Raw genomic sequence first — 56,792 nt, 5'->3', positions numbered from 1 at the left:
GCCGGCTTGCTCTCGCGTGTGCTGCCATCGGCGAAATGGGCGGCGATGCTGAAGCGATGGATCGACGACATTGACGACCACATTTTCAGCCGTGCCGTGTAGGCGCTGAGATTCTTGTTGCCGCGCACCGGCATGGGGATGCTGTAATCGGTCTTGCCGATCGGAAATTCGATGTTCTGGTAGCGCAGCGCTTCGGGCGACGCGCCGCCGCCATCGCCGCATTCGGCGAGCGATTCTGGGACCTCGATGCTGACCAGCGAGACGATGACGCGAAACGGCTCGCTCTGCTGGTAGACAGCGCCCTGATCGTCCGCCCAGGAATAATCGAGCTTGCCAATCCCGGTCACGCTCATTTTCTCGACGCTGCCGCTGATGTAATCGGCAACGTCGCCGAACTTGACCTTGTTGGCCACCTGGGCGCGGCAGACATCCAGGCTGTCCCTTGACGGGCAGGTGAAGCGCTCGGTCTCGAGCGTGGTTGTGTCGACGCCGGCTTCAGTCAGCACGTCCTTGATCGAGACGTCGACGCCATCGCCGAAAGTGCCGATGTCCTTCGTGAACATGCGGCTCGGCTCGCCGGTCGCGTTGTCCTCCTCGTCGGTCCTGGTGAACTGGATCGACATCTTCATGTCTTTCACGTCGCCCCAGCCATTGTTGACGATCGAGAAGTCGGGGCGGAAGCCGACGCAGCCATAGTGCTCGCTGATCGACAGCATCGGCTTGCGGTAGGCCTCGCTCGCGGCCACCTTCATTTCCAGGCTGTCGATCTTGACCCTCGACTGGTCGGTGGTCTTGAGGTCGACTTCGGCGAAGGCCGGCGCCGTCTCCCAGTCCATGCCTTCATAGACATTGCCGGTACGAATCTCTCCGGTGCCGTTCCAGGCATCGTTGTACTGGTCCGACACCGGATAGATCGCGATGTCTTCGTCGCGCACCAGATGCTGGTACTGCATGTCGGCCTGCTGCGACATGCGCTGGTCGACGGCAATGCCGATCTCGACCTTGTCGGCGGAACCGCCGCCGGTCTGCGCCTTGAGCAACCCGCCCACTCTGGCATCGGCCAGCACGTCGGGGCGCGCACCGCCGATCTCCTTGCCCATCGCCCATTGCGACCAGTAGACGGTGCCGCCGGGCAGCCGGGTGCGGCCCTTGCCGTCCTTCAGCCCATCGGCAAAAGAGCCGACGAATATCTCGCCTGTCTTCGTCTCCAGCCTGCCCTCGCCATTCGGCACACCGGCCCTGAATTGCCCTTCATAGCGATTGCCGTCGGCATCGACATGGATCGCATGGCCGTCGAGCTGGCCGGCGACCCAACGGCCGTCGAGAACCTCGCCTGAACGCAGCTCCAGCCGGCCTTGTCCTTCGGGGCGGCCATTCCTGATCTCGCCGAAATAGCTGGAATAGATCGTCTTGGGGTCATAGCTCGCCGAGCCGCGTACGCGCCAGACCAGCCTGCCCTTGCCGTTGACGGTGCCGTCGGCTGCGACGGTGCGGTCCGGCGACACGCCGGCTGCCGGCTCCCAGGTGAAATCAAGACCCAATTCCGGGTGGGAATCCCAGACCCGTACATTCTTGCGCAGCACCGAACGTGTTTCGCTTTTATAGAGGATTTGCACCCGCTCGGCCCAGGCGCCATCGGGTGTGGCACCGCCTTGATCGGCCATAGCGGAAAAGCATGTCAGTGCGGCCAGCATGGATGCAGCCGCCATCGCTTTGACTCCGAAGATCATTCTTGCCCGCGCCATCTTACCCAACCCCTTGGATCGCCTAGCGTAAGCACCGCTGTAACACAGTGCAAGAGAGGTGTTTCGATACAAAAAACCGGCGGCAGGAACGTCCCGCCGCCGGTTTGGTAGTGCTGGTTATCGCCGCTGTTTGCCGGCGAAAGATCGGGCCTTATTTGTACAGGCTGTTGATCCACGCCACGTTGGCAGCGTTCAGGCGCACCGCAGTGTTGGCGTTGGGGCTTTCGGCCACGTTCACGCCGGTGACGACGCGCTGCTTGGCGCCATTGTCGTAGGCGTAGACCGAGCTGCCGCTCGACCCCGGATAGGTGTCGCAGTCGTACTGGAAATACTCCGCGCCGACGTTTTCGGCTTTCACTTCGCAGGTCGCCTTCCACATCGTTCCCATCGGCTTGTCGCCGGGATAGCCAACGATGTTTGCGGTGAAATCGCCGAGGTTCTCATAGTTGGCATAACCCAGCCAGCCGAGATTGGTGCCGACATCCTGCTTCAGCGTAATGATGCCGAGGTCCCACGGAATGACCGAGCCGTAGTAACCCTGATAATTGTCGATGAAGCCCTGCAGGATATAGACGCTCTCGTAGCTGAAAGCGCCAAACGGTGCATCGTCGGCGGTGTTGCCGTTGAGCGACGGCACGAAGATGACGTCGTCGAGCCAAGCCTTGTCTTCATTGCTGTAGAGGCAATGCGCGGCGGTGAGCACCGTGCGCGGACCGATCAGGGTTCCCGAGCAGCTGCCGTAACCGCTCTTGGCTTTGCCTTCGATATACCCGATCGCGGTGAACGGGTAGGTCTTGGTGTTCTTGATCTGCTCGCGATCGTCGGCCCCGAACACCTGGCGGCCGGCTTCGTCGCCGCCCGTCAATCCGGTCTTGTCGGCGTTCGGTGTGTTGGCGGGCGCGTTCAATTCCTTGATGACAAGGTCCTTCAGCGTCTCGCCTGCACCGATCTTGATGTCCTTGCCATCGGCGGAACGTCCGACGATGCCATAGGATTTGACCGCCGTGCCCTCGTCGGTCAGCGGCGCTGCCCGGCTGGCTTCATCTTCGGTCAGTTTCGGCGGCGCGATCGGCTTTGCACGGCCGGGCTGGTAGTCGCCCGTTCCGAGATCGCGCATGCTTTCGCCATTGCCGGCATTCGCTGAGCCGGGATCGGCGGCGAAGGCAGGCATCGTCCACAGTGCGGTGGATAGCAGTGCGGACGCAATGATAGTGCTTGTCAGTTTCGTCATGGTGAGACTCTCCCAAAAGTCAGCAAGGAGTGGAGCAAAATACAGAAATATTGTCGAGATCGTGGTGGAGTTAAAAAATTAGTTTGGTTACCCGCCCGTATCGGATCATCGGTCCGGGCGGCCTCGTTAAAGCCCTCCGCCAAACGCACCCGCGTCGATATACTGCCTAAAATAATCCAACATTGGCAATGACAAATCGCTTCCACGTAGCCCGTGGGGGGCTATAGGGTTTGGGTGGGCTCTGCCCGATGGGGCACGATTAGCAAAAGTGGTATTTCGGTTTTATAACCGCGCGGATGTCGTTCGTTCTGGCAGAAGGCGATCGAGGTACCGCTACCGCTTCTGTTGGTTATGCGTCATGGCGGCATGGCTCGGCAATTTTCATCTCAGGAGGGTTTCAAGGTGAACATTATCCATCGGTTCAGGCCGCTTGCCGCTGCATCGCTGCTGGGCATCGCGGCCGCTTTCCCCGCCGTCAACGCGCTCTATGCAGCCGACGACGCCGCCAGGCCGGAAGCGGCGGTCTCGCCGATGCAGCGCGTTGCCGAATCCCGGGACAAGGCCAAGGCCGAGAATCCCGACGGGGCCGACCGCGTCTATGGCGGCAAGGAAGCCGACAAAGGGGCCTATCCGTTCCAGGTGGCGCTGCTGACCAGCGCCCGGCTGGACCCCAGCCCGGCCTCGCAGCCGAACGCGCAATTCTGCGGCGGCAGCCTGATTGCTCCGCAATGGGTGCTGACGGCGGCGCACTGCCTCAACGACAAGGGCCGGCCGATTTCGCCCGACACGGTGACCGTGCTGACCGGCGCCACCGATCTTACCGAAGGCAAGCGCTACAAGGTGGTCGAGGTCATCGTCAACGAGGGCTACAGCGAACAGACGCTGGACAATGATCTCGGCCTGCTCCGGCTGGCGGAGCCCGCCGATGCGCCGGTCATCAAGATCACCAATGAGCCGACGCCAGACAGCGGCAAGACCACGGTCATCGGCTGGGGCAAGATGCAGGACGGCACCTTCCCGACCGCGCTGATGGTGGCCGATCTCGATCTCGAGCCGAGCGCTGCCTGCAACAGCGGCATCAAGTCGATCTATGCGCATGACCTGAAGGCGGCACTTGGTGATCTCTCGCATCGGATGCGTTATTCGGAAAAGGGCATCGATGCCGCCGCCAATGCGATCGCCGCCGATATGTCGGATCCGCTGACCAAGAACATGATCTGCGCCGGCACCGACAGCGGCGAACGCGACGCCTGCAACGGCGACAGCGGCGGTCCGCTGTTCATGACCGGCGCCAACGGTCCGGTCCAGGTCGGCGTCGTCTCCTGGGGCGAAGGTCCGTCCGACGGCACCGCCGCTTGCGGCCACAAGAATGCCTATGGCATCTACACGCGATTGGCCAACTATACGGGTTGGATCGAAGCCAAGATGAAGACCCCGGCTCCGGCAGCCGCGGCGGCGCCCAAGGCCGGTCTCGGCACGGCCAAGAAGCCCTGAACGGGCCCGAAGCTTGATAAACGCAAAACGGCGGGATCTTTCCCGCCGTTTTGATTCATGTCCGGTGCCGGCTGTTCCGCTTACTTCCGCGGCGGGCCTTTGCGCTCGGCCGACGCCGCCCACAGATTGATGTCGGACTCGCGTGCGTAAGTGTCGATTTCGGCGAGCTCGGCATCGCTGAACTCGAGCACCTTGAGCGCGCCGACGCAGTCCTCGACCTGTTCGGGCCGGCTGGCGCCGATCAGCGCCGAGGTGACCCGGCCCTTGCGCAGCACCCAGGCCAGCGCCATCTGCGCCAGCGTCTGGCCACGCTTGCCGGCGATCGCGTTCAGCGCCTGGATGTTAGCGATGGTCTTTTCGTTGATGAAGGCGGGCCGCAGCGACTTGCCTTGGCTGGCGCGGCTACCCTCGGGGATGCCGCCGAGATATTTGTCGGTCAGCATGCCTTGCGCCAGCGGCGAGAACACGATCGATCCGACACCGAGCCCTTCCAGCGTATCGAGCAGTCCGTCCTCTTCGACCCAGCGGTTGAGCATCGAATAGCTCGGCTGATGGATGATGCAGGGCGTACCGAGCTGCTTCAATATGTCGGCGGCCTCGCGCGTGCGCTGCGAATTGTAGGACGAGATGCCGGCATAGAGCGCCTTGCCGGAACGCACCGCATGGTCGAGAGCGCCCATCGTTTCCTCAAGCGGCGTATCCGGATCGAAGCGGTGCGAATAGAAGATGTCGACATAGTCGAGCCCCATCCGCTTCAGGCTCTGGTCGAGGCTCGCCAGCACATATTTGCGGCTGCCCCATTCGCCATAAGGCCCTGCCCACATCTCATAGCCGGCCTTGGTCGAGATGATCAGCTCGTCGCGATAGCCGGCGAAGTCGGTGCGCAATATCTCGCCGAAGGCGATCTCGGCCGAGCCGGGCGGCGGGCCGTAATTGTTGGCGAGATCGAAATGGGTGATGCCGAGATCGAAGGCCTTGCGCGCGATCGCCTGCTTGGTGTTGTGCGGCGTGTCGTTGCCGAAATTGTGCCACAGGCCGAGCGAGATCGCCGGCAGTTTCAGGCCGGATCGCCCACATCTGTTGTAGAGCATTTTCTCATAGCGGTGTTCAGCCGGCTGCCAGCGCATGGGTACAGATCCTGGATTGTATGGGTGTCGGCGCGAGCGCGCCGACACCCTTCTACCTCATTTCTGCTTCGCCAACAGTCCTTTTGCGTCCTTGACGCCGAGTGCAGCCGGCCGCTCGCAGCTGGTCTGCATGGCGACGAACTTGCCGGTCTCGCCCGACCGCAACAGGCCGGTCATGACATCGACGGCATGCAGCGCGAGCTCCATCGAGCAACGATGCGGCCGGCCCTCGGCGATCGCCAGCGCCATGTCGGCAAGGCCTGCGGTGCGGTAGTTGGCCATCATGCCCTGGCCGTGCATTTCGTTGGGCACGCCGAACGGATGCTGCCATTTCGGCAGTTTCTTCACCGGTTTTGCCGCCTTGGTTATGCGCACGTCGCCACCGAAGAAATTCGGATCCGGCACGAACACCGTGCCCGTCTCGCCATAGAGTTCCATCGGCGCGTGACCATGCGCCCAGACGTCCCAGCTGGTGTTGAGCGTGATCACGGCGCCGTTCTCGAACTCCAGCAGGCCGTGGATGGTCGTCGGCGTGTTCACCGGGATTTTTTCGCCCGCGCGCGGTTTCGACGAGATCGTGCGTTCCTTGGCAGGCGTCGTCGCGAAGGCCGCCACCTGCTTCACCGGCCCGATCAGCTGGATCAGGTTGGTGATGTAGTAGGGCCCGATGTCGAGCACCGGCCCGGCGCCCGGCTGGAAGAAGAAATCGGGATTGGGGTGCCAGTGCTCCATGCCGTGGCCCATCACATGACAGGTGCCGCTGGTGATCTTGCCGAGCGCGCCGGTGTCGATGAGGTTGCGCACCAGCTGGTGCGCGCCGCCGAGGAAAGTGTCCGGAGCCGAACCGATGCGCAGCCCTTTCTTCTCGGCCCGGCTCTTGAGGTCGAGGCCTTCCTTGACCGACAGCACGAACGGCTTTTCCGAATAGACGTGCTTGCCGGCATCGAGGATCTGCTTCGACACCCCGTAGTGCACCGCCGGGATGGTGAGGTTGACGACGATGTCGATCTCGTCATCCTTGAGCAGTTCTTCGACGGTCTCGGCGCGCAGCTTGAACTCCTTCGCCCGTGCCTTGGCCGCGTCCATGTTGATGTCGGCGCAGGCGCGCATCTCGATGCCGCGAAACAGCGGCGCCAGCGAGAAATACGCTTTCGAGATGTTGCCGCAGCCGATGACGCCGATACCCAGTTTCTTTGCCATGATGATTGTTCCTAGTAAGCCTTGACGGATGCGAGCGAGCGGCTGGCGAAGCGCTCGATATCGTTGGGGTTGTCCTGTTCCATGACGTAATATTTGGCCGCGCTCTTCGCCCGAAGTGTCTTGATCAGGCCGGCCCAGTCGATGGTGCCGTGGCCGACATCCGCCCAGCCGTCCTCGTCAAGGCCTTCGCCTGACTTGGCCATGTCCTTGACATGGACGGCGCTGATGCGCTTGCCGTGCTTTTCGATCCACGGCAGCGGATCAACGCCACCGCGGACTACCCAGGCGACGTCCATCTCCCAGCCGATGTCGGGCGCAGCCGACAGGATGTGATCCTGCGGCACCGAGCCGTCGGCGAGTGTCTTGAACTCGAAATCATGGTTGTGCCAGGCAAAGCCGTAGCCGGCTTTTTTTGCGGTCTCGCCGACCTTGGCCAGACGCTCGCCAAAGCCGCGCCAGCCGGCAGCGTCGGCCGGCCGCTGCTCGGCCAGCAGATAGGGACAGATGACGAGCGTGATGCCGAGTGCGTCGGCTGTTTTGCGTACCCCGTCGAAATCATTCTCCAGCGCATCGATCGAGAAATGTCCGGTCGGCATCGAAAGCCCGTTCTTGTCGAGTTCGGCGCGGAACGCCGTGGGGTCGTCATAGACGCCGCCGAAACCTTCGACTTCCTTGTAGCCGAGCTTGCCGAGCATTTTCAGGATGCCGTCCCACGGCTGGAAATTGCGGGCGCTGTAGAGTTGGAATGACCAGTTCATCGTCTCTGTCCGTTTCTTGGGTGGTTAAGGCTTGGGGATGTTTTCGGGGGATCGTTTCGGTCGTTCTTGGGAGGATGGTTTGCGGATGATTCTAGAGGGTCACAGGCGATTGCCGGTCGCAGCGTCGAACAGCGAGGCGCGCGCCGGATCGAAACCGAACTGGATCGGATCGCCGCTGCGCAGCGTCCGTTCCGCTTCGACGCGGAAGGAGAAGTTGCGGCCGGCAAGCTTGGTCCACACCAGCGTGTCGGAACCCATCGGCTCAACGATCTCGACCGAACCGCCGGCGGAAAACGGCATCGACTTTGCAGCGTCACCGAAAGCGATGTGTTCAGGCCGGATGCCCAGCACGCAAGCGCCGGCCGGGCGCTCCGTGCCGTCAAAGGTATAGCGGTCGAGCGGCACCGAAACACCGTCGGTCCTGAACGCCGGAGCAGCACCGGCTTCCAGCTCCCCTTCGAGGAAATTCATCGCCGGCGAGCCGAGGAAGCCCGCGACAAAACGGTTGACCGGCCGGTTGTAGATCGTCTGCGGCGCGTCGAGCTGCTGGATGACGCCGCCGCGCATGACCGCGATACGGTCGGCCAGCGTCATCGCCTCGATCTGGTCGTGGGTGACGTAGATCATGGTGTTCTGCAGCTTGCGATGCAGAAGCTTGATTTCGACGCGCAGTTCCGAGCGCAGCTTGGCGTCGAGATTGGATAGTGGCTCGTCGAACAGGAAGACATCGACGTCGCGCACCAGCGCCCGCCCGATCGCCACGCGCTGGCGTTGGCCGCCGGACAAGGCCGCGGGCTTGCGCTGCAAAAGCGGCTCGATCTGCAGGATCTCGGCGGCGCGTGCGATGCGCTTGGCGATCTCATCCCTGGGCACGCCGGCAACGCGCAGGCCGAACGACAGGTTCTTCTCCACCGTCATTTGCGGATAAAGCGCATAGGACTGGAACACCATGCCGATGCCGCGATCCTTGGGCTCCTCCCAGGTGACGTTCTTGCCCTTGATGAAGATGCGGCCTTCGGAAATATCGAGCAGCCCGGCGATGCAGTTGAGCAAGGTCGACTTGCCGCAGCCCGAGGGACCGAGCAGCACGATGAACTCGCCCTCTGCGACCTCGAGATTGAGGGTCTGCAGCACCGATACAGAGCCGAAATTTAGGGACAGGTCCTGGATCGAAACGCTGGTGCCGTTGGCTGCCGTCATCGCCATCACCCTTTCACCGCACCGGCGGCGATGCCGCGCACGAAAAGCTTGCCGGAAATGAAGTATACGATGAGTGGCACAAGGCCGGTCAGGATGGTGGCGGCCATGTTGACGTTGTACTCCTTCACGCCTTGCACCGAATTGACGATGTTGTTGAGCTGCACCGTCATCGGATAGGTGTCGGGGCGGGTGTAGACGACGCCGAACAGGAAGTCGTTCCAGATGCCGGTCACCTGCAGGATGATGGCGACGACGAAGATCGGCAGCGACATCGGCGCCATGATCCGCAGGAAGATGCCCCAGAAGCCGGCGCCGTCGACCCGTGCCGCCCTGAACAGCTCTTCCGGCATCGAGGCAAAATAGTTGCGGAACAAAAGCGTGAGGATCGGCATGCCGAATATGGAATGGACGATCACCAGGCCGCTGAGGCTGCCGTAGAGGCCGATCTCGCGCAGGATGATGACGATCGGATAGATCATCACCTGATAAGGGATGAAGGCGCCGACGATCAGGATGACGAAGAATGTGTCGGCGCCCTTGAAGCGCCAGTTGGCCAGCGCATAGCCGTTCACCGAGGCGATCGCGATCGACAGCAGCACTGACGGCACAGTGATGCGCACCGAATTCCAGAAGCCCCGCGAAAGCCCGTCGCAATTGAGGCCGGTGCAGGCCGTCGCCCACGCCTTCACCCACGGTTCGAACGTGATTTCGAGCGGCGGCGAGAAGATATTGCCCATCCGTATCTCGGGCATGCCCTTAAGCGAGGTGACCACCATCACGTAGAGCGGCAGCAGATAGTAGACCGCCACCACGATCAGCGTGCCATAGAGGAAGATATTGCGGCGCGAGAAGACATGCCGCGGCTTCGGCCCGCGCGGCCCGGAGGCTTCGCGCTCGGCGGCACCCGCGCTGGCGGGCAAAGGGACGGCCGGGTCAGCCACGCTTCCTGCCTCCAAATTCAAGGTAGGCCCACGGCACGACGACGATCACCACCGAGAGCAGCATCATGGTCGAGGCGGCAAAGCCCTGGCCAAGATTCTGTGCGAAGAACATGTAGTCATAGACATATTTGGCCGGCACTTCGGAGGCGATTCCGGGGCCGCCGCTGGTCTGGGCGACAACGAGGTCGTAGACCTTGACGATGCCCGACGCGATGATGACCAGCGTGGTGATGAAAACCGGCCGCATCATCGGGATGACGATGAACAGATAGGTCTTCCACATCGGGATCCCGTCTACCCGCGCTGCCTTCCAGATGTCCTCGTCGATGCCGCGCAGGCCGGCCAGCATCAGGCACATGATGAGCCCGGTGCCTTGCCACAGCGCCGCAATCGAAATGCCGTAGATGACGATGCTGGAATTGTAGAGCGGGTCGAAGTTGAAGCTCGTCCAGCCGAGGTCCCGCACCACATGCTGGATGCCGAAATCCGGATTGAGCAGCCACTGCCAGACCAGGCCGGTGACGATGAAGGAAAGCGCGAACGGATAGAGGAAGATGGTGCGGAACGTGTCCTCGAAACGGATCTTCTGGTCGAGAAGCGCTGCAAGCAGGAAGCCGATGACCAGTGAGAACACGAGCGAGATCGCGCCGTAGATCAAAAGGTTCTCGATCGAGATCAGCCAGCGCGGCGTCGCCCACAGCCGGTAATACTGATCGAGCCCGGCGAAATTCAGCCGTGGCAGCAGCTTCGAATTGGTAAAGGAATAGAACACCGTCCAGACGGTGCCGCCGACGAAAACCACCGACGCGGTGAGGATCATCGGGATCGAGGCGACCTTCGCATTGATGTTGCGGAACAGCGGGTTGGGGCGTTCGCTCTTGCTCATCTCGTCAGCCGGCTGGGTAAGGGCGGTGCGATCCCGGCCCTGCTTTCGCAAGGCCGGGAGCGAGGTGTATTGCCTCCAACGTCAGTCTGCCGAAGCGATGAGGTCGGCGAAGCGCTTCTGCGCGTCTTCGATGGTCAGGTCCGGCTTGGCGAAGAATTCGGCGAAGAGATCTTCCTTCTGCTTCTGGGTATCCTGCGAAAGCAGTTGGTCCGTCCACGGGATGACGGCGCCCTTGGCGAGGATGGCCAGACCCTTCTTCATGCAGTCGTTCGCCGCATTGAGATCGACGTCACCGCGCACCGGCAGCGAGCCCTTCTTGAGATTGAAGGCGACCTGAGTCTTAGGGTCGAGCAGCGTCTCTGCCAACACCTCCTGCGCCTTGGACTTGTCGGCATCCTTGAGCAGCGGGAAATAGAAGGCGTCGCCGCCGGTGGCGATAACTTCGTTCAGACCGAGGCCCGGCAGGCAGGCATAGTCCTTGCCGGCGACCTTGCCGGCAACCTGGAACTCGCCTTGCGCCCAGTCACCCATGATCTGGCCGCCGGCCTTGCCGGTGATGACCAGATTGGTCGCCTGGTTCCAGTCCTGCACATTGGTGTTCTTCGCCATCTTGCGGGCATCGTCGGCGGCCTTGAAGACCTTGGCGATCTCGGGCCCAGCGGCGAACTTGGCGTCCTTGTCCTTGTAGACCTTGAGGAATGCATCGGTGCCGCCGACCGCCGCCAGCAGCACATCGAAGGCGCCGGAAGATTGCCAGGCCTGTCCGCCGACAGCGAGCGGGATGATGCCCGCCTTTTCCAGGGCGGGCGCTGCCGCCACGAATTCATTCCAGTCCTTCGGCAGCGGCACGCCGGCCTTCTCGAAGGCTTCGTTCGACAGCCACAACCACTGCCAGGAGTGGATATTGACCGGCACGCAGTAGATCTTGCCGTCTATGGTGCAACTGTCGAGCAGGCTCTTCGGCCGCACGATTTCCGTCCACTTGCCCTTGGTGGCGACATCGGTGAGGTCGCGCATTAGGCCGGCCTGCACCAGTTCTTCGGCCTGCCGGCCGTGATTGAACTGGGTGGCGCCCATCGGATCGCCGCCGGTGATGCGGCTGATCATGATCGGCCGTGCCGTGCCGCCGGATCCGGCAATGGCGCCGTCGACCCAGTGATTGCCGGTCGCGTCAAAAGCCTTCGCGAATTCCGCAACCGCCGCCGCCTCGCCGCCCGACGTCCACCAATGGGTCACTTCCAGGTCGGTGGCGGCCGCCGGGCCGGCAAGCTGAAGCGCGGCCGTCGCGGCAAGGGCAGCGGTCAAAAGTCTATAGCGCATTTCGGTTCCTCCCAGAATCTGAAACGTTACAGATTTTCGATACGGCAATTATGCGGAGCGTGCAACCCCTGAGATAAACGCGCTCGAATGTTTTTTCGAGGCGCGAACAAATTCGTTGCGTGCAAACCGGCAAACTCCGCGCAAAACCGGGTGCTGCGCTGCAAAATCATGCTGCAGCGCAAGAAAACCGTCTCGAACCTGATTCTCGCGCAACGTTTCTGGCCGCCAAAACCCTGCCAAAACCATGGCTTGAGAGACCCACGCGCTGCGATGTTGGAAATCTGTAACGTTTCAGTATATTGAGGCCTGACGGCGAAGAACCGTGCCACATCGTCATCGAAGCGATTGTCGGCTGGTCCGGCGGCTGCTATGCGCCTGACGGGGCGGGACGAATGGACAGGGACCAGACGGAGAAGGACGACGAGGCGTCGGCGCATGAGCGGCCGACGCTGAAAACGCTTGCCTTCATGACCGGGCTCGGCGTCACCACCGTCTCGCGCGCGCTCAAGGATGCACCCGAGATCGGCGCCGAGACCAGGCGGCGGGTTCAACTCGTCGCCAGGCAGATCGGCTACCGGCCGAACCGCGCCGGCGTGCGCCTGCGGACTGGCAAGACCAATGTTATCAGCCTCGTGCTCAATACCGAGCGCGAGATCATGAGCTTTGTCTCGGACATCATCTACGGCGTCTCGGAGGTCATTGCCGACACACCCTATCACCTGATCGTCACGCCCTACTCGCGCTCGCAGGATCCGCTGGACCCGGTAAAGTATCTGGTCGAGTCCGGCTCGGCCGATGGCGTCATCATCTCACGCACGCAGCCCAACGATCCGCGCGCCCGCTACATGCTGGAGCGTGGCATACCCTTTGCCACGCATGGCCGCACCGATATGGGGCTTGTCCACCCCTATCACGACTTCGACAATTACGCCTTCGCCGCCGAAGCGGTGCGCCATCTGGCCAGCGTCGGCCGGCGCCGGCTGGCGCTGGTAGCGCCGCCGGTCGGGCTCACCTATTACGACCACACGGTCAATGGCTTTGCCGACGCACTGAGCGAGGTCGACGCCAGCGAAGTGCCGTTCAACGCTGTTTCGATCGACCAGTCGATCGATCAGATCAGGACGCGGACCGCGCAGTTGATGCGCCGCGACGTCAGGCCGGACGGTTTCGTCAGCAGCGCCGCCGCAGCAACGCTGGCCATCGTCGCCGGCATCGAGGATGCCGGCCTGAAACTCGGCCGCGACGTCGATGTCGTGTCCAAGCAATCGTCGGAACTGCTGCATCTGTTCCGCCGGGAGTTGCTGATCGTCAACGAAGACTTCCGCCTCGCCGGCACCGAGCTTGCCCGCGCCGTGCTGGGCTGGATAGGCGGCGCGGCACCTGGCTCTTTGCAGACTGTGGTCAAGCCGGGCGACGTCGTCGCGTATCAGGGCTGACTGGCACGACCTGAGAGGTCCGCCTCACCTGACCCTATCCGGCCGCTCCACTTCCCCATGGTCCATGGAAAGCGCCCTGCTCGCCGATGCGCTCGAAGCCATGCGCGCCGAAGAAATCGCGCTGCGCCTGGATCAGGTTCGAGGTGCCGCGGCCCTGGCGGTAGCTGTCGAAATAGGCAAGTGCCGACGCCAGTGCAGGCACCGGCGAGCCTGCTTCCGACGCCTTGGCAACGGTGCGCCTAAGCGACGGATGCGCCTCCTGCATCATGGTGGTGAAAGCCGGCGCCATCAAAAGGTTGGTGGACGCGCCGCCCGAGCCGAAGGCTTCCGCCATGGTGTCGAGCATCTGCGAGCGGATAATACAGCCGGCACGCCAGATCTTGGCGATGGTCGGCATCGGCAAGTTCCAGTTGAACTCCTTCGAGGCGGCGCTCATCACCGCGAAACCTTGTGCATAGGCGGCGATCTTGCCGGCGAGCAGCGCCAGCTCCAGGTCTTTCAGAAGTGCCGCCTTGTCGCCAGAGATCTTGGTGACGCCGGTATTGCCATAGGCTTTTTCGGCCGCCTGCCGCTCATCCTTGATCGAGGACAGCACGCGGGCCGCCACCGCCGCCTCGATCGCCGTCGCCGGAATGCCGAGCTGCTGCGCCTCGATGACAGACCATTTGCCGGTGCCCTTCTGGCCGGCACGGTCAAGGATGATGTCGACCACCGGCTTGCCGGTCTTTGCATCGTCCGCGGCCAGCACCCTGGCGGTGATCTCGATCAGATACGAATCGAGCCGGCCCTTGTTCCAGTCCTCAAAGACCTTGCCGATCTCCTTCGGCCCCATGCCGAGACCGTCACGCAGGATACCGTAGATCTCGGCGATCATCTGCATGTCGGCATATTCGATGCCGTTGTGGATGGTTTTCACGAAATGCCCGGCGCCGTCTGTGCCGAGCCAGGCAGCGCACGGTTCATCCTTGAACTTGGCCGAGATCGCGGTCAGCACGCGTTCGACGCGCTTCCAGGAGTCTTCGGTGCCGCCGACCATGATCGACGGCCCGTGGCGCGCGCCTTCCTCGCCGCCCGATACGCCCATGCCGATGAAGGTGAGACCCGAGCCCGACAGTTCCGAAAAGCGCCGCATCGTATCGCGGAAATTGGCGTTGCCGGCATCGATGACGATATCGTTGTCAGACAACACGCCGCGCAGCGCTTCGATCTGTTCGTCGACCGGCTTGCCGGCCAGCACCATGATGATGACCGGGCGCGGCGGCTTGATCGCAGCTGCCAGTTCCTCCAGGCTGTAGCAGGGCACCACCATGTCCCTGAGCGAACCGGCGCCTTCGAGGAAGGCATCGGTGCGCGCCTTGGTGCGGTTGAAGACGGCGATGCGGTGCCCGTGCTCGGCAATGTTGAGCGCGAGGTTGGAGCCCATTGTGCCAAGGCCGATCAGGCCGATTTCGGCTTTTTCCATCGTTTCTTCCCTGCTTTCGGATTTTGTTGAGGCCGCGTTTTTCGGGATGCCCATTTTTCGGCGAGATGATTGACGGGCCTTTCGCGCCACGTCAACCGCCTCGCCGAATTGTGTTGCGTCGGCGTTGTGTCAAACCGAGTCAGGAAGGGTCAGTTGGTGACCAGGCGGCGCCTTGCCGATCGAACATATGGCGATAGGTTGGACATATGGCAGTCAAACGGATGGACAATGTCGGAATCGTCGTCGATGACCTCGACGAGACGATTGCTTTCTTTTGCGAGCTCGGCCTCGAACTGGAAGGGCGGGCGACGATCGAAGGCGAGTGGGCCGGACGTGTCACCGGGCTCGGCGATCAGCACGTCGAGATTGCCATGATGCGCTCACCGGATGGCTATAGCCGGCTCGAGCTCTCCCGCTTCCTCACGCCGACTGTCGTCGCCGATCACCGCAACGCCCCGGTCAACGCCCTGGGCTACCTGCGCGTCATGTTTACCGTGGACGACATCGACGACACGCTGGAAAGGCTCCGCAAGCGTGGCGCGCAGCTGGTCGGTGAAGTCGTCCGTTACCAGGAGGTGTATCGGCTCTGCTACATCCGCGGGCCGGAAGGGCATCTCATCGGGTTAGCCCAGGAACTCGGCTGAGCGCCCTTCGCAGGCGGGCTGAATATCACTCGGCGCGGATATCGATCGGCGCTTCGATCTTTATCACTTCGAAATCCGAGACCAGAATATCGAGCCGCGCCGTCCAGCGGCCTGGAATCGGAATGACGAGATTATCGACCCGCCAAGTGCCGTCGCCTGGCTTGGTCGCCGGACGCTTGATCGGCTCGATCCCCGAATCGGGCTTGGACAGCACCAGCGACACTTCCTTGGCGTCGAGCGGGCCGAAATCGCCATCCATGATGACGATGGAGGCGGTGACCTCCCCGGTATGGCCGGGCGTGATGTCGATGTCGGCCATCGCCTTCATAGTGTGGATATGGGTCGACGTCGGTTGTGCCGCGGCGATTGCCAGGGCCCGTGGCGGCGGCGTGAAGCGCCAGCCGGCGGCAACGCCGAAGATCAGGAGCACGATCAGCATTTCGACTGAGATCGAGCGGCTAAGCCGTCGCCGCACTTCCGTCGCTCCGGCCTCGGCCAAGGCGGTGAGCCGCCATCGATTGACCGCCGCCAGCGTGAACAGAAACACCAGCAGCGCCAGCTTGATCAGCAGCAGCCGGCCATAGGCGGTGTTGACCAGTGCCGCCGGTGTCTGCACCTGGATGATGGCGAGCACCACACCGGCGGCGGCAAGCACTACCACCACGGGCATGATCGCGCGCGAAAACCGCCGCAGGAACGCCCCGGCTTCCACCGATTGGCTGCTCAACGCCAGGCCGAGCGGCAGCAGTGCTCCAGCCCAGAAAGCGATGCCGGCGCCATGCAGGAACACCATAGGCCGCGTCAGCCATTGCGGTTCGGCTGCACTGGCATGGCCGCTGGCGGCAAGGGCTGCACCCACACCGGCCAGCCCGGCGAGCGCCAACGGCCTGGCGCCAGCACGCGATCCGACCAACGACAGCAGGCCAAGCCCGAGCGCCGCCAGCGAAATCAGCACCGTCCAGCCGAAGCTGGTGCCAAGCGCCGTCCGCCAGACCACCGGTTGCGCCAGCCGGGCGAGTGGCGCGCCCAGCGCGTCCAGCCCCTGGAACCCGAGCGACAGGGGTGCTGCGACCAGCCCGCACAGGATGGCGGCAATGACGAAGCGCTGGCCTGAGCGCTGGCCTTGCGCCAGCCATGTCAGCGCGAAGGCGCCGCCAATGCCGAGGAAAAGCCCGATGTAGAGAAGAACCTTGCCGGTCCAGATCGCTGACCGCAAATCTATATCGACAGCTTCCCCCACCGCCGGCGCCGCACTTGGCGCGCCAACGGAAAACAGCACCGAGCCGCCGACCGGATGGCCATCGGCGGAAATCACCCGCCAGCTCAAGACATGGGTGCCCGGCCCGAGCTTTTGTGGATTGTCGATCTCAACCGTTTGGTCGCTCAACCGAAACGAGGTCAAAGCGACAGGCGTACCGTCGGGCCGCACCAAGGTCAGCACCAGCGGCGACACAGGCTCGCTGAAGGTCAGCGAAAATTGCGTCGGCGCTCGCTCCAGAACCGCGCCGTCGGCAGGCTCGGCCTTGATCAGCGCCGCATGGGCAAAGGCCTGGTTTGGCGTGGCAAGGACGGCAAGCAGCAGGATCGCGGCCAGCAGGCCGAAGCACCTGCCGGCTGTCCGTTCTATCCGCTGAAAACAGGCCACGTTCATGCCATCCACCAAAACAGTGGCGCGCCGCTTCGAAGCAGCGCGCCGCCAATGCATCATTTCTTCGGCAGCAGGTTGAGGCCGGGCGCCGGATCTTCCAGCGCATCCTCATCCTGACCAGCCGCCGGAATCTCTATCAACGCGTGATGGCCCCATCGCATTCCTGCACCACCGGAAAATAGAGTTTTTGCCCGGCCGGCAGATCGGCGGCCAACGTGCCGCGGAAGACGAACTCGTCATAAAATTCATCCGGCAGGCTGCCGCCGCTCCAGTCGACTTCCTTGACGCCCGAGGTCACCGCCTCGCCATAGAGCTGGTAGGATTTCTCGTACTTGCCTTTCTTGACCTGCAGCGTCCAGCCGGGCTTGGGCATCGGCTTCACCCCGATCACCCCTTCCGGGATCTGCACGCGCACGGCAATCGTCGCCTTGCCTTCGCAGCCATGCGGCACGCGCAGCACGGCCTTGTAGGTCGAACCGACCGGCGCTTCCTGGGTTTCGAGCGTGATATGGCCGAAGGCAGCGCTTGTCCCCAGGACAAGGAATGCAGCGGCCGGCAAAAGATACTTGTTCATGATGGTCCCTCTCGAAAAATCGGTTGGCAAATTGATTGGTCAGTCGTTGTCTTCGAGGGGTGGCGCGCTGCCTATGGCTTGCACGGCAAACTCGACGGTCACGGTTCCGGCCTTCTCGAAAGTCAGCGTGGCGGCAAACATCTGGCCTTCTTTAGGCGGCTGCTTCAAATCCATGAACATCACGTGGTAGGCGCCAGGACCCAGCGTGATCTTGCCGCCCGCCGGAATGTCCAGGGCGCCACTGACCGGGCGCATGGTCATGACGCCATCCTTCATCCCCATTTCATGCAGTTCGGCCTTCCCCGAAATGTCGGAGGAAATCGACAGCAGCCGGTCTGGTGCGCTGCCCTTGTTGACGATGGTGAAATAGCCGCCGGCAACCTTGGCGCCGGCTGGCGTGGCACGGGACCAGGGATGCTCGATCTCGATGTCACCGGCCTTGAACTCATGCGCAAGGACGGAATGGGCGCCGACGAACAACAGTGCAAAGGCAAAGAGGGCGCTGCCGAGACGCTGCTCGATAGTGGTGAAGATAGGGGTGCTGCGGCGCAACGCGCCGGCATGACGAAAACGGGACATGGGTAGGCTCCATGAATATGAGGTCGCGCCTTTGTCCGGCTGCGAACGAGTTTATCATTGGATGATTATCGCCCGCGCGGGTTACGCCAAGCGAGCGGCGGTTTTTCAGCCCGCAAGCGGCGGGGCGCGCGGATTGGCCGGAGAGCGCTCACGCGTAACGTCGGGATGCCTGACTGCCGGCGGAAGAAACGCGACTGTTTCAAAAGACAGGCTCACCGGCGCCACGCCGACGCCTGCCGGCGGCGCATAGGCGACGGAGGCCATGCTGCAGCCGAGCATGCAGCATGCCGGCATGTGCGGCTGGTGCGGATCGCCGCCGGGAAGCTGGACCGCCCCCTCATGTGTACAGATGACGTTGCCGAAAACGTCGAGTTGCGAGGCATCCGGCGCAATGCCGAAAGCAAACACGCCGAGCGTCGACTGGAGCAGCAGCACACAGGCCGCGACAAAGGCGGCCATCATGCTCCATCTCTTACGCCGGAAGTCCAAAGACCTGCCTCTTCACGCAGCAACGCTTGGATATCTAGCACGCGGCATGTCGGCGGAAAATCGCCAAATCATCGCTGCGGCAACGCGGCGCGTTAAGAAGCAATCCGACCGATTTCCGGGATCGACGTCAACAGCGTGTGGCGTGCCGACTTCAGATGCTTGCGGCAGGCGGCGTCGACCTTGCCGAGATCGCGCGATTTCAGCGCCGCGATGTAGGCGAGATGCTCGCTCACCGCGACTTCGTTGCGCTCGCGCTCCTGCGCCTTGTTCCACTGGTAGTGGTAGTGAAAGATCATGGCGATGACGTCGTAGAAATCGACGATGAAGCGGTTGTGCGACGCCCGGTGGATCAGCCGGTGGAAGCGCTCGTCTAGCTCCGAGAATTCGTTGAAGCGGATGGCGATTTCGCTGGCCAGAAGCCGGTGCTCGTCTTCCAGCCGGTCGAGATCCGCCCAGACCGGACTATCCCCAGGCAAGGCGGCAAAGGCCGCCGCCGAGCGTATCTCGAACATCTCGCGGATTTCAGTGAGTTCGAGCGCGAAGGCTCGCGTAAACCCCTTCAGCACCCAGTGGCTGTTGCGCCGCTTCTCGATCAGGCCGAAGCGGGAGAAGCGGATGAGGAACTCGCGCACGCTGGTGGTGCCGACGCCGATCTCGCGCGCCAGTTCGAGCTCGTTGATCTGCATGCCGGCCTCGGCGCCGCCAGCCAGCAATCTGCGCATAAACGACCGCTCGATGATCTGGGCCAGTGTGTCTGTCTCCTCCTCGGGGAAGAAATCATCCGGCTTCGGCGCCCTGAGCACTGTCTTGCTGCGTTTGTTCCACGCGATCAGCCCGGTCTCTTCCATGCGCGCCAGAATGGTGCGCACGGTGGTCCGGCTGACGCCGAGCAAAGTGCCCAGTTCCGGCTCCGACGGCAGGCTCTGCGTTTCATCGAGCAGCCGCAGACCCCTGTTGTAAGCGTCCTTGTAGACGTTGTTGCTCTTCGACATCCCTGCCCCGTTGCGCGCCGGCGCTTGCTGTGGCTGGCTTGAAGCGCGATATCACATATGTCCTGGCTCTCACCCGGCAGAGCAAACGCTCTGCGTGTCAGACGCCGCTCCCCACAAGCCAAGCGTCCATCGGACACATGGTCTCCTCCTGAAAAAACAATTGACGCACAAATGTTTTTTCACGATAAAAGACATTATATGTAAACAGACGCGTGTCAATCCGCGCATCCCCAGGAACAGACCCAGGAAACTGCCCGTGAACGCTTCGAACAGCATTCTTCTGTCCCCCGCCGACAATGTCGCGGTCGCCAATGGCCGCATCGAGATCGGCACCCCTCTGCCCGGCGGCGCCGTCGCCACGGCCTTGATCGAGCCCGGCCACAAGGTGGCGATCAAGCCTATCGCCGTCGGCGAGGCGGTGGTCAAGTATGCCCAGGCCATCGGCCGCGCCACCCAGGACATCGCGCCCGGCGACCACGTCCATTCGCACAATCTGGTCTTCGAGTCCGGCCGTCTGCCGGTCGTGCCGCCGAGCGAAGCGGAGCATGCCACCGAAGCCGACCGCGCCCGGACATTCATGGGCTATCGTCGCGCCGATGGCCGTGCCGGCACGCGCAACTTCATCGGCATCATCGCCAGCGTCAATTGCTCGGCCACCGTCTGCCACGCCATTGCCGACGAGGCCAACCGCGTGCTGTTGCCGAAATATCCGGGGATCGACGGCTTCGTCCCGATCGTCCATGGCCAGGGCTGCGGCATGAGCGGCACCGGCGACGGCATGATGGTGCTACACCGCACGCTCGCCGGTTACACCCGCCATCCGAATTTCGGCGGCGCGTTGATGGTCGGCCTCGGCTGCGAGGTCAACCAGCTCACCCTTTACGGCCAGAAGGGTGCGGTGGCGGGAAAACGCCATTTCAACATCCAGGACGCCGGCGGTTCGCGCAAATCGGTCGCAAAGGCGATGGGCGTGCTCGCCGAAATCGCCGAGGAAGTCGGCCAGTATCAGCGCGAGCCGATCCCGGTCTCGGAGATCGTCGTCGGCCTGCAATGCGGCGGTTCCGACGGCATGTCGGGCATCACCGCCAATCCCGCGCTGGGAGCGGCGGTCGACATCCTGGCCGGCGTCGGCGGCATCGGCATCCTGTCGGAGACGACGGAGATCTATGGCGCCGAACATCTGCTCGCCTATCGCGCGGCAACGCCGGAGATCGCCAAGAAGCTCGACGGTTTCGTCAAATGGTGGGAGGACCATGTCGCCAAGCACGGCGCCTCGATCGACAACAACCCCTCGCCCGGCAACAAGCGCGGTGGCCTGACCACCATCCTGGAAAAGTCGCTGGGCGCCGTGGCCAAAGGCGGCCAGACTCCGCTCAACGGCGTCTTCGGTTATGCCGAAAAGGTCACCGGCAGTGGCCTGGTGTTCATGGACACGCCCGGTTACGACCCGGTCTCGGCGACCGGTCAGGTGGCGGGCGGCGCCAACATCATCGTCTTCACCACCGGCCGCGGCTCCTGCTTCGGCTGCCGGCCCACGCCGTCGATCAAGGTCGCCACCAACTCGACCATGTACCACCAGATGGAAGAGGACATGGACGTCAATTGCGGCGTCATCGCTTCGGGTGAGAAGACCATCGCCGGCATGGGCCGGGAACTCTTCGAACTCATCGTCGAGACGGCATCGGGCCGCAAGACCAAGAGCGAGGCGTTCGGCTACGGCGACAACGAGTTCGTGCCGTGGCACCTCGGCGCGACGCTCTAACCACCGACGAAAAAAAACGGGCTGCAACGACGGCTCACAAGGGGAGGCTTTGGATGGACAAACTCCGCATCGGCACGACTGCGCTCGAGGTAACCGAGATAAGCTTCGGCGGGGCGGCGATCGGCGGGCTCTACCGGGCCTGTCCGCGCGAAGCGGCGATGGAGACGCTGCAGACAGCCTGGGATGCCGGCCTGCGCTATTTCGACACCGCGCCCTTCTATGGCTTCGGCCTGTCGGAGCGGCGGACCGGCGATTTCCTGCGCTACAAGCCGAGGGATTCCTATGTGCTGTCGACCAAGGTCGGCCGCCTGTTCCGCCCGGTGCCGGAAGACCAGGTTCCCGATCATTCCTATGTCGACCCGCTGCCTTTCGCGCTCGACTACGACTACTCGTATAACGGCATCATGCGCTCGGTCGAGTTCTCCTATGCCCGGCTCGGGCTGAACCGGATAGACATCCTGTTTGTGCACGACATCGGCACCTACACACATGGCGTCGAGAAGACGAAGCTGCACTTTCGCCAGCTGATGGACGGCGGCTTGAAGGCGCTGGACGAGCTTAAAACGTCGGGTGTAATTTCCGCCTATGGGCTCGGCGTCAACGAGGTGCAGATCTGCCTCGACGTGCTGCGCGAAGCACCGCTCGACTGCATCCTGCTGGCCAGCCGCTATTCGCTGCTCGACCGCTCGGCTGAAGCCGAGTTGCTGCCGCTGTGTCGTGAGCGACAGACTTCGCTGATCATCGGCGGCGTCTTCAACTCCGGCATCCTGGCAACCGGACCGGTGCACGGCGCGCATTTCGACTATCTGCCGGCGACGCAGGACATACTCGAGCGTGTCGGCGCGATGGAGAAAATCGCTGATGAGGGCGGATATCCGCTGGCGGCGGCTGCATTGCAGTTTCCGCTGCAGGAGCCTGTCGTGGCCAGCGTGCTGACCGGAACGGCCAAGCCTGCCAACCTGACGCGCAACCTCGACCTGTTCGACGTCCAGGTGCCGCAAGCGGAATTCGCCCGCTACGCTCCCTACACCATCGTGCAGGAGCTCGGGTGACGAAACGCCACAATCACGGTTCTCAAGAAGGAATGAATATTCCATATTGACTCGACGGTGGAATTAATATTCCATGATGATCAAGGAGGATCGGGAGCGTCTGGACGTGGCACTGAGGATCGGCAGGGAGGTTTCCCCGCCAAGCCATGCGCAGGCCGATATGAAACACCGCTTGCGTCGGCCGGACCGATGCACTATCAAAAAGCGGCAACTGTTTTTTATTGATAAAGTTCTGTTTGGGCCGCGCCTATCCAAATGGAGCTTCCGTAACCTTCACCGGGCGATCTAGGGAGGATTCCTAATGAAATTCGTGACCAGCATTCTCAACCGCCGCTCACTGATGGCACTAGCTGCCGCCTCGATGCTTGCCGGCACGCTGCACACGGCGCCGGCTTCGGCGGCGGACGTGACCATTCCGATCATCGTCAAGGACACCACGTCCTTCTATTGGCAGATCGTCCTGGCCGGCGCCCGCAAGGCCGGCAAGGATCTCGGCGTCAACGTACCCGAACTCGGCGCCCAGGCTGAAACCGACGTCAACGGCCAGGTCTCGATCCTCGAGAATGCCGTCGCCGGCAACCCGGCCGCGATCGTCATCGCGCCGACCGAATTCAAGGCGCTTGGCAAGCCGATCGATGAAGCGGCCAGCAAGGTCAAGGTCATCGGCATCGACTCCGGCGCCGACTCCAAGGCGTTCACCTCGTTCCTGACCACCGACAATGTGCAGGGCGGACGCGTCGCCGCTGACGGTCTTGCAGCAGCCATCGGCGAAGCCAATGGCGGCAAGATCGAGGGCGACGTCGCCCTGATCACCAACGCGCCGGGCGCCGGTTCGCTGGAGCAGCGCAAGCAGGGCTTCACCGAGCAGCTGGCCGCGAAATATCCGGGGCTCAAGCTCGTCGCGGACAAATATGCCGACGGCCAGGCAACGACCGGTCTCAACATCGCCACCGACCTGATCACCGCCAACCCGAACCTCAAGGGCATCTTCGCGTCCAACCTGATCATGGCGCAGGGCGTCGGTCAGGCAGTCGCCGAGAACAACCTTGGCGGCAAGCTGGCGCTGGTCGGCTTCGACAGCGATGAGAAGCTGATCAAGTTCCTCAATGACGGCGTCATTTCCGCGCTCGTCGTCCAGGATCCGTACCGGATGGGCTATGACGGCATCAAGACCGCGCTCGCCGCCTCGAAGGGCGAGAAGGTCGAGGCCAATGTCGACACCGGCGCCAACCTGGTGACCAAGGCAAACATGAAAGACCCCAAGATCGACGCCCTGCTCAACCCGAAGCTCTGAGCCCGTCAGGCAAAAATCGTTTCCGGGGCCTCGCGCCCCGGAAACATTCGATACCGGCTTGAATATCCACCGGCTTGAATTACCTCGGCGATGTGGCTGACTGCATCGCGACGTGCCAACCGTAAGGCCAACCTGGGAGGATTGTCATGACGCCCACGGCGCAGGAACTGCACCCGGCCCCAACGCTAGCGCCCGGCAGGACGATCCTCGAACTGCACGGACTGGAAAAGCGCTATCCCGGCACGCATGCGTTGAAGCCCGTTCACCTTGCCTTCAAGGCAGGTGAGATCCACGCCATCGTCGGCGAGAACGGCGCCGGCAAATCCACCTTGATCAAGCTTCTGACCGGCGTCATGCCGCGCACCTCCGGCGATGTCATCTGGGAGGGCAAACCGGCAGCACTGGCAACCCCGCACGAGGCGATGGCGCTGGGCATCAACGCCGTGCATCAGGAGGTCGTGCTCTGCCGCCATCTCACCGTCGCCGCCAACATGTTCCTCGGCGAGGAGAATTCGCGCTTCGGCATCCTGCAGCAGCGCGCCATGGTCAAGGAAGCGCAGAAGATCATCGACGGTCTCGGCTTCGACCTGCCGGCGCATGTCATGCTGGGTGACCTCACCATCGGCCAGCAGCAGCTGATCGCCGCCGCCCGCGCCACCGTGCGCGGCACCAAGTTCCTGATTTTCGACGAGCCGACCGCCTATCTCACCCGCAAGGAAGCCGACCAGCTGTTCACGCTGATCCGCAGGCTCAAGGGCGAAGGCGTCACCATCATCTACATCAGCCATCGCATGGAAGAGGTGTTCGAACTCGCCGATCGCGTCTCGGTGCTGCGCGACGGCACGCTGGTCGGCACCCGCAACATTGCCGAGACCAATGACGCCGAGCTGGTCAAGATGATGATCAACCGCTCGATCGAGCAAGTCTACCACAAGGAGCATTTCACCCCCGGTGCCGTGATCGTTGAAGCGAAAAACCTGTCGGGCAAGGGCTTCGAAGACGTCTCGATAACAGTGCGTGCCGGCGAGATCGTCGGGCTCTATGGCCTGATCGGCGCCGGCCGCAGCGAGTTTGTCACCACGCTCTATGGCCGCCACAAGAAGTCGGCCGGCCAGATCCGCTGGCAAGGCAAACCGGTGCTGATCAATTCCGAGCACGACGCGATCAAGCTCGGCATGGCGCTGGCGCCGGAAAGCCGCCGCGACCAGGGCCTGTGCCTGAACCTGCCGGTCGGCCTCAACCTCAACCTGCCGATCTACAAGCGCATCTCCAACAACCTGCTGATTTCGAACACGAAGGAAAAGGCTGAAGCCGATCGCCAGATCGCCGGCCTCCGCATCAAGACGCCGACACGCGGCGCACTGGCCTCCAGCCTGTCCGGCGGCAACCAGCAGAAGATCGTCATCGGCAAATGGCTGGCGCACGGCGCCAAGCTGTTCATCTTCGACGAGCCTACGGTCGGCGTAGATGTCGGCACCAAGGCCGAGATCTACCGCCTGTTCGGGGAACTGTTGTCCAAGGGCGCCGGCATCATCCTGATCTCGTCCTATCTGCCCGAGGTTTACGAGCTCGCCGATACGCTGCACGTGTTCCGGCGCGGCAAACTGGTGGCGAGCCACGGTTTTCGCGCCGCTAGCCACGAAGACGTGCTGACGCAGGCGATCGGCTGACAAAACAAGAAACGGGAGGAACCATGAGCATCGAAACCGTCGCGATCGAAAAACCGAAACGGAACTACAACGTCCTGTTCGGGCTGACGCTTCTGGCGTTGCTGGTTCTGCTCTGGATCGTGCTGTCGGTGGCGACGCCGAGCTTCGCCTCCTCCAACAACATCGCCAATCTTTTGCGGCAGGGCTCGATGATCGCCATCATGGCGGTCGGCCAGACCTTCGTCATCATCACCGGCGGCATCGACCTCTCGGTCGGCGCCGTGGTCGGCTTCGCCACCGTCATTGTCGCCATGATGATCAATGCCGGCTTCCCGATCTGGGTCGCCATTCTGGTGACGCTGCTGGTCGGCGTTGCCATCGGCCTGTTCCATGGCTTCGGCATCGTCAAGATGGGCCTGCCGCCCTTCATCATCACGCTGGCGACGCTGACCTCGTTGCGCGGCATCGGCCTGTTGATGACCAACGGCAATTCGATCAACATCAACAGCGACAGCTTCACCGCGTTCTCGCGCAGTTCCTTTGTCGGCATCCCCAATCTGTTCTGGATGGTGATCCTGGTCGGTATCCCGGCCTACATCTTCCTGCACCACAGCCGCTGGGGCCGCTATCTCTTCTCTGTGGGATCCAATGCCGAGGCCTCGCGCCTCTCGGGCGTCAATGTCCAGCGCACCATCTACATGGCCTACACGCTGTCGGGCCTATGCGCGGCCTTCGTCGGCGTGCTGCTGGCGGCGCGCATCGGCATCGGCAACCCGACCCAGGCGGAAGGTTGGGAGTTGCAGGCGATCGCCTCATCGGTGATCGGCGGCACCTCGCTGTTCGGCGCCGTCGGCTCGGTGCATGGCCCACTGCTCGGCGCCTTCATCCTGGCCACCATCAACAACGGCGCCAATCTGCTCAACGTCAACTCGTTCTGGCAGCGCATCATCACCGGCGCGCTGATCATAATCATCGTCTATTTCGACGGGCTGCGCCGTCGCGGCAAGTAATTCTCCCTGACCTTCTGCGCCGGCCTGCTTAACAACGGACCGGCGCCTTTTTGAGAAACACTGGAATTGCCGAATGAAAGCTGTTGTCTGCCGCTCGCCCGGCGAGCTTGTCCTGGAAGACCGGCCGGCGCCAGGAGCGCCGCCTGCCGGCTGGGCGCTGGTCGCCGTCAGCCATGTCGGCATCTGCGGCACCGACTACCACATCTTCGAAGGCAAGCACCCGTTCCTTGCCTATCCCCGCATCATGGGCCATGAAGTGTCGGGCACCGTCGTCGAGACCGGCGAAGATGTCGACCTTGCCGTGGGCGAGCCCGTCATCATCAATCCCTATCTCGCTTGCGGAAAATGCATCGCCTGCCGGCACGGCAAGCCGAATTGCTGCGTCAGGATCGAAGTGCTTGGCGTCCATCGCGACGGCGCCATGGCCGAGCAGATCCTGGTGCCGGCGCAGAATCTTTATCCGGCAAACGGCTTGTCGCTGGCCGATGCGGCGGCGGTGGAATTCCTCGCCATCGGCGCGCATGCCGTGCGGCGCGCTCGCGCCGAACCAGGCGCCCGCACGCTGGTCATCGGCGCCGGGCCGATCGGCCTTGGCGCAGCGCTGTTTGCGCGCATCGCCGGGCTCGATGTCAGCCTGCTCGACATGAGCACGGAGCGGCTGGATTTTGCAAAAGGCGAACTCGGCTTCGCCACGCTCGACGCCTCACAAAAAGCGGCAGCCGAACTGGTGCGCGAGGCAACCGGCGGCGAAGGGTTCGACATCGTCTTCGACGCCACCGGCAACACCGCCTCGGTGCAGTCGGCCTTCGCACATGTCGCGCATGGTGGCACGCTCGTGCTGGTCAGTGTCGTCAAGGACGACATCGTCTTTTCCGACCCGGAATTCCACAAGCGGGAAATGACATTGATCGGCAGCCGCAACGCGCTGAAAGTCGATTTCGACCACGTCGCCGCCTCGATCCGCAACGGCGCCGTGCCGCTGGCAAAACTCGTCACCCACCGCACCACGCTGGCCGGCACGCCGGATGATCTCACCCGCTGGGCGCATGAGAAATCGGGGTTGATCAAGGCTGTGATCGAGGTTGGGGCATAACATCGCAGGTGGTCCCGGCCCGAATGACGACGACCCGCGCAGGTTGACTCCCACTCCGTCCTCAAAACGCCAGGCCGCTGAAAAATAGGCGCGACCCCGCTACAGCGCCGACAGTTTCAGCTCCACCCGCTCCGCCGGAAACCGTGTTTCGGCAAACTGGATCGGCTGGCCGTCCGGTGTGACGTTGACGGCGACCGCCACCAGCACGATTGCGCCGGGCTGCAGATCGAGGTCGGCGAGATCGGCGGCATCGGCATGGCGGGCCGACAGCACCGTCGATTGCCTGAGATAATCGTCAATGCCGAAACGCTTGAGCGAGGCGGTAACCGAACCGGTTTCGGCCATCGCAGCATTGATGCCGGCGAAACGCTTCGCCTCGTACCAGGCGGCGGCGCGCGACACCGGCCGTCCATCGGCTTCGCCGCGCGTCTCCAGGCGGATCACCTCAGCCCCTCTTGCCAGACCAAGCCCCTCGGCGACGCGCTGACTGGCCGACTCAACTGTAGAAGCTAGCAGCACGATGTGCCGTTCCGATGTTTGCCCTTGCAGACCGGTCGAAAACCGAGTGCGCGCGCCGATCGGATAGGACAGCCGTTTGCGCGAAAAGACGAAGGTGCCGCGTCCCTGCTCGGCCCGCAGCACGCCGTCCTGCACCAGGGCCGATATGGCGCTGCGCACCGTGTGGCGATTGACGCCGTAGCGTTCGGCCAAGGCCATTTCCGGCGGCAGCGCGGCATTCTCGGCAAAATCGCCGGCGGCGATCGAATGCAGGATCAGGTCCGCAATCTGCCGCCACAGCGCGACACCGCTACGGCGTTCGATGCTGCTCGCGCCCTTTTGAGCCACCATTTCGTCCACGCTCCCGCCCATGTCATCCACCCGTCATGGACACAAGTTAGATAATAGGTATAATTTGTATAATTGTCTATATCACTAGACAAATTATATACATTCAGGGAGTTGTCCATGCGAGGACAGGAAGCCCGCGACCAGGCCGAGCGCAAAGCCGTCATGACGACGTTGGCGCAGGCCAGTGGCGATGACATCGCCCGGCTGTGGAATGAGGCCGGCCTGATCTCGGAAGCAGAGCTTTTGCGCGGCCCGGAAACCGGTCTGGTCACCGTGCGTGGCCGCATCGGCGGCGGCGGCGCGCCCTTCAATGTCGGTGAAGTGACCGTCACCCGCGCCACCGTCCGGCTCTCTTCCGGACAGGTCGGCCACAGCTACATGCTCGGGCGCGACAGGCAGAAGGCGAAGCTTGCGGCAATCGCCGATGCACTTTGGCAGGATCCCGCCCATCGGCAGACGGTCGAGAGTGCGCTGGTCGCACCGCTGCGCGCCGCCCAAAGCGAGGCGCGCGAAAAGCGCCGCTCCGAGACGGCGGCAACGAAAGTGGATTTCTTCACCATGGTGCGCGGAGAAGACTGATGGACATCGCAGCCCAATGGATCGACGGCGGCTTCGCCGATCCGGTGTTCAACGCCCAGGCGGTCTTCCGCGCGGTCATGGATGCCATGGCGCGGCCGGGCAGCGAGCGGCCTCTGCCTGCCTTCGCCCGCCCCCCTTCGCCGCTGTCCGCAACCGCCGGCGCCATTGCACTTTCGCTCTGCGACAACGACACACCGCTCTGGCTCGATCCTGCTTTGCAGGCATCGGCAGCGATCAAATCCTGGCTCGGCTTCCACGCCGGCGCGCCACTCGCCAACACACCTGCCGATGCGCATTTCGCGTTGGTCGCCACGCCGGCCGAGATGGCCGCCCTCGACGGTCTTTCGCAAGGCACGCAGGATTATCCCGACCGTTCGACGACACTGATCCTGCAGGTCAGCGATCTCACCTCCGGCGCGCCGCTATTGCTCGAAGGCCCAGGCATCGAAAAGACGGCGACCATCGCGCCGGCGCAGATGCCGCGCCATTTCGTCGAACAGTGGAAGCAGAACAGCCAGCGCTTTCCGCGCGGCGTCGACATCATCCTGGCGGCGCCCGACGGTATCGCCTGCCTGCCGCGCACGACGCGCATCAAGACGATGGAGGCATAAATGTATGTCGCGGTAAAAGGCGGCGAAGTCGCAATCGCCAATGCCCACAGTCTGCTTGCGGACCGCCGTCGCGGCGACCGTTCGGTGCCGGCGCTGCGCCTCGACCAGATCGTCGAACAGCTGGCGCTCGGCGTCGACCGGGTGATGAGCGAAGGATCGCTCTACGACCGGGAACTGGCGGCGCTCGCCATAGTCCAGGCGCGCGGCGACATGATCGAGGCGATCTTCCTGGTGCGCGCCTACCGCACCACACTGCCGCGCTTCGGCTACACCAACGCCATCGACACCGGCGCCATGCTGGTCGAGCGGCGCGTGTCGGCGACCTACAAGGATTTGCCCGGCGGCCAGCTGCTTGGGCCTACCTTCGACTACACCCACCGCCTGCTCGACCCGGAACTCGCCGCCGGCGCCGATGTCGCCGAACCGCTGCAGCGCGAGACGGAAACGCAGGCCATGCCGCGCGTTTCGACGATCCTCGCCCGCGAAGGGCTGATTGAGCCGGATGGCGACATGCCGCAGGACCATGTCCCCGGCGACATCACCCGTGAGCCGCTTGAGTTTCCGATGGCGCGCGACATCCGCCTGCAGGCGCTGTCGCGCGGCGATGAAGGGTTTCTGCTGGCGCTCGGCTATTCCACCCAGCGCGGCTATGCCCGCAACCACCCCTTTGTCGGCGAGGTGCGTATCGGCGAGGTCGAGCTGGAACTCGACGTGCCGGAACTGCCCTTCGCCGTGCTGCTCGGCAAGGTCCGCGTCACCGAATGCCAGATGGTCAACCAGTTCAAGGGCTCGGCCAAGGCGCCGCCGCAATTCACCCGCGGCTACGGACTGGTCTTCGGCCAAAGCGAGCGCAAGGCGATGGCCATGGCGCTGTGCGACCGCGCGCTGCGCGCAACGGAACTCGGCGAAGATGTCGTCGCCGCCGCGCAGGACGAGGAGTTCGTCATCTCGCACTCCGACAATGTTCAGGCGACCGGCTTCGTGGAGCATTTGAAGCTGCCGCACTATGTCGACTTCCAGGCCGAGCTCGATTTGGTGCGCCGCATGCGCGCCGAATACGAAGCTCGAGAGAACCCTGCAAAGGTGGAAGAGAAGCGGGAGGCGGCCGAATGAGCCTAATCGCCCCCGCCATTGCCGCCATCCCCGTTGCCGCCGTCATGGGAATGGCTGCTATGCCCGCCGACGTAGCTGCCGTTTCCGCCTGTGACATGCGCGCCATCTCTGGAAGCAGGCAGAAACAAGCGCCGAGGTACAAAACCGACCACGCAGACAAACGCCAGAAGCAGAATTGCAATCTGGATCCAACCGGTCTGAGTCATTCGACTTCGCCTTTATTTCCGTTTTCTGGGCGTCAATGCAATAGCAGGGAGTGGATTTGATCGCCATGACCGACATCGCCACCTACAACTTCGCCTATCTCGACGAGCAGACCAAAAGGATGATCCGCCGGGCGATCCTCAAGGGCATCGCCATCCCTGGCTATCAGGTTCCCTTCGCTTCGCGCGAAATGCCGATGCCCTATGGCTGGGGCACTGGCGGCGTGCAGGTCACCGCCTCGATTATCGGGCCGGACGATGTGCTGAAAGTCATCGACCAGGGCGCCGACGACACCACCAATGCCGTCTCGATCCGCGCCTTCTTCAAGAAGGTAGCCAACGTCGCGGTGACGACCGATACCGCCAGCGCCACCATCATCCAGACCCGCCATCGCGTCCCGGAACACCCGCTGAGCGCCGGCCAAGTTCTAGTCTACCAAGTGCCGATACCCGAGCCGTTGCGCTTCCTCGAGCCGCGCGAAACCGAAACGCGCAAAATGCATGCGCTCGAGGAATACGGCCTGATGCATGTGAAGCTCTACGAGGACATTGCCAAACACGGCCGCATCGCCACCACCTATGCCTATCCGGTCAAGGTCGAGGGCCGCTATGTCATGGACCCCTCGCCGACGCCGAAATTCGACAACCCCAAAATGCACCGTTCGCCGGCCCTGCAACTGTTCGGAGCCGGGCGCGAAAAGCGCATCTATGCCGTGCCGCCCTTCACCGATGTCGTCAGCCTCGACTTCGAGGATCATCCCTTCGAGGTCCAGACCTTCGACCTGCCCTGTGCGCTGTGCGCGGCGGAAAATGTCTATCTCGACGAGGTCATCCTCGACGACCATGGCGACCACATGTTCGTCTGCTCCGACACCGACCATTGCGAGAAGCGGCGCGCCGAAGGACATCGCGGCCACCTTGCGGCTGAAAGCCATGTTACCGCAGGAAAGATGAGGCCAGCAGAATGACCGGCGACCCACTGCTGCGCGTCTCCGAACTGTCCAAATTCTACGGCTCGCGCGTCGGCTGCGAGAATGTCACCTTCGACCTGTGGCCGGGTGAGGTTCTGGCCGTCGTCGGCGAATCCGGCTCCGGCAAGACGACGCTGCTCAACTGCCTGTCGACGCGGCTGCTACCATCTTCTGGCACCGCCAGCTACCGCATGCGCGACGGCCAGTTCCGCGAACTCTACCGTATGAGCGAGGCCGAGTGCCGCTTCCTGATGCGCACCGACTGGGGCTTTGTTCATCAGAACCCCGCCGACGGCTTGCGCATGACGGTGTCTGCCGGCGCCAATGTCGGCGAGCGGCTAATGGCGGTCGGTGACCGCCATTACGGCAAGATCCGCGCCACTGCCGTCGACTGGCTGTCGCGCGTCGAGATCGACGAGGACCGCATCGACGACGAGCCGCGCGCCTTTTCCGGCGGCATGCGCCAGCGCCTGCAAATCGCCCGCAACCTCGTCACCGGACCGAGGCTGGTGTTCATGGACGAGCCGACCGGCGGCCTCGACGTCTCGGTGCAGGCGCGCCTGCTCGATTTGCTGCGCGGGTTGGTCACCGATCTCGGCCTGGCGGCCATCGTCGTCACCCACGATCTCGCCGTCGCCCGGCTTCTGTCGCAGCGTATGATGGTGATGAAAGACGGCCGTGTCGTCGAAAGCGGCCTGACGGATCGCGTGCTCGACGATCCCCGCGCGCCTTACACGCAATTGCTTGTTTCCTCGATTCTACAGGTGTGAAGATGGCGCCAAGGCACCCCCCTCTGGCCTGCCGGCCATCTCCCCCTCAAGGGGGGAGATCAGCAGCTTTTATGTCCCGCCCCTTCTACGATGCAGAAGAATGGCGAAGTCGAACGCGACAGCCAATCTCCCCCCTTGAGGGGGAGATGCCTGGCAAGGCAGAGGGGGGTGTTGGCCCGCGGACGAACAACGATTGGAGAACCTTCTGATGCCGACGCCCCTCGTTGTTTCCGGCGTCGCCAAAAGCTTCACCATGCATCTGCGCGACGGCATCAGATTGCCGGTTGTCGCCGGCGTCTCATTCTCGATCCGGGCCGGTGAATGCGCCGTGCTCGGCGGGCCTTCCGGCGCCGGCAAAAGCTCGATCCTGAAAATGCTCTATGGCAATTATGCCGTCGATGAAGGCCAGATCATCGTTCAGCATGAGGGCGGCCTGATCGATCTCGCCATCGCCAGCCCGCGCACGGTGCTTTCCGTGCGCCGCCAGACGATCGGCTATGTCAGCCAGTTCCTGCGCACCGTGCCGCGCGTCTCCGCGCTCGACGTGGTCGCCGAGCCGCTGGTCGAACGCGGCGAGGACCGCGAGAGCGCGCGGAAAAAAGCACGCACCTTGCTGGGGCAGCTCAATTTGCCGGAAAAGCTCTGGGCGCTGCCGCCGGCGACTTTCTCGGGCGGTGAGCAGCAGCGCGTCAATATCGCGCGCGGCTTCATCACCGAGCATCCGGTCTTGCTGCTCGACGAGCCGACAGCTTCGCTCGATTCGAAAAACCGCAACGTTGTGGTTGCGTTGATCGCCGCCAAGAAGGCCGGCGGTGTCGCCTTGCTCGGCATCTTCCATGACCCGGATGTGCGTGACGCCGTCGCCGATCGCATCATCGACGTGACCTCTTTCGCCGCCGGAAAAATCGCTGCATGAGCAGGAAACTATCGGAAGCGCCGTTGGTCCACGCCACGGCGCAGGTCGAGAACTCGACATTGGGGCGCTGGACAGAGATCGCCGACCGCAGCCGCGTGTCCGAAAGCATCCTCGGCGACTATTCCTACATCATGCAGGACTGCGTCGTCTGGTGCGCGACCATCGGCAAGTTCTCCAACATAGCCGCCGCCGTGCGCATCAACGCCACAAACCACCCGACCTGGCGGCCGACGCTGCATCACTTCACCTATCGCGCCTCCGACTATTGGGACGACGCCGAGCACGAAACAGAATTCTTCGCCCAGCGCCGCGCCAAACGCGTCTCCATCGGCCACGACACCTGGCTCGGCCACGGCTCGACCATCCTGCCCGGCGTCACCGTCGGCGATGGTGCTGCCGTAGGCGCCGGCGCTGTGGTGTCGAAGGATGTCGCGCCCTACACCATCGTTGGCGGGGTGCCAGCCAAGCCGATCCGCGAGCGTTTCGATCGCCGCACGGCCGAACGCTACCAGGCGCTCGCCTGGTGGGACTGGGACCACGCCAGGCTGCGCGCCGCGCTCGACGATTTTCGCGTACTCGAGGCAGACGCGTTCCTCGAGAAATACGGCGCCTGATCGGGTGCGACCACCCCCACTTGCCGCACGGCTGTGGAGCGTAACAAAACTGACATCGTGATGACATGGCAGGTTCATGTCGCTGCGCTAGGCGAGAACCAGACGATCAATTCAGGTCTGGAACTCTTCGATGTTATCGACCCCTGCCACGCTCGAAATCCGCGGCGTCTCGCGCCGATTTGGCAAGAACACCGCTGTCAGCGCCATCGACCTGTCGATCCCGCAGGGCCAGATGGTCGGCATCATCGGTCGTTCCGGCGCCGGCAAATCCACCCTCCTCCGCATGATCAACCGTCTCATCGACCCCAGCCAGGGATCGATTTTTTTTGACGGTGCCGAGGTCTCGCGGCTGCGTGGCTCGCCGCTGCGACGCTGGCAGCGCGACTGCGCCATGATCTTCCAGCAGTTCAACCTGGTGCCGCGCCTCGATGTGCTGACCAATGTGCTGCTCGGCCGTCTCAATCATCGCTCGACCTTTTCCAACCTGCTCGGCATGTTTACCCGCGCCGAATGCGCTGAGGCGATTGCAGCACTCGAGCGCCTCGACATCGCCCGCACCGCACTGCAGCCAGCCGGCACGCTGTCTGGCGGCCAGCAGCAGCGCGTCGCCATTGCCCGCGCCATGATGCAGCAGCCCAAGGTGCTGCTCGCCGATGAGCCGATCGCTTCGCTCGACCCGCTCAACGCCAAGGTGGTGATGGACTCGCTGCAGGACATCAACCTGCGCGAAGGCATCACCGTCGTCACCAATCTGCACACGCTGGACACCGCCCGCACCTATTGCAACCGCATCATCGGCATGGCTGCCGGCAAGATCGTCTTCGACGGTCCGCCGGAAGCGCTCAACCGCGAGGCCGTGCGCCTGGTCTATGGCGCCGACGGCAACGGCGTCGATATCTCCGAGGCCATCACCTCGACCAGCATCGCCTACAAGCAAAAGATCGCCGCATCCGCCAGCCCGCTCGAGCCCGCATTCCCGGGTACTGATCCATGATCCCGAAAAGTGGATACCGGTTTTCGGAAAAGATCATGGACCAAAACTGAGCCGCACTGGATCGACCGCCCGCGTCAAGGGCACTTGCAAAAATCAAGAACGCTGCCGGCGCGGGGCCGGAACTTACAGGAGAGACATCAAATGTTCAGGAAGATGGTATTCGGCGCCGTTTCGGCGCTCGCCATGGCAACCAGCGCCGCGCATGCGGCCGACCTCAAGGAATTCCGCGTCGGCATCCTCGGCGGAGAGAACGAAACCGACCGCCTGCGCAACTATCAGTGCCTGGCCGATCACCTGAAGACCGAATTCGGCTTCGAAAAGGTCTCGCTGTTCCCCGCCGCCGACTATGACGGCGTCATCCAGGGCCTGCTCGGCGGCACGCTCGACTTCGCCGAACTCGGCGCTTCCGGCTACGCCAGCGTCTACATCAAGGACCCGAAGGCGGTCACCCCGATCCTCACCACCCAGCAGACCGACGGCGCCACCGGCTATTATTCCATCGGCCTGGCGCTGAAGTCTTCGGGCATTACCGACATCAAGTCGGCCAAGGGCAAGAAGCTCGGCTACGCCGATCCGGACTCGACCTCGGGCTACCTGATCCCGCTGACCCAGATCCCGAAGGACACCGGCGCCTCGAACGACGCCTACTTCGCCTCGACCCAGTTCAATGGCGGCCATGAAAACAACATCCTCGCCGTTCGCGACGGCAAGGTCGACGTTGCGGTTGACGATTCCTCCGGCATCGGCGACTTCAAGAACGGCTACACCTCCGGCACCTTCCACAAGGTCACCGCCAAGGGCGCCGTCGACCCCAACTGCTTCGTCGAAGTCTGGCGCTCGGGCCTGATCCCGAACGGCCCGCTGGTCGTGCGCACCGCGCTCGGCGACGACATGACCGCCAAGCTTGCCGCCTTCTTCACCGACCTGCCGAAGAAAGACAAGGCCTGTTTCGAAGGCGTCGAAGGCGGCGACTTCACCGGTTACGTCCCGGTCAAGCCTGACTTCTACAACGTCATCGTCGAAGCCCGTAAGGCAGCCATCGGCGGCTGACGGCAAAATCAGAAAGGGCGACGTGAAAAACGCCGCCCTTTTTGCATGTCCCGATCATGACCATCTCAGCAACAGCCCGCTCCAACGCGACCCTGCAGGTAGCCAACGCTTGGCAGCGCCAGATATCGTTGCGGCGGCTTTATACCATCCTCGGCATCGGCCTGCTGCTGGCGGCGACGCTGTCGAGCATGTGGTTCGCCGACGAGGCCAATGCCGGTCACTTCTGGGACCGGCTGCCGCATATATTCGACTTCCTCAGCTGGCTGATCCCGAAGGACTGGAACGACGTCTGGCGGGCGCTGTTCGACATCGCCTCGCCGCATGACACCGGCACCCAGGAGTTCAACTTCCCGCTCGGCCGCGTCTATGTCTGGGGCGGCTTCTACATCCCCGAATATTTCGAGCTGATGCTGACCACACTCAACGTGGCGCTGGTCTCGACTTTCATCGGTTTCATCTTCGCCGTGCCGTTTTCGTTCATCGCCGCGCGCAACCTGACGCCGCATCCGGCGCTGCGGCTCGTCGTCAAGCGCTTCATGGAATTGCTGCGCGCCTTTCCCGAAATCGTCATTGCCGGCCTGTTCGCCGCCATTGTCTCGACCGGGCCGATCGCAGCCATCATCGCCATCGGCCTGCATTCGATCGGCGCGCTCGGCAAGCTGTTCTATGAAATCAACGAGAACATCGACATGCGCGCCGAAGAGGGCCTGAGAGCGGTCGGCGGCAACTGGTTCGAGCGCGTGCGCTTCGCCGACCTGCCGCAGGTGCTGCCCAATTTCATGTCCTACACATTGCTGCGCGTCGAGATCAACGTGCGGGCCTCGACCATTATCGGCGCCGTCGGCGGCGGCGGTATCGGCGAGGAACTGAAGCTCTCGATATCGCGCGGTTTCGGCGCCAAGACGGTGGCGTTGGTGCTGCTGTTGTTCACGACGATCTTCATCGTCGACCAGTTCTCCGCCTGGCTGCGCCGCAAGCTGGTCGGCGAGCAAGCTTTTCTGATGAGCGCTTAAATGACCGCTTTGACCACTGATCAGGTCCAGTCGATCGAGGAACGCTATCCGCAAATCTTTCGGCGGCCGGCCTACAAGCGATTCGCGCCGCTGTTCCTGTTCGGCGGCATCCTGCTCTACCTCGTTTACGCCTTGTGGTTTTTCAACCTGCCGCAGGTGATGCGCGACTCGCATTGGGAGCGCCTGCCGCTCTTCCTGACGCAATGGATCAGCTACGATCTGCAGCCTGAATTCCGCCTCGACCAGCCTGAAATCACGCCGAAATACCCGCGGTTTTCAGCACTCGGCGAGAACCCAGATCCCGACTGGGTTGTCAAGAACGCGGATGGCACCTTCACCGTCCTGATCGATGGCGCGGCCAGGTCCGTCACCTTCGACAAGACCAAAGCGACGATCGTCGCCAATGGCGAGATGGTGCCGGTGGCGCTGACCAGCGGTAAGCCGGTAATTACAGGTCCGGTGCCTGGCTGGATCACCGCGCATGACGACGAGATCGTCGCCAGGATGGGCTTTGTCGGCGAAGTGCGCGTCACCGTCGATCGCGTCAAGGTCCGCAAGCGCTTCCTCGGCTGGGCAAATTTCGTCTTCGACACGCGCTCGCCCTTCTTCGGCAAATCGGCCAGTGAAGTGATCTCGCTGATCTGGTCCGGACCGGAACTTAAGCCTGGCACCTCGAACCTCGCGCTCGCCGGCGACAACATCTGGAACAATGCGCAGTGGCAGCATGGCGACGTCTGGACGAAACTGCTGCAGACCATCGTCATGGCCTTTCTCGGCACGTTGCTCGGCGGCCTCGTCGCCTTCCCGCTCGCCTTCTTCGCCGCCCGCAACATCACGCCGAGCGGATTGTTCGGCCAGGTGCTCAAGCGCTTCTTCGATTTCATGCGATCGGTCGACATGCTGATCTGGGCGCTGTTCTTCACCCGCGCCTTCGGCCCGGGACCGCTCGCCGGCAGCGCCGCGATCTTCTTCACCGAAATAGGCACGCTCGGCAAAATCTATTCGGAAAGCCTGGAAAACATCGACGACAAACCGCGCGAGGGCATCAAGTCGACCGGCGCCAACGGCCTGCTGGTGCAGCGCTATGGGGTCATGCCGGAAGTGATCCCGGTCTTCATCAGCCAGACGCTCTACCAGTGGGAATCCAACACAAGAGGCGCCACCATCATCGGCGCCGTCGGCGCTGGCGGCATCGGCCTGAAACTCTGGGAAGCCATGCGCACCAATTCCAACTGGGCCAACGTCTTCTACATGGTGCTGCTGATCCTGCTCGTCGTGTTTGTGTTCGACAACATCTCGAATTTCCTGAGGCGCCGGCTCAGCCGGACCATCCATGATTACAACAGGATGCAGGCCGAGGAGGGGTGACGTGCGAGGGACAGCACCCCCCTCTGTCCTGCCGGACAGTGGGGGGTGTGAAGGAACGCAGCACTCCTTGGGCGGCGCGGCTAAGCCGCCCGCTTCCACCCATCCCTGATATGCCTGTATCCCTCGCGATAAACCGCTTCCGGCGTCTCGGAAAAATCCCGCCACACCTTGGTCGCCGCCGCCAGATCCTTCAGCGACCTGCCAAACGCCTCGATCGTCAGCCAGTCGTCATAGCCGCTCTTGCGGATGGCCGCGAAAGTCTCTTTCCACGGAATGTTCCCGCGTCCCGGCACGCCGCGATCGTTCTCCGAAATGTGGATGTGCACGACATTCCTGCGGTGCTTCGTATAGGCGCCGATCGGGTCGGCTTCCTCGATATTGGCGTGGAAGGTGTCGTACATCGCCTTGATGTGCGGCCGGTCGATGGCATCGACGTGCTCGGACAGATCGGCCATCGTGTTCAGCAGATAGCACTCGAAACGGTTGAGCGCCTCCAACCCGATGGTAACGTTCCGCTTGCCGGCATGATCGCCAATGGCGCGCTGCGAGGCGATCGAGCGCTTCTTCTCGGCAGCGGTCGGCCCGCTGCCGGAGAAGGCGCCGAGCGTCGAATGCAGCGGCCCGCTCAGCGTACTCGCGCCGAGCGCCTGGGCGCAATCGATCGCCCATTTCATGTAGCCGATGCCGGCCTTGCGGGTCACGGCATCCGGCGAAATCAGATTCATCGCCGGGTCGCCCATCGCCGTAACAGCCGTGCGCTCCAACCCGATGCGGTCGAGCAAATCGCCAAGCTTCTTGTAGTCCTCTGGCGTGCCTGAGAAGATCGGTATCTCGACGCCGTCGAAGCCGGTCGCCTTGATGTCGCGCAGCAACGGCTCGTGTTTCTTAGACACGGAAGTCGTCCACAAAAACATGCACATGCCGATTTTCATCGACAGCCCCTCCCCATTTGACGGCGCGCTGGTTTCTTTCGCACCTCGCACCATGCGCCCTCATTCGGCCGCTTAGCGGCCACCTTCTCCCCGAAGGGAGAAGAGACTTGGCGCCGGCGCTACCTAAAGTTTCGTCCACGCCCCGTTCTTCTTCGACGACTTCACGCAGGCCTCGATGAACGCCATACCTTCGACGCCGTCCTGGATGGTCGGGAACACCACGTCCTTGCCCGGTCTGCCGCCCTTCTTGCGTGCCGCGCGGATCGCGCGCGCCGCCTCCTGGTAGATGTTGGCGAAGCCTTCGAGATAGCCTTCCGGATGGCCAGACGGAACGCGGCTGACGCGTCCCGCAACCGGCAGCGCGCCGGCGCCGTTGCGGGTGAGCAGCTGCTTGGGCTGGCCGAACGGCGTGTACCAGAGATAGTTCGGATCGGCCTGCACCCATTCCAGCCCGCCTTTCGAGCCATAGATGCGCAGCTTCAGCCCGTTCTCGTGGCCGGGCGCCACCTGGCTTGCCCAGATCATGCCCTTGGCCGGATGCACCTTGCCGACCGGCTTGAAGCGCAGCATGACATTGACATTGTCGTCGAGCAGTCGCCCCGGCACGAAAGCGTCGAGATCGGCCGACAGGGAATCGAGCTCCAGACCCGAGACGAAGCGCGCCAGATTGTAGGCATGCGTGCCGATGTCGCCGAGCGCGCCGCCCGCGCCCGCCTGCTTGGGGTCGGAGCGCCACGCCGCCTGCTTCTGGCCGGTGGCGGCAAGATCCTCGGTCAGCCAGTCCTGCGGGTACTCGGACTGAACGATGCGGATGTCGCCAAGCTGCCCCTTGGCCACCATCTCGCGCGCCTGCCGGACCATCGGATAGGCAGTGTAATTGTGCGTCAGCACGAACACCTTGCCGGTCTTTTCAACCACGGCCGCGAGCTTCTTGGCCTCGGCCAAAGTCGTCGCCAGCGGCTTGTCGCAGATGACGTGGATGCCCGCCTCGAGGAAGGCCTTGGCCGCCGGCACGTGCACATTGTTGGGGGTGACGATCGCCACCGCCTCGATGCCGTCCAGGCGCTTGGCCTCGGCCTTGGCCATCTCGGCATAGGAGGTGTAGCTGCGCGCCGGGTCGAGACCGAGTTCGGCGGCGGAAGCCTTGGCGCGCTCGGGACTGGCCGACAGGGCGCCGGCCACCAGCACGAAGTCATTGTCCATGCGCGCCGCGATCCGGTGCACCGCGCCGATGAAGGCGCCTTGGCCGCCGCCGACCATACCATAGCGGATCGGGCCGCCCCCCGCTTCCGACTTCGATGCGCCGACCATGTCTTTCTCCTGCTTGTCTCAAATACCCATCATGGCGCGCAGCATCTTCTTGTCGGTGGCGCCGCCGGCGAAATCATCAAAGGCCTTTTCCGTCACCCGGATAATGTGGTGCTGGATGAAGGGCGCGCCTTCGGCCGCGCCGTCCTCCGGATGCTTGAGGCAACACTCCCACTCCAGCACCGCCCAGGAATCGTAGCCATACTGGGTAAGCTTGGAGAAGATGCCGCCGAAATCGACCTGCCCGTCGCCAAGCGAACGGAATCGCCCCGCGCGATTGGTCCAGCTCTGATAGCCGGAATAGACGCCTTGCCGCCCCGTCGGATTGAACTCGGCATCCTTGGCATGGAAGGCCTTTATCCGCTCGTGATAGATGTCGATGAATTCGAGATAGTCGAGCTGCTGCAAAAGGAAATGCGACGGGTCGTAGTTGATGTTGCAGCGCTTGTGACCGCCAACCGCATCTAGGAACATCTCGAAGGTTGCGCCGTCGAAGATGTCCTCGCCAGGATGGATCTCGTAGCCGACATCGACGCCGTTTTCGTCATAGACGTCCAGGATCGGCTTCCAGCGTGTGCCGAGCTCGGCGAAGGCCTCCTCGATCAGCCCGGCCGGCCGCTGTGGCCAGGGATAGAGGTACGGGAAAGCTAGGGCGCCGGAAAACGTCACCGAGGCTTTCAGGCCAAGATTCTTCGAGGCCTTGGCGCCGAACTCCATCTGTTCGACCGCCCATTTCTGCCTGGCCTTGGGGTTGTTGTGCACCGCAGGCGGTGCAAAGCCGTCGAACTGGGCATCATAGGCCGGGTGCACCGCCACCAGCTGCCCTTGAAGATGCGTCGACAGTTCGGTGATCTCGACGCCGGCATCCGCGCAGATGCCTTTCACCTCGTCGCAATAGGTCTTGGAAGATGCCGCCTTCTTGAGGTCGAACAGGCGTGCATCCCAGGTCGGGATCTGCACGCCCTTGTAACCGAGACCGGCCGCCCATTTGGTGATCGAGGCCAGCGAATTGAACGGCGCGGTATCCCCCGCGAACTGCGCCAGAAACAGCCCCGGACCCTTCATTGTCGACGGCATCGGCATCCTCCCAATTCATTTTTCCAAGGACCAAGCATAGCGTCTGATGAAAGCAGGGCCAGCCTCTTTGGTCTCTCGTGATGTGCATTCTCGTATCGGCATTCTGGTATTACCAAATACCGAAAATGGGTCAAGCCATTTGACTCACGCACAAAGCTGCTAGGGCATTCCATTTTTGGCGATATATACCAGCATAATCAATACGGTACACAGATGCCGATATCGCATGGCGGCGGTTCTTGCCGCGCGACAAAAATTGCTGTAGACCTCCATTAGGGCCCAATTGGTCGAACCAGTTGCGCAAAAACGCTGGAGCGCCTTGGGGAGGAAACACGCGACGCGCCTTGTGGGGCGCATCGCAGGCGAACTGGCACAGACGAATTCTGGGAAGGATAGACCATGCATCTTTCGACGCACAACTGGATGCGCGCGGAACCGTTGGAGGTGACGCTGAAGCGCATCAAGAAATTCGGCTACGAGTCGATCGAGATTTCCGGCGAGCCCGAGCAATACAAGACCAAGGAGACCCGCGCGCTGCTGAAAGAATACGGCATCCGCTGCTGGGGGTCGGTGACGCTGATGCTGGGCGAACGCAACCTTGCCGCCAGGGACCAGGGCCAGCGCGAACGCTCGGTGCAGTACGTCAAGGACGTGCTGACCATGGTCAGCGAACTTGATGGCGAGATCATAACGCTGGTGCCCGCGACCGTCGGCAAAGTGGTGCCGGACGGCACCGAGGAAGAGGAATGGAAGTGGGTGGTCGACGCCACCCGCGAATGCTTCACCCATGCCAAGAAGGTCGGCGTCAAGATCGCGGTCGAGCCGCTCAACCGCTTCGAGACCTATCTGTTCAACCGCGGCGCGCAGGCGTTGGCCCTGGCCGATGCGGTCAGCCCCGAATGCGGCGTCTGCCTCGACGCCTATCACATCCATATGGAAGAATTTAACGTCCATGACGCGATCCGTCAGGTCGGCAAACGGCTGTTCGACTTCCACGTCGCCGACAACAACCGCTTTGCCGCCGGCCTTGGCCAGATCGATTGGCCACGGATCGTGCAGACGCTGAAGGAAGTCGGCTATGACGGCGCGCTGACCAACGAATTCGTCGCGCCCGTCGACCGCACACCCGCCGCGCCCTATCCCGACATGGTCGACCGGAATCCGGTCGACATTTCTCCCGAACAGCTGAAGTTCATCCAGGATCACGGCTCCAGCGTGCTGACGGAGAAATTCTACACCGACCAGATGCGCATCACGGCCGAAACGCTGCTGCCGCTGATCAAGTAGCCGATCGGGATGCGCATCAAAACGGTCCAGGCGTGGTGGGTCCGCGTGCCGATTGAGGCCGCGAAGCAGCATCGCAGCGACTTTGGCCAGGTGACGACGTTCGACGCCGCCATCCTGCGCATTGAGACTGACGACGGGCTGATCGGCTGGGGCGAGGGCAAGAACGCCGCCGGCAGCGCCGGCAGCTATGGTGCGCTGGTCTACATGCTGAATCACGAGGTCGGGCCGCAGCTGATCGGCCGCGACCCCGCCGACATCGGCATGATCTGGGAGATGCTCTACAACGGCGTGCGCCATGACAGTGCCGCGCGCGCCGGCCATGCCATGCCGCAGCTGGCGCGGCGCGGCATGAGCATTGCGGCAATCAGCGCCGTCGATATCGCGCTCTGGGATATTCTGGGCAAGTCGTTGGGACAGCCGGTGTGGCGGCTCATCGGCGGCCGCAAGCTCGACCGCATGCCGGCCTACGCCTCCGGCGGCTGGGCTGCCGCCGAGGCTATCGGCGAGCAGCTCAAATCCTACATCGCCAAAGGCGGCTTCAAGGCGCTGAAGATGCGCGTCGGCGCCATGGACGGCGCCCCGCACATTTCCGCCGCCCGCGTCCGCGCCGCACGGCAGGCGCTCGGTCCTGACGTCGAGTTGATGGTCGACGCGCATGGCACCTATACGGTGGCCGAGGCCAAGCGCTTCATCAGCCTGGCCAGCGATCTCGACCTCGCCTGGTTCGAGGAGCCTGTTATCGCCGACGACAAGGCTGGTATGGCCGAGGTGCGCGCCTCGGGCTCGATCCCGATCGCCACCGGCGAAAGCGAAGCGACGCGCTACGCCTTCCGCGATCTCGCGGTGCTGAAATCCGCCGACATCTTCCAGCCGGATCCGGCCTTTTGCGGCGGTATCAGCGAGGCGATGAAGATCGGCACCATCGCCAGTGCCTTCAATCTGCGCTTTGCCCCGCATCTGTGGGCCGGCGCGCCATGCTTCTTCGCCGGCCTGCATGTTTGTGCGGCCTCGCCTGCCAGTTTTACCGTCGAATATTCGCTCGGCGCCAACCCGATGATCCACGATCTTATCGAAGAGACTGTCGAAGCAAGGGACGGTATGATAGCGATCCCTGAAAAGCCGGGTCTGGGATTCACCATTTCGGAGCGGTTCCTGGAGGCGCACGCGCAACGCGGTTGACGATGAAAGAAAAGAACCTTCTCGCCGAGCTCGCCGCCTATCTCTTCGCCCATTCGGACAAGGAGACCGGCCGCACGCCTTCGGAGCGCGAACTGGCGGAGCATTTCGTCGTCAGCCGCGGCCAGATCCGCGAAGCGCTGGCCATTCTGGAGGCCATGCGCATCGTCGAGCGCCGCGCCAAATCCGGCATCTATGTCGACACCAGGCAGGCCAGTGTAGAAGCCTTGGCTCTTTTCGCCCGCGCGGGCCTGCCGCTCGATCCGGTGCAGATCTACGAAACCGTCGAACTGCGCAAGATCCACGAGATCAAGGCCGCCGAACTTGCCTGTTCGCGTGCCACCGAAGAGAATTTCGAACGCCTGCGGGAGATCCTGAAAGCCTCGGAGGAGTGCATCGCCGCCGGCGAAGGCCTCGCCAAGGAAGACCGCGAATTCCACCTCGAAATCGTGCGGGCGACCAAGAACGGCGTCTTCCACAATATCTGCAGTGTCTATTACCTGATGGGCGAGCAGCGGCTGCCGATCTACTTCAACGATCCCGAGCGCTCAGTGCGCTCGCATGCCGAGCATATCCAGATCTACGAGGCGCTGCTGCGTCGCGACGGCAATCTCGCCCAGGCGCTGATGAGCGCCCACCTGCAAGGCGCGGAAAGCTACTGGAAGGGGATCATCGAGGGCCGGGAGGCGCAAGCGCAAAGCCTGGCACTTGAGAAGGTCTAGTGCAATTCCAGGAAAGGTGTGAAACGGTTTTTCTGGGAAAAGCGCGCGGCGCTTTCCTTTGAGAATTGCGACTAGCGAGAGCCCCATGCCCAGAATCCTGTCGACGCACACGCTGCACCCGCGTGCCTCCGCCATGCTGGCGGGCGCCGGCGAACTCGTCGTCGCCTCAGCGCTCGATGCGGCAACGCTGACCGCCGAGGCGAAGCATGCCGACGTCATCATCGTTCGCGCACCGCTGCCGCCGTCGCTGTTCGAAAACGCCACGAAACTCAGAGCAGCGGTCCGCCACGGCGCCGGGCTCGACATGGTGCCGATGGAGGCCGCGGCCGCGGCCGGCGTGCTGGTCGCCAACGTGCCGGCGGTCAATGCGCGTTCGGTCGCTGAATATGTGATGTTCGCGGCCCTTGCCCTGCTTCGGCGCTTCCGTTCGGTCGACCGCGACTTGCGCGCCAAGGGCTGGAATGCCGGCCGCGACCACGCCAGCCATGCCAGCGAGCTTGCCGGCAAGACCATCGGCATCATCGGCTTCGGCGCCATCGGTCAGGCGGTCGCCCATATCGCCGCGCACGGCTTCGGCCTCGACGTCGTGGCGACGACCCGCAGCATGCAGCCGGCACCAGACAGGATCGGCTTCCTGTCGATCGATGCGCTGATCGAACAGAGCGACATCATCGTGCTCTGCTGCCCGCTGACGCCGGAAACGCGCGGCCTGATCAGCCGCGAACGCATTGCCCGCATGAAGCCGGACGCGCTTTTGATCAACATTTCGCGCGGACCGGTGATCGATGACGAGGCGCTGATCGAGGCCTTGCGCCAAGACCGGATCGGCGGCGCCGCACTCGACGTCTTTGCCACGCAGCCGCTGCCGGCAAACCATCCCTATTTCGGTTTCGACAATGTTATTGTCACCCCGCATATGGCGGGGATTACCGAGCAATCGATGATGCGCATGGGCGTGGGCGCGGCCGGCGAGACCTTGCTGGTGCTGGCCAACCGGCTGCCTGTCAATCTGCGCAATCCCGACGTGGTCGAGCATTACCGCAGACGGTTCCCGGCGGACGCGTGAACCATGTCCGGTTTTCGCTTCGCATCTCTGGTTCTCGCAGTGTCGTCGATCGTGGCCTTACCTTCGCTCGCGGCGGCACAAAGCAGCGATTATGTCTATTGCAGCAATGGGATCGTCTGCATGATGGCGCCCTGCCCGTCAGGCAATGCGCTGGATCTGACCACCGGCAATGTCGTTAAAGGCGTGGAGCTCAACACTACGGAATTGCCGCCGCTGGACAGATCGGCACCTGACCTCTCCGACAAGCTTTATGCTGGAAAACTCGTCGTCCGAGGATCGATCCAGCATCGCGGCCAGCCGAACGATCCGCCGATGCTGGTCGTTACCAAAATCGAACGCTCCTCCAAGAAAAGCGAGCGCAAGCGCTGCGCGGCACGTTGACTGCCGACCTACGGCTCGCTGCCTATCGGAGCAGCCGCTCGATTTCAGCCGCGATGCGCAGCAGGTGGTGGTCATGGCCATTGCGCGCCACCAGCATCAGCCCGGCCGGCAGCGTCATGCCGGGCATCGGCAGCGAGATCGCGCAGAGGTCGAACTGGTTGGCGACCTGGGTGTTGCGCAGCAGCAGACCTTCAGTGCGTTCACGCAGAGCCGTATCCTCGGCCATCGAAACGATAGTCGGCGCTGTCACCGGCGTGGTCGGCAGAGCCAGCACATCGACCGAACCCAACCGCTCGTCCATGGCTATGCACAGTGCCGCGCGACGACGCATTGCCCTGATATAAACCGGCGTCGGTATGGCCGCCGCCCGCGACAGCGGCCCGCTGACATGGGGATCGACCGGCACCGATGCGCCCGTCGCCAGCCAGTCGGCATGGATTTCAGCACCTTCCATGGCCGCGATCGAGCCGCGTTTGGTGGCCAGGCGCAGATCGGCAATGAGGTCGTCGATCGAAATGTCCGTGAGCCACGCGCCTGCCTGCTCGATCCCGGCAAGGCTGCGATCGAACGCGGCGGCAATCTCCGTTTCCGTGTCTTCGAAAAGCAGGCCGCGCGGAATGCCGACACGAAGCCCGGCAAGCGCTAACGGCAGGTGCAGTTGCGGCATCTGCTCGCCCGTCATCGCGGCGTCAGCCAGGGCACACGCAGCAACACTCAGCGCCAGCGGCCCGATCGAATCCAGCGTCGCAGAAAGGGGATAGGCACCAGTCAGCGGCACGCGCCGCGCCGTCGGCTTGAAACCGACGACGCCGTTCAGCGATGCCGGGATGCGCACCGAACCGCCGGTGTCGGAGCCGATGGAAATGTCGCTCGTCCCCTCGCCAACGGACACGGCGGCGCCCGACGACGAACCGCCCGGAATGCGGCTGGTGTCGGCGGCATTGCCCGGTGTGCCGTAGTGCATGTTGTCGCCGATGGCGGTGAAGGCGAATTCGGTCATGTTGGTCTTGCCGATGATGACGGCGCCGGCCTGGCGCAGACGGTTGACGACCGCAGCGTCGTGCCGACGGGGCGCGGTGTCCCTCAGCATCAGCGACCCGGCCGTGGTCGGCTCGCCGGCGACATCGAACAGATCCTTGATCGAGATGATGGCGCCGTCGAGCGGCCCGAGCGATACGCCGGCCTTCTTGCGCGCATCGGTGGCCTCGGCCGCTGCGCGCGCCGCCTCGGCATAGAGTTTGGTGAACACCTTCTCGCCTGCCGCGCAATTGGCAAGACGTGACAGGATGATCTCGAGACGATCGCGGATTGATTGCATGTCGATGTCGGATTCCGTCAAGGTGGAGCGTCTTTAAGGCATATGGGCCGCTAGGTCAGCGGAAGGAATAGCCCGGACAGCGTGCCTTTGCACCTGCCAGCGATAGGAAGGGACTGATGCTGTACAAAGGCAGCTGCCACTGCGGCAAGGTTGCGTTCGAATTCAAGGCGCAGCTGACCGGCGCCGTGCGGTGCAATTGTTCGATCTGCTCGCGCAAGGGCGCGCTGTTGGCCGCCGTCCCGCATGACAGCCTGACGGTGCTGGCGTGGGGCGACGATCTCGGCACCTACACATTCGGCAATCATGCAATGGCGCATCGCTTCTGCCGCACCTGCGGCATCCATCCCTTTGCCGAGGATGTCAGTCAGGGCAGCGAACGCAGCGCCTACATCAACCTCAACTGCGTCGCCGATTTCGATCCCACCGGCCTGCCGGTCTTCGACTTCGACGGCCGCGCGGTCTGACCCTACGGTGGCCTCTCACCACAAAAGCAACGCCCCGAAAACCTTGATAGTTCTCGGGCCCGCTGCTTCAGCCAAGGATGGCTATCGGCTATTCGACGCGCTTAGGGCCGCGCGCGAACACAACGATCGCCGCCAGCAAGGTCGCAGCGCCACAATAGGCGAAGGCGCTGGCCACACCGGCATTGTCGACCACCAGGCCGCCGAAGACGGCGCGTTTCTGGCGCTCGCCGTTTCTTGCGTCTTTCCCGCTCGCGCCTTTGCCCTCGAGGACAGCTATCTCCCGGCCGACAAGATCCCCTATGTCGCCGAAGTGCCAGACCAGCCGCATCGCCTTGGCCCGTTGTGGGGCGAGCGGGCCAAAGGTCCGGCGGGCACCTTGCTCAAAGTTCCCGGCAATTGGCGCGCGCCGGTTCATGCGCACACCGCCGACTATCGCGCAGTGGTCATCAAGGGACTATGGGCACATTGGCAAATGGACGGCGGCGAAACGACCAAGATCGAATTGCCTCCAGGGTCCTACTGGACCCAGAAGGCCAACGAGATGCACGACGACGCCTGCCTGTCGGAGACGGAGTGCGTGATCCTGCTGATCAACGACACGCCTTACGAGACCTACTTCCAGAAATAGTCGGACGACCGCCTGCAGATTTTCGCAGGCGGATTAGCGCCGCGTGAGTCTGCAGGAGAGCCTATCCGGCGTTCCGCAAGCTCACGCCGCTGCCTTGTCGAACAGCACCACCTTGTCCGCGTTCCAGGCAAAGCGCACCGATTGCTCGATCGCCACATCGGTCCGCGCCGGCACGGTAGCGCGCAGCGTGGTGTCGCCGACCCGCAGAGTCAGGATCTTTTCCACGCCATGGTTCTCGACATCGTAGACGCGCGCCTCGACCGGCGCGCCGCTCTCGAGATAGACGTCCTCGGGACGGACGCCGAAGACGAGCGGGCGCCCTTCCGTTGCCGCACCAGTCTTCGCCCCTCCAAAACCCTTGGCTCCTCCTGAAAGCGGCAGCTCGAAATTCATCGGCGCCATCACCGCGCGGTTGTTGACCAACCGGCCGTCGATGAGGTTCATCGGCGGCGAGCCGACAAAGCTCGCCACATAGGTGTCGCGCGGATTGTTGTATATCTCGTGCGGCGTCCCGGTCTGGACGATGCGGCCATGGTTGAGCACGCCGACCTTGTCGCCCATCGACATCGCCTCGATCTGGTCGTGGGTGACGAACAGGAAGGTGGCGCCGAGCTGTATCTGCAAGTTCTTCAGTTCCGTGCGCAGCGCCTCTCGCAGTTTGGCGTCGAGCGCCGACAGCGGCTCGTCCATCAGGAATACGCGCGGCTTGCGCACGATGGCGCGGCCGATCGAAACGCGCTGCATCTCGCCGCCGGACAGACGATCGGTCTTACGGTCGAGCAGATGCTCGATCCGCAGTGTCTTGGCGGCGCGGTCGACCCGGTCTTTGATCTCGGCGTCGGGTCCTCCGGTCAAGCCGGAGGATGACGGCGTGAGAGTTGAGAGGGCGACGCACACCGACCGTCGCGGACGGGCGCGAGCGCGACCTGCCGGATAGCGTCAGCTGCTGATCATCGCGCTGTCTTGTTGAGAGCGGTGACGATCAGCGCGAGAATCACCGCCGCGGCGGCGATTTCCCACACGAAAGCCTGCTTGTAGAAAGGCGGCGTGGCGAGCTGCGCCTTGCCGGCGAGAGTGTTGGGGTCCGGTGGATTGAGGAAGAAGACGCCGTAGAGATGCGCCGCCGTGATCGATACCAGCAGCGCAATGCAGAAGACCAGCGCCACGACCAGCGCTACGGTCACCACACTGCGCACCTTGACGCCCGGCTGGGCCAACGGCAGCAGGTTGTTGATGAGCCCGGCAAGCACCACGAGACCGCTGCCGACCGCGTACAGGCCGATGGAAAAGGGTTGAAAGATCAGCACCAGCGCCAAGACGCCGAGGCCAATGATGAAGAGCTCGAGGCGGAACGCGCCGGCGCGGCTCATGCCGGAAGAACTGTCGCTCATGACCGCACCGCCTTTCCGGCGCCATCGAAGACATGGGTTTGCCTGGGATCGGGGCGTAGATTCAGCGCCTCGCCGACCTTGACCCACTGGCTTCTCGTCACCACGACGCGGATGTCGGCGCCTGCCGCCGTGCGGGCATGAATAAGGGTTTCGGCGCCCATGGGCTCGATGAGCTCGGCTCTGGCGGAGATGGTGCCACGGTCCCCCGTATCGGTCACGGTGAAAGCACGGGGGCGGACACCGATCGTCACCTTGCCGGGCTGCAGGCGCGCGACCGCCGCGTCCGTGCGGATCGCCAGACTAATGCCGGCCACGGTCATGTCCGCCGTGCCATCGGCGAAGGCCTTGAGGTCGGCCTCGAGAAGATTCATCTGCGGCGTGCCGATGAAGCTCGCCACGAAAGCATTGGCGGGCTTGGCAAATACCTCGTGCGGTGAGCCGACTTGCTCGATCAGGCCGTCCTTCATGATGGCGATGCGGTTGGCCATGGTGAGCGCTTCGAGCTGGTCATGGGTCACGATCACGGTCGCTTTGGAGAGGCCCTGCAGCACTTCCTTGATCTGGCCACGCATGGTTTGGCGCAGTTCGACATCGAGACGCGACAAGGGCTCGTCGAAGAGGAAGCAATTGGGGTCGCGGACGATGGCGCGGGCCATGGCGGCGCGCTGCTTTTCGCCCTCGGATATCTGGTTCGGCAGCCGGTCGAGAACGTGCTCCAAGTGAAGGATCGCGGCGACGCGGTTGACGCGGGCAGTCCGCTCAGCCCCGGAAATGCCGTCATGATAGAGCGGGAAGGCGATGTTCTCGGCGATCGATGCCGACGGGTAGAGCGCGTAGAACTGGAACACCATGGCGATGTCGCGCTTTTCGGGCGGCAGTTTGTTCATCACCTTGCCGGCGACGACGACCTCGCCGTCAGTGACGCTTTCCAGCCCGGCGATGACGCGTAAGGTCGTCGTCTTGCCACAGCCGGACGGGCCGAGAAGGCAGACGACCTCACCGGCGGCCACCGACAGGTCAACGTCCTTGACCGCGGTGAAGGAGCCGAAGCGCTTGGTGACTTTGCGGAGTTCGATGGTTGACATCTCAGCGCTTCACCGTGCCGAAGGTAACACCGCGCAACAGATGGTTTTGCAAGAAGAAGGTGACCAGGAAGACTGGGACGAGGAACAGGGTTTCGATGGCGGCAAGCAAAGTCCAGTCGGTGCCGCGTCCACCCGACGACACGGCCTGGTTCATGGCGACCGGGACCGTCCTCGTGTCGGGCCCCGAGAGCAAGAGGGCGAAGAGGAACTCGTTCCAGGTGAGGATCAGGCCGAACACGAACGTGGCGGCGAGCCCGGCAATGACCTGGGGCAGGCAAATCTTGAAGAACACCCGCATTCCGGACGATCCGTCGAGGCGGGCGGCATCCTCGACGTCTGGCGACAATTCATCGAAGAAGCTCTTCATCATCCAGATGGTGAAGGCCAGGTTGAAGGCGGTGTAGAGCATGATGATGCCGAGATACGAGCCCGACAGGCCCACTACGCGGAACATCAGGATCACCGGAATGATCACCACAATCGCCGGCAGCATGCGCGTGGTCAGGATGATGAACAGGTAGGTGTCATTGCCTTTCAGCGGATAGCGCGAGAAGCCGAAGGCCGCCAGGGTGCCGATGACCAGCGCCAGCAGCACCGAAGCCGAGGCGATGAAGATCGAGTTGAAGAAATAACGGTCGAATCCTGTCGCTTCCGGGGCACCGCCCGACGTCATCGAGCGAGAAAAGACGGACCCAAAATTTTCGAGCGTGGGCTTGAACACAAAATGATCCGGAATCAAGCCGAACAGCGACGTGGGCGACAGCGTCGGAGGCACCAGAAGCGCGTCGCCCTGCGGTTTGAAGGCGGTGAATATGATGAACAGCACCGGCAGAAAATAGATAAAGGCGACGACGGCCACGGCGAGCGTCCGCCCCCAGCCGGCCTCGTCTACTCCGCTGGCCCTGCGGAAGCCGAGCTTTCCCAATATCGATTCGGTCACGGGTTAGGCTCCCTGCGTACGGCGGTTTGCGAGGTACAGGTAGAGGTTGGTGAGAACGATCACCATGAACAGCATCAGATAGGAGATCGACGCGCCCTCACTCGTCTTGTTCTGCTCGTTGGCGATGCGGATCAAGTGATAGGAGATCGTCAGCGTGTCGTTGCCGCCCTTGGTGAGGAGGATGACGAGATCCGCCAGCTTGAATGCCTCGATGGTGCGGAAGAGAAGGGCCAACATCAGAAGGCCGCGGATGTAGGGGAAGGTGATCATCCAGAATTGCCGCCAGCTGGAAATACGGTCGATGGCAGCGGCCTCGTAAAGGTATTTCGGCACCGAGACGAGGCCCGCCAGCACAAGGAGCATGACGAAGGGCGACCACATCCATGCGTCGGCGAAAACGATTCCCGCCACGGCACCGACTTTGTTGCTCATCAGGATGAACTGGTTGCCGGAGATGGAATTGATGACGTAGCTGAGAATCCCGAATGTCGGGTCATAGTAGTAGGTGAAGAACACGCCAGAGGCGACAACCGAAAGCATCATCGGTGTCAGCACCAGGATCAACAAATACTTGCGCAGCGGAAATTGCTTGGCGAACAGGATGGCCAGCAGAAAGCCGACGATCATCTGCGCGGAGACGGTGAACACGACGAACATGGCGGTATTGATCAGCGCGCCCCAAGTCGCGTGAGCAGCGAGATCGTTGGTAAGGATCCGGATGTAGTTCCCGAGTCCGACGAAGCGGATCGTCTGCTGGTTTGCCTGGTAGGCGAAGAACGAAAGGCCCAGCGACCACAGCAGGGGGAAGATATTCATCACAAACAGAACGGCGATTGCCGGAGCGACCAGCAAGGCGCCGAAGTAGTGGCGGCGATACGCGTTGACGGTAAATGCGGCCGCGACCAACGCCACCGCGGCGCCCACCACCCAGAAGGAGACAGCCGCAGGCAAGCCCGCCATTGATATGGCCGACACGACGACAGCGACAGCGATGGCGAGTTTCCAGTTGTGGGCAACAACCGCGGTAAGGCGTGGTGTCAGCAGCGTGCTTGAAACAGCGGTCATGGGAGTCCGAAATATGGAGCGCCTGAAGTGGCAATGACGGGGAGCGGCTTTTGCCCGCTCCCCGCAGCTATGTCGGAAGGTTACTGGATAAGACCATCGTTCTTCAGGAGGTCCTCCTGGAACTTGGCGATGTTATCCAAGGTGGTCTTGGCGTCCTGCTTGCCAGTGATGGCTAGGTCGTACTGGTCCTGCTGCTGGGTGAGCAGTTCGAAGAACTGCGGCACGTGCCACATGTCCTTCTGCCAGTCGAGCGAGTTCGCCCAGGCGCGGTCCCACGGACGATAGGTCACATACTTCGGATCGCTGTAGACCGACTTGATCGCGGACTGGCCGCCGCCGGCGGCGAACTGGTGCTGGATATCAGGCGAGAGCCACCACTTCACGAAGCCAACCGCTTCCTTGATTTGCTCAGGCGTCGTCCAGGTGGTGAGAACGAAAGGCTGTCCGCCGATCTGTGACGTACGATTCACCTTGCCGTCGGCACCGCGCAGGCCTGGCGCCAATCCGAACACCAGCTTGTCGGCAACCTTCGACGTCTTGGGATCGAGCGAGGCTTCGGCGAGACCGATCCAGTCGATGTTCATGGCCACCTTGCCTTCACGGAACAACTGGTCCGAGACGAAGATGTCCATGGTGCCGGTCTTGACCACCGGCGGCATGAACTTCAGCAATTTGAGGAAATGCTCCATGCCCTCGATGGACTTCGGGGAGTTTACGACGCCTTCGGCATGTCCGGTCGGGGCCTTGGTTTCATCCCAGATGCCGCCGCCATGCTCCCAGACGAACGTGTGGACCGAGCTCGTCGAGAAGTCGTAGCCTTTGCCTGCCTGATAGGCGATGCCATAGAAATCGTCATCCAGCACCTGGCCGGCGAGCTTGTCGCCCTTCTTGCGCTGGAAGAATTCGCCAACATGCTCGAACGTGTTCCAGTCCATGGCGTCGATTTCTTCGCCGGTGCAGGGCAGCTTCTCATTGTACTTCGCCTTGTAGGCGGCCTGCTCGTCGTTGTTGCAGAGCACGTCCTTGCGGCCGTAGGTGACCAGCACGTCCGGGAACTGCGGGAAGCCGTAGTAGTTCGGCGTGCTGTTGGGATAGGTCGAGTAGGCGTTGAGCACGGCGGGATGCATCGACTCCATCGTCGCCTTGAGTTCCGGGTCGGCATCGATGAGATCGTTGATCTTGCGGAAGTAGCCGCCTTCGACGAAGGCGCCCAGCCACTGCGAGTCCGACACGATGAAGTTGTACTTCTTTTCGCCCGAGGTCAACGAGGCGTTGACGCGGGTGTAGAAATCCGGCCACGGAATGAAGTCCACATCGAGCTTCACAGTATTGCCAGACTTCGGCTTGTACTGCTCGTCGAAGAACTTCTTCATAATGCGGGTCGGGGGCCAATCCGGCACCGCCATCGTCAACGTCACTTCTTCGGCAGAGGCATAGGTCACGCCTCCCACCAGTAGTGTGGCAGCGAAGCTTGCGGCTGTCGCTAGCCCTTTCAGTTTGGTCATCGCCGTCATTCGCGTTTCCTCCCTTGGTTAACCGGATTGCTTCTCGCCGTTCGAGTCAGGTCATTGCCTGGCCGCTCGCGGCGCGGAAGACGTGGATTTTCCTGTTATCGATGGCGATCGATGCCGAATCGCCGGTCCTGATGCTGGCGGCGATCGCTTCCGGCAGCACAATGCGCAACATCTCGCCGCCGGCCTCGACCGAGACGATCGTTATGTCGCCGAGCGGTTCGACCAGATGCACCTTCGAGGCAACCCCGGCTTCGCCCTTGGCGGCGAGCCGAATGTCGCTCGGGCGAATGCCGATCAGCGCGGCCTCGTTGGCATCGGCAGTCTTTGGCGCCGTCGCCGGAACCAGAGTCCCGAGCGGCGTGTCGAAAGATCTGGTGTCGGCGCGCACCGAGGCCGTGAACAGATTCATGTGCGGCGAGCCGATCTTGCTGGCGACATAGGTATTGATCGGCTGCTCGTAAAGCTCGTCTGGCGTGCCGATCTGGACGATGCCCCCATCGCGCATGACGGCGATCGTCTCGCCCATCGAGAGAGCCTCGATCTCGTCGGGCGTGGCATAGATCACGGTCATGCCGAACTGGCGGTGCAGCCGCTTCAGCTCGGCGCGCGTCTCGTGCCGAAGCTTGGCGTCGAGATTGGTGAGCGGCTCATCGAGCAGAAGAATCTTTGGCCGGCGGATCAGGGAGCGGCCGAGCGCGACGCGCTGCTGCTCTCCGCCGGACAGGGTTGCCGGCTTGGCCTTCAGGCGGTGTGTCAGCTTCAGGATCTCGGCGGTCTCTTTCACCCGTTTGTCAATCTCGGCGCGCGCGGCTTTCTCCTCGCGCAGCGGGTAGGCGAGATTGTCATAGACCGTGAGGTGGGGGTAAAGCGCGAAAGACTGGAAGACCATCGAGATGCCTCGGCCGGCGATCGGCGCATGGGCCATGTCGCGGCCGCCGATCTCAAGCGTGCCGGAGTCGGCCTGGACGAGGCCGGCGATAGTGCGCAGCGTCGTCGTCTTGCCAACGGAGCTCGGCCCGAAGAGTACGAAGAAGCGGCCTTCGTCGACGGCGAAGCTCAGGTCGTTGATGGCGCGCACGGATCCATAGGCCTTGCTGAGCCCATCGAGGCGCAGCGCAATCCCCTTGCCGTCACTGGCGCGAGGCGACGTCTGCGTCACGATGCGCCACCTCGTGCGGACGGAACACGCGCCATCCGTATGATTCTCCTCGCCCTGCCGAAATGGACTGCGGCTGTCATTCTCGATCCGCCTTTTCTTTCCTGATCTGGTATTACCAATTTTGGATAGCCGTCAAGCTCTTTCTTGGATCGCTATCGGAGCTTGCATAACCGGATTCTTCATGTATCCGACTGTTTTCCCTGAATTTTCCTACTCGTTGATATAGGAGAGCCTTGTTTCGGCACTGCCATCCCGGTTAACATCAATAGTGGGCATCCAAATCTGGTCGAACCAGATTGGCGCTATTTCGCCAATGCCGCTGTCGGGGCCGCATCGATTTCAGCCGTTGATTGCGCCACTGCGGCGCGCACAAGGGCGCCCGCCGCCCATTGCGCGACCGACCGCATGCCGCGGCTATCGAGCTCCCATATATCCTTCAGCACGATCAGCACTTCGACGCCGAACATCATCGACAGCGCCTGTGCCAGTCGCTTGAACTCGCGCGGCGGCAGCCGGCCCTTGAGCGGTGCGATGGCGTCCTTCAGCAGCTGGACGCGATGTCCGCGCGTGAATTGCGGTTCGCCGTCCAACGTGCCCGCCTGCCGCTGCGCCCATTGGTCGAGCGACAGTTTCAGCGCCGCC

55 protein-coding genes and 2 pseudogenes (2 of these 57 only partly in view) are annotated in these 56,792 nt (G+C 62.9%); 28 read left to right on the top strand and 29 right to left on the bottom strand.

The window, feature by feature from the left end; genetic code table 11:
• Positions 1–1,709, bottom strand: the 5' portion of a protein-coding gene (locus X730_RS151700; protein ID WP_245261351.1) for a hypothetical protein. It extends 94 nt beyond the left edge of the window; the window shows 1,709 of its 1,803 coding nt (coding positions 1–1,709); the start codon lies at positions 1,707–1,709; the stop codon falls past the left edge of the window.
• 187 nt (positions 1,710–1,896) lie between these two features.
• Positions 1,897–2,976, bottom strand: coding sequence for a serine protease (locus X730_RS151705; RefSeq protein WP_023826325.1), 1,080 nt, complete (start codon positions 2,974–2,976; stop codon positions 1,897–1,899).
• A gap of 402 nt (positions 2,977–3,378) precedes the next feature.
• Between X730_RS151705 and X730_RS151710 the strand changes: the two genes are divergently transcribed.
• Complete coding sequence (locus tag X730_RS151710; protein WP_023713445.1) at positions 3,379–4,470, top strand: trypsin-like serine protease; 1,092 nt, start codon at positions 3,379–3,381, stop codon at positions 4,468–4,470.
• A gap of 80 nt (positions 4,471–4,550) precedes the next feature.
• Here X730_RS151710 and mgrA read toward each other — a convergent pair whose 3' ends face one another.
• The 7 genes from mgrA to X730_RS151745 all read right to left on the bottom strand — a co-directional run bounded on the left by mgrA (position 4,551) and on the right by X730_RS151745 (position 11,902).
• Positions 4,551–5,597, bottom strand: a complete 1,047-nt coding sequence (gene mgrA, locus X730_RS151715; protein WP_023669798.1) for an L-glyceraldehyde 3-phosphate reductase — start codon at positions 5,595–5,597, stop codon at positions 4,551–4,553.
• 57 nt (positions 5,598–5,654) lie between these two features.
• Positions 5,655–6,797 carry a Gfo/Idh/MocA family oxidoreductase gene (locus X730_RS151720; protein ID WP_023669799.1) on the bottom strand — a complete coding sequence of 381 codons (1,143 nt, stop codon included), beginning with the start codon at positions 6,795–6,797 and terminating at the stop codon, positions 5,655–5,657.
• 11 nt (positions 6,798–6,808) lie between these two features.
• The gene (locus X730_RS151725) at positions 6,809–7,555 is read right to left on the bottom strand and encodes a sugar phosphate isomerase/epimerase (protein WP_023669800.1); all 747 of its coding nucleotides are present in this window, start codon (positions 7,553–7,555) and stop codon (positions 6,809–6,811) included.
• A 99-nt stretch (positions 7,556–7,654) separates the two neighbouring features.
• Positions 7,655–8,755: an ABC transporter ATP-binding protein gene (locus X730_RS151730; protein ID WP_023686606.1), complete on the bottom strand. Its 1,101-nt coding sequence runs from the start codon at positions 8,753–8,755 to the stop codon at positions 7,655–7,657.
• Between the two features lie 5 nt (positions 8,756–8,760).
• Positions 8,761–9,696: a carbohydrate ABC transporter permease gene (locus tag X730_RS151735; protein ID WP_023669802.1), complete on the bottom strand. Its 936-nt coding sequence runs from the start codon at positions 9,694–9,696 to the stop codon at positions 8,761–8,763.
• Positions 9,689–10,582: a sugar ABC transporter permease gene (locus X730_RS151740; RefSeq protein WP_023683029.1), complete on the bottom strand. Its 894-nt coding sequence runs from the start codon at positions 10,580–10,582 to the stop codon at positions 9,689–9,691. The genes X730_RS151735 and X730_RS151740 overlap by 8 nt, the downstream gene beginning before the upstream one ends.
• A gap of 81 nt (positions 10,583–10,663) precedes the next feature.
• Complete coding sequence (locus X730_RS151745) at positions 10,664–11,902, bottom strand: ABC transporter substrate-binding protein (RefSeq protein ID WP_023683028.1); 1,239 nt, start codon at positions 11,900–11,902, stop codon at positions 10,664–10,666.
• 392 nt (positions 11,903–12,294) lie between these two features.
• Between X730_RS151745 and X730_RS151750 the strand changes: the two genes are divergently transcribed.
• Positions 12,295–13,338 carry a LacI family transcriptional regulator gene (locus X730_RS151750; protein ID WP_023683027.1) on the top strand — a complete coding sequence of 348 codons (1,044 nt, stop codon included), beginning with the start codon at positions 12,295–12,297 and terminating at the stop codon, positions 13,336–13,338.
• Positions 13,339–13,372: 34 nt separating this feature from the next.
• On the opposite strand, the gene gndA is transcribed toward X730_RS151750, so the two are convergent.
• Complete coding sequence (gndA, locus tag X730_RS151755) at positions 13,373–14,800, bottom strand: NADP-dependent phosphogluconate dehydrogenase (protein ID WP_023826324.1); 1,428 nt, start codon at positions 14,798–14,800, stop codon at positions 13,373–13,375.
• A 206-nt stretch (positions 14,801–15,006) separates the two neighbouring features.
• Between gndA and X730_RS151760 the strand changes: the two genes are divergently transcribed.
• On the top strand, positions 15,007–15,444 hold the full coding sequence (locus tag X730_RS151760; RefSeq protein WP_023820506.1) for a VOC family protein: 438 nt from the start codon (positions 15,007–15,009) through the stop codon (positions 15,442–15,444).
• A 25-nt stretch (positions 15,445–15,469) separates the two neighbouring features.
• Here the strand turns inward: X730_RS151760 and X730_RS151765 are convergent, their stop codons facing one another.
• The 5 genes and pseudogenes from X730_RS151765 to X730_RS151780 form a co-directional block, all read right to left on the bottom strand.
• Entirely contained in the window at positions 15,470–17,095 is a 1,626-nt protein-coding gene (locus X730_RS151765; protein WP_023826323.1) for a copper resistance CopC/CopD family protein, read from the bottom strand.
• Between the two features lie 53 nt (positions 17,096–17,148).
• Positions 17,149–17,666: pseudogene (locus X730_RS01000000164450) on the bottom strand (YcnI family protein).
• 39 nt (positions 17,667–17,705) lie between these two features.
• Positions 17,706–18,245, bottom strand: coding sequence for a copper chaperone PCu(A)C (locus X730_RS151770; RefSeq protein ID WP_023712310.1), 540 nt, complete (start codon positions 18,243–18,245; stop codon positions 17,706–17,708).
• Positions 18,246–18,350: 105 nt separating this feature from the next.
• Positions 18,351–18,707 (bottom strand): DUF2946 family protein, encoded by a 357-nt coding sequence (locus X730_RS151775; protein WP_023713447.1) that lies wholly within the window; start codon positions 18,705–18,707, stop codon positions 18,351–18,353.
• Between the two features lie 119 nt (positions 18,708–18,826).
• Positions 18,827–19,726, bottom strand: coding sequence for a GntR family transcriptional regulator (locus X730_RS151780; RefSeq protein WP_023692007.1), 900 nt, complete (start codon positions 19,724–19,726; stop codon positions 18,827–18,829).
• A 256-nt stretch (positions 19,727–19,982) separates the two neighbouring features.
• Between X730_RS151780 and X730_RS151785 the strand changes: the two genes are divergently transcribed.
• The 7 genes from X730_RS151785 (at position 19,983) to X730_RS151815 (ending at position 27,586) form a co-directional block, all read left to right on the top strand.
• Entirely contained in the window at positions 19,983–21,488 is a 1,506-nt protein-coding gene (locus X730_RS151785; protein ID WP_023826322.1) for an altronate dehydratase family protein, read from the top strand.
• A gap of 53 nt (positions 21,489–21,541) precedes the next feature.
• Positions 21,542–22,540 carry an aldo/keto reductase gene (locus X730_RS151790; protein ID WP_023826321.1) on the top strand — a complete coding sequence of 333 codons (999 nt, stop codon included), beginning with the start codon at positions 21,542–21,544 and terminating at the stop codon, positions 22,538–22,540.
• 73 nt (positions 22,541–22,613) lie between these two features.
• A complete protein-coding gene (locus X730_RS1000000168170) occupies positions 22,614–22,829 on the top strand; it encodes a hypothetical protein (protein WP_023669815.1) in 216 nt (71 codons plus the stop codon).
• Positions 22,830–22,841: 12 nt separating this feature from the next.
• Positions 22,842–23,834 (top strand): ABC transporter substrate-binding protein, encoded by a 993-nt coding sequence (locus X730_RS151800; protein ID WP_023669816.1) that lies wholly within the window; start codon positions 22,842–22,844, stop codon positions 23,832–23,834.
• Between the two features lie 146 nt (positions 23,835–23,980).
• A complete protein-coding gene (locus X730_RS151805; protein ID WP_031196896.1) occupies positions 23,981–25,504 on the top strand; it encodes a sugar ABC transporter ATP-binding protein in 1,524 nt (507 codons plus the stop codon).
• Between the two features lie 23 nt (positions 25,505–25,527).
• Positions 25,528–26,493, top strand: a complete 966-nt coding sequence (locus tag X730_RS151810) for an ABC transporter permease (RefSeq protein ID WP_023683015.1) — start codon at positions 25,528–25,530, stop codon at positions 26,491–26,493.
• A 73-nt stretch (positions 26,494–26,566) separates the two neighbouring features.
• Positions 26,567–27,586, top strand: a complete 1,020-nt coding sequence (locus X730_RS151815) for a zinc-binding alcohol dehydrogenase family protein (RefSeq protein ID WP_023669819.1) — start codon at positions 26,567–26,569, stop codon at positions 27,584–27,586.
• 99 nt (positions 27,587–27,685) lie between these two features.
• Here X730_RS151815 and phnF read toward each other — a convergent pair whose 3' ends face one another.
• Complete coding sequence (gene phnF / locus X730_RS151820; RefSeq protein ID WP_245261350.1) at positions 27,686–28,456, bottom strand: phosphonate metabolism transcriptional regulator PhnF; 771 nt, start codon at positions 28,454–28,456, stop codon at positions 27,686–27,688.
• A gap of 96 nt (positions 28,457–28,552) precedes the next feature.
• Between phnF and phnG the strand changes: the two genes are divergently transcribed.
• From phnG to X730_RS151835, 3 genes are read left to right on the top strand one after another with little or no spacing between them, the layout of a single operon-like run.
• Complete coding sequence (gene phnG / locus X730_RS151825) at positions 28,553–29,014, top strand: phosphonate C-P lyase system protein PhnG (RefSeq protein ID WP_023669821.1); 462 nt, start codon at positions 28,553–28,555, stop codon at positions 29,012–29,014.
• Positions 29,014–29,625 carry a phosphonate C-P lyase system protein PhnH gene (gene phnH, locus X730_RS151830; protein WP_023669822.1) on the top strand — a complete coding sequence of 204 codons (612 nt, stop codon included), beginning with the start codon at positions 29,014–29,016 and terminating at the stop codon, positions 29,623–29,625. Before phnG ends, phnH begins: the two co-directional genes overlap by 1 nt.
• Complete coding sequence (locus tag X730_RS151835) at positions 29,626–30,738, top strand: carbon-phosphorus lyase complex subunit PhnI (RefSeq protein WP_023669823.1); 1,113 nt, start codon at positions 29,626–29,628, stop codon at positions 30,736–30,738.
• A gap of 2 nt (positions 30,739–30,740) precedes the next feature.
• Here X730_RS151835 and X730_RS151840 read toward each other — a convergent pair whose 3' ends face one another.
• On the bottom strand, positions 30,741–30,944 hold the full coding sequence (locus tag X730_RS151840) for a hypothetical protein (protein WP_023669824.1): 204 nt from the start codon (positions 30,942–30,944) through the stop codon (positions 30,741–30,743).
• Between the two features lie 65 nt (positions 30,945–31,009).
• Here X730_RS151840 and X730_RS151845 point away from each other — a divergent pair, with 65 nt between their 5' ends.
• The 8 genes from X730_RS151845 (at position 31,010) to phnE (X730_RS151880) (ending at position 38,637) form a co-directional block, all read left to right on the top strand.
• The gene (locus X730_RS151845) at positions 31,010–31,909 is read left to right on the top strand and encodes an alpha-D-ribose 1-methylphosphonate 5-phosphate C-P-lyase PhnJ (RefSeq protein WP_023726432.1); all 900 of its coding nucleotides are present in this window, start codon (positions 31,010–31,012) and stop codon (positions 31,907–31,909) included.
• Positions 31,906–32,682, top strand: a complete 777-nt coding sequence (phnK, locus tag X730_RS151850) for a phosphonate C-P lyase system protein PhnK (RefSeq protein ID WP_023669826.1) — start codon at positions 31,906–31,908, stop codon at positions 32,680–32,682. Before X730_RS151845 ends, phnK begins: the two co-directional genes overlap by 4 nt.
• Before the next feature lie 208 nt (positions 32,683–32,890).
• Positions 32,891–33,598 carry a phosphonate C-P lyase system protein PhnL gene (gene phnL, locus X730_RS151855; RefSeq protein WP_023712301.1) on the top strand — a complete coding sequence of 236 codons (708 nt, stop codon included), beginning with the start codon at positions 32,891–32,893 and terminating at the stop codon, positions 33,596–33,598.
• Positions 33,595–34,212: a DapH/DapD/GlmU-related protein gene (locus X730_RS151860; RefSeq protein WP_023669828.1), complete on the top strand. Its 618-nt coding sequence runs from the start codon at positions 33,595–33,597 to the stop codon at positions 34,210–34,212. The genes phnL and X730_RS151860 overlap by 4 nt, the downstream gene beginning before the upstream one ends.
• A gap of 130 nt (positions 34,213–34,342) precedes the next feature.
• A complete protein-coding gene (phnC, locus tag X730_RS151865) occupies positions 34,343–35,206 on the top strand; it encodes a phosphonate ABC transporter ATP-binding protein (RefSeq protein ID WP_023826320.1) in 864 nt (287 codons plus the stop codon).
• Positions 35,207–35,347: 141 nt separating this feature from the next.
• On the top strand, positions 35,348–36,256 hold the full coding sequence (gene phnD / locus X730_RS151870) for a phosphonate ABC transporter substrate-binding protein (RefSeq protein ID WP_023826319.1): 909 nt from the start codon (positions 35,348–35,350) through the stop codon (positions 36,254–36,256).
• A 56-nt stretch (positions 36,257–36,312) separates the two neighbouring features.
• Entirely contained in the window at positions 36,313–37,269 is a 957-nt protein-coding gene (gene phnE, locus X730_RS151875; RefSeq protein ID WP_023669831.1) for a phosphonate ABC transporter, permease protein PhnE, read from the top strand.
• Positions 37,270–38,637: a phosphonate ABC transporter, permease protein PhnE gene (phnE, locus tag X730_RS151880; RefSeq protein ID WP_023669832.1), complete on the top strand. Its 1,368-nt coding sequence runs from the start codon at positions 37,270–37,272 to the stop codon at positions 38,635–38,637. It begins immediately after the preceding gene.
• A gap of 80 nt (positions 38,638–38,717) precedes the next feature.
• Here the strand turns inward: phnE (X730_RS151880) and X730_RS151885 are convergent, their stop codons facing one another.
• The 3 genes from X730_RS151885 to X730_RS151895 form a co-directional block, all read right to left on the bottom strand.
• Positions 38,718–39,569, bottom strand: coding sequence for a sugar phosphate isomerase/epimerase (locus X730_RS151885; RefSeq protein WP_023669833.1), 852 nt, complete (start codon positions 39,567–39,569; stop codon positions 38,718–38,720).
• Positions 39,570–39,692: 123 nt separating this feature from the next.
• A complete protein-coding gene (locus X730_RS151890) occupies positions 39,693–40,880 on the bottom strand; it encodes a Gfo/Idh/MocA family oxidoreductase (protein WP_023826318.1) in 1,188 nt (395 codons plus the stop codon).
• 18 nt (positions 40,881–40,898) lie between these two features.
• Positions 40,899–41,954 (bottom strand): sugar phosphate isomerase/epimerase, encoded by a 1,056-nt coding sequence (locus X730_RS151895; RefSeq protein WP_023754226.1) that lies wholly within the window; start codon positions 41,952–41,954, stop codon positions 40,899–40,901.
• Positions 41,955–42,353: 399 nt separating this feature from the next.
• Between X730_RS151895 and X730_RS151900 the strand changes: the two genes are divergently transcribed.
• The 5 genes from X730_RS151900 to X730_RS151920 all read left to right on the top strand — a co-directional run bounded on the left by X730_RS151900 (position 42,354) and on the right by X730_RS151920 (position 46,586).
• Entirely contained in the window at positions 42,354–43,241 is an 888-nt protein-coding gene (locus X730_RS151900) for a sugar phosphate isomerase/epimerase (protein ID WP_023669836.1), read from the top strand.
• A 9-nt stretch (positions 43,242–43,250) separates the two neighbouring features.
• Positions 43,251–44,420: a mandelate racemase/muconate lactonizing enzyme family protein gene (locus X730_RS151905; RefSeq protein ID WP_023686624.1), complete on the top strand. Its 1,170-nt coding sequence runs from the start codon at positions 43,251–43,253 to the stop codon at positions 44,418–44,420.
• Positions 44,421–44,422: 2 nt separating this feature from the next.
• The gene (locus X730_RS151910) at positions 44,423–45,139 is read left to right on the top strand and encodes a FadR/GntR family transcriptional regulator (protein ID WP_023686625.1); all 717 of its coding nucleotides are present in this window, start codon (positions 44,423–44,425) and stop codon (positions 45,137–45,139) included.
• 85 nt (positions 45,140–45,224) lie between these two features.
• Positions 45,225–46,205: an NAD(P)-dependent oxidoreductase gene (locus X730_RS151915; RefSeq protein WP_023686626.1), complete on the top strand. Its 981-nt coding sequence runs from the start codon at positions 45,225–45,227 to the stop codon at positions 46,203–46,205.
• A 3-nt stretch (positions 46,206–46,208) separates the two neighbouring features.
• A complete protein-coding gene (locus X730_RS151920) occupies positions 46,209–46,586 on the top strand; it encodes a hypothetical protein (protein WP_023692018.1) in 378 nt (125 codons plus the stop codon).
• A gap of 22 nt (positions 46,587–46,608) precedes the next feature.
• Here the strand turns inward: X730_RS151920 and X730_RS151925 are convergent, their stop codons facing one another.
• Positions 46,609–47,904, bottom strand: coding sequence for an amidase (locus tag X730_RS151925; RefSeq protein ID WP_023826317.1), 1,296 nt, complete (start codon positions 47,902–47,904; stop codon positions 46,609–46,611).
• Positions 47,905–48,020: 116 nt separating this feature from the next.
• Between X730_RS151925 and X730_RS151930 the strand changes: the two genes are divergently transcribed.
• Together X730_RS151930 and X730_RS0133710 are read left to right on the top strand one after the other, a co-directional pair.
• Positions 48,021–48,368, top strand: a complete 348-nt coding sequence (locus X730_RS151930) for a GFA family protein (protein WP_023826316.1) — start codon at positions 48,021–48,023, stop codon at positions 48,366–48,368.
• A 217-nt stretch (positions 48,369–48,585) separates the two neighbouring features.
• Positions 48,586–48,996 carry a DUF4437 domain-containing protein gene (locus X730_RS0133710; protein ID WP_031196894.1) on the top strand — a complete coding sequence of 137 codons (411 nt, stop codon included), beginning with the start codon at positions 48,586–48,588 and terminating at the stop codon, positions 48,994–48,996.
• A 61-nt stretch (positions 48,997–49,057) separates the two neighbouring features.
• Here X730_RS0133710 and X730_RS01000000164445 read toward each other — a convergent pair.
• From X730_RS01000000164445 to X730_RS151960, 8 genes and pseudogenes are all read right to left on the bottom strand, one after another.
• Positions 49,058–49,830: pseudogene (locus X730_RS01000000164445) on the bottom strand (ABC transporter ATP-binding protein); the annotation flags it as partial.
• 116 nt (positions 49,831–49,946) lie between these two features.
• The gene (locus X730_RS151935) at positions 49,947–50,387 is read right to left on the bottom strand and encodes a hypothetical protein (RefSeq protein WP_023728570.1); all 441 of its coding nucleotides are present in this window, start codon (positions 50,385–50,387) and stop codon (positions 49,947–49,949) included.
• Positions 50,384–51,472 (bottom strand): ABC transporter ATP-binding protein, encoded by a 1,089-nt coding sequence (locus X730_RS151940; RefSeq protein ID WP_023733630.1) that lies wholly within the window; start codon positions 51,470–51,472, stop codon positions 50,384–50,386. Before X730_RS151940 ends, X730_RS151935 begins: the two co-directional genes overlap by 4 nt.
• A 1-nt stretch (position 51,473) precedes the next feature.
• Entirely contained in the window at positions 51,474–52,412 is a 939-nt protein-coding gene (locus tag X730_RS151945) for a carbohydrate ABC transporter permease (protein WP_023728572.1), read from the bottom strand.
• A gap of 3 nt (positions 52,413–52,415) precedes the next feature.
• Positions 52,416–53,477, bottom strand: a complete 1,062-nt coding sequence (locus X730_RS0133700) for a sugar ABC transporter permease (protein ID WP_023835039.1) — start codon at positions 53,475–53,477, stop codon at positions 52,416–52,418.
• A gap of 80 nt (positions 53,478–53,557) precedes the next feature.
• On the bottom strand, positions 53,558–54,991 hold the full coding sequence (locus X730_RS151950; protein ID WP_023728574.1) for an ABC transporter substrate-binding protein: 1,434 nt from the start codon (positions 54,989–54,991) through the stop codon (positions 53,558–53,560).
• A gap of 46 nt (positions 54,992–55,037) precedes the next feature.
• The gene (locus X730_RS151955) at positions 55,038–56,150 is read right to left on the bottom strand and encodes an ABC transporter ATP-binding protein (protein WP_031196893.1); all 1,113 of its coding nucleotides are present in this window, start codon (positions 56,148–56,150) and stop codon (positions 55,038–55,040) included.
• Between the two features lie 302 nt (positions 56,151–56,452).
• A protein-coding gene (locus X730_RS151960; protein WP_023826313.1) for a TetR/AcrR family transcriptional regulator crosses the window boundary here: on the bottom strand, positions 56,453–56,792 show its end. 344 nt of this gene lie beyond the right edge of the window; only the last 340 of its 684 coding nucleotides appear in the window; the start codon falls outside the window, past its right edge; its stop codon occupies positions 56,453–56,455.

It is taken from the genome of Mesorhizobium sp. L103C131B0 (assembly GCF_000502275.1).
In the GTDB taxonomy this organism is placed as follows: domain Bacteria; phylum Pseudomonadota; class Alphaproteobacteria; order Rhizobiales; family Rhizobiaceae; genus Mesorhizobium.
The sequence above is the reverse complement of the archived record's forward strand: the minus strand, read 5'-3'. Positions and strand labels throughout refer to the sequence as shown.

Coding starts and splice junctions, on each gene's coding strand:
- phnG (WP_023669821.1), top strand. CDS start 28,553: ATGCGAGGACAGGAAGCCCGCGACCAGGCCGAGCGCAAAGCCGTCATG.
- X730_RS151860 (WP_023669828.1), top strand. CDS start 33,595: ATGAGCAGGAAACTATCGGAAGCGCCGTTGGTCCACGCCACGGCGCAG.
- X730_RS1000000168170 (WP_023669815.1), top strand. CDS start 22,614: ATGATGATCAAGGAGGATCGGGAGCGTCTGGACGTGGCACTGAGGATC.
- X730_RS151730 (WP_023686606.1), bottom strand. CDS start 8,755: ATGACGGCAGCCAACGGCACCAGCGTTTCGATCCAGGACCTGTCCCTA.
- X730_RS151935 (WP_023728570.1), bottom strand. CDS start 50,387: ATGAGCGACAGTTCTTCCGGCATGAGCCGCGCCGGCGCGTTCCGCCTC.
- phnD (WP_023826319.1), top strand. CDS start 35,348: ATGTTCAGGAAGATGGTATTCGGCGCCGTTTCGGCGCTCGCCATGGCA.
- X730_RS151920 (WP_023692018.1), top strand. CDS start 46,209: ATGTCCGGTTTTCGCTTCGCATCTCTGGTTCTCGCAGTGTCGTCGATC.
- X730_RS151885 (WP_023669833.1), bottom strand. CDS start 39,569: ATGAAAATCGGCATGTGCATGTTTTTGTGGACGACTTCCGTGTCTAAG.
- X730_RS151940 (WP_023733630.1), bottom strand. CDS start 51,472: ATGTCAACCATCGAACTCCGCAAAGTCACCAAGCGCTTCGGCTCCTTC.
- X730_RS151805 (WP_031196896.1), top strand. CDS start 23,981: ATGACGCCCACGGCGCAGGAACTGCACCCGGCCCCAACGCTAGCGCCC.
- phnF (WP_245261350.1), bottom strand. CDS start 28,456: ATGGGCGGGAGCGTGGACGAAATGGTGGCTCAAAAGGGCGCGAGCAGC.
- X730_RS151750 (WP_023683027.1), top strand. CDS start 12,295: ATGGACAGGGACCAGACGGAGAAGGACGACGAGGCGTCGGCGCATGAG.
- X730_RS151760 (WP_023820506.1), top strand. CDS start 15,007: ATGGCAGTCAAACGGATGGACAATGTCGGAATCGTCGTCGATGACCTC.
- X730_RS151900 (WP_023669836.1), top strand. CDS start 42,354: ATGCATCTTTCGACGCACAACTGGATGCGCGCGGAACCGTTGGAGGTG.
- phnE (WP_023669831.1), top strand. CDS start 36,313: ATGACCATCTCAGCAACAGCCCGCTCCAACGCGACCCTGCAGGTAGCC.
- X730_RS151790 (WP_023826321.1), top strand. CDS start 21,542: ATGGACAAACTCCGCATCGGCACGACTGCGCTCGAGGTAACCGAGATA.
- X730_RS151910 (WP_023686625.1), top strand. CDS start 44,423: ATGAAAGAAAAGAACCTTCTCGCCGAGCTCGCCGCCTATCTCTTCGCC.
- mgrA (WP_023669798.1), bottom strand. CDS start 5,597: ATGCGCTGGCAGCCGGCTGAACACCGCTATGAGAAAATGCTCTACAAC.
- X730_RS151780 (WP_023692007.1), bottom strand. CDS start 19,726: ATGTCGAAGAGCAACAACGTCTACAAGGACGCTTACAACAGGGGTCTG.
- X730_RS151915 (WP_023686626.1), top strand. CDS start 45,225: ATGCCCAGAATCCTGTCGACGCACACGCTGCACCCGCGTGCCTCCGCC.
- X730_RS151950 (WP_023728574.1), bottom strand. CDS start 54,991: ATGACGGCGATGACCAAACTGAAAGGGCTAGCGACAGCCGCAAGCTTC.
- X730_RS151895 (WP_023754226.1), bottom strand. CDS start 41,954: ATGCCGTCGACAATGAAGGGTCCGGGGCTGTTTCTGGCGCAGTTCGCG.
- X730_RS151810 (WP_023683015.1), top strand. CDS start 25,528: ATGAGCATCGAAACCGTCGCGATCGAAAAACCGAAACGGAACTACAAC.
- X730_RS151890 (WP_023826318.1), bottom strand. CDS start 40,880: ATGGTCGGCGCATCGAAGTCGGAAGCGGGGGGCGGCCCGATCCGCTAT.
- X730_RS151840 (WP_023669824.1), bottom strand. CDS start 30,944: ATGACTCAGACCGGTTGGATCCAGATTGCAATTCTGCTTCTGGCGTTT.
- X730_RS151705 (WP_023826325.1), bottom strand. CDS start 2,976: ATGACGAAACTGACAAGCACTATCATTGCGTCCGCACTGCTATCCACC.
- phnL (WP_023712301.1), top strand. CDS start 32,891: ATGCCGACGCCCCTCGTTGTTTCCGGCGTCGCCAAAAGCTTCACCATG.
- X730_RS151905 (WP_023686624.1), top strand. CDS start 43,251: ATGCGCATCAAAACGGTCCAGGCGTGGTGGGTCCGCGTGCCGATTGAG.
- X730_RS151835 (WP_023669823.1), top strand. CDS start 29,626: ATGTATGTCGCGGTAAAAGGCGGCGAAGTCGCAATCGCCAATGCCCAC.
- X730_RS151925 (WP_023826317.1), bottom strand. CDS start 47,904: ATGCAATCAATCCGCGATCGTCTCGAGATCATCCTGTCACGTCTTGCC.
- X730_RS151770 (WP_023712310.1), bottom strand. CDS start 18,245: ATGTCCCGTTTTCGTCATGCCGGCGCGTTGCGCCGCAGCACCCCTATC.
- phnK (WP_023669826.1), top strand. CDS start 31,906: ATGACCGGCGACCCACTGCTGCGCGTCTCCGAACTGTCCAAATTCTAC.
- X730_RS151815 (WP_023669819.1), top strand. CDS start 26,567: ATGAAAGCTGTTGTCTGCCGCTCGCCCGGCGAGCTTGTCCTGGAAGAC.
- X730_RS151720 (WP_023669799.1), bottom strand. CDS start 6,797: ATGGCAAAGAAACTGGGTATCGGCGTCATCGGCTGCGGCAACATCTCG.
- X730_RS151740 (WP_023683029.1), bottom strand. CDS start 10,582: ATGAGCAAGAGCGAACGCCCCAACCCGCTGTTCCGCAACATCAATGCG.
- X730_RS151930 (WP_023826316.1), top strand. CDS start 48,021: ATGCTGTACAAAGGCAGCTGCCACTGCGGCAAGGTTGCGTTCGAATTC.
- X730_RS151800 (WP_023669816.1), top strand. CDS start 22,842: ATGAAATTCGTGACCAGCATTCTCAACCGCCGCTCACTGATGGCACTA.
- X730_RS0133700 (WP_023835039.1), bottom strand. CDS start 53,477: ATGACCGCTGTTTCAAGCACGCTGCTGACACCACGCCTTACCGCGGTT.
- X730_RS151725 (WP_023669800.1), bottom strand. CDS start 7,555: ATGAACTGGTCATTCCAACTCTACAGCGCCCGCAATTTCCAGCCGTGG.
- phnH (WP_023669822.1), top strand. CDS start 29,014: ATGGACATCGCAGCCCAATGGATCGACGGCGGCTTCGCCGATCCGGTG.
- X730_RS151845 (WP_023726432.1), top strand. CDS start 31,010: ATGACCGACATCGCCACCTACAACTTCGCCTATCTCGACGAGCAGACC.
- X730_RS151765 (WP_023826323.1), bottom strand. CDS start 17,095: ATGAACGTGGCCTGTTTTCAGCGGATAGAACGGACAGCCGGCAGGTGC.
- phnC (WP_023826320.1), top strand. CDS start 34,343: ATGTTATCGACCCCTGCCACGCTCGAAATCCGCGGCGTCTCGCGCCGA.
- phnE (WP_023669832.1), top strand. CDS start 37,270: ATGACCGCTTTGACCACTGATCAGGTCCAGTCGATCGAGGAACGCTAT.
- gndA (WP_023826324.1), bottom strand. CDS start 14,800: ATGGAAAAAGCCGAAATCGGCCTGATCGGCCTTGGCACAATGGGCTCC.
- X730_RS151745 (WP_023683028.1), bottom strand. CDS start 11,902: ATGCGCTATAGACTTTTGACCGCTGCCCTTGCCGCGACGGCCGCGCTT.
- X730_RS151775 (WP_023713447.1), bottom strand. CDS start 18,707: ATGATGGCCGCCTTTGTCGCGGCCTGTGTGCTGCTGCTCCAGTCGACG.